This is a genomic window from Bacillus sp. DNRA2 (assembly GCF_012843265.1).
GTDB lineage: Bacteria > Bacillota > Bacilli > Bacillales > Cytobacillaceae > Bacillus_BU.
In genome coordinates this window covers 1-57,671 of sequence record NZ_JABAIT010000005.1, presented here as the reverse complement: position 1 = coordinate 57,671, position 57,671 = coordinate 1, and the positions used below count along the sequence as shown (strand labels likewise).

Sequence of the window (57,671 nt, the reverse complement as noted above, 5' to 3'; positions counted from 1 at the left end):
GATTTAAAGACTATTTCAATGAAATGAATGCAGATATATTCTGCATACAAGAAACAAAATGCCAAGCAGGGCAAATTGACCTAGGATATGAAAGCTATTACGAGTATTGGAATTATGCAGAAAAAAAGGGTTACTCTGGCACAGCGATTTTTTCAAAAAAACAGCCCCTTTCTGTGAAATATGGAATTGGCGTAGCTGAGTATGATTGCGAGGGTAGGGCCATTACGCTTGAATATGAAGATTTTTATCTTGTGAACATCTATACTCCTAACTCGCAGCGGGATTTAGCGAGACTAGATTTTCGATTAACTTGGGAGGACTACCTTCGAGAGTACTTGTTGAAATTGGACTCACATAAACCAGTGGTTGTTTGTGGTGATATGAATGTCGCCCATAATGAAATTGATTTGCGCAATCCGAAATCCAACCAGAAAAATTCAGGATTTACGCCTGAGGAACGAGCAAAGATGACTGAATTATTGAGCGCGGGTTTTATTGATTCATTCCGATTTTTCAATCCTGACTTGCCGGATGTTTACACCTGGTGGAGTTACATGAATAAGGTCCGAGAGCGGAATATTGGCTGGCGGATTGACTATTTCCTCGTTTCGCAAAAGTTAAAGCAGCAAATCATTGATGCCCAGGTCCATTCGCAGATCATGGGGAGTGATCATTGCCCGGTATTATTGGAACTTGATGTATAACAAAATATTACTTGTAAAAAAGGCAATCGAATCTGATTGCCTTTTTTTGTTGAGTAACGAGCATCTGCATGATTTTAGCATATCTGGACAAAATATTATTTTGATAATATTTTTGGAACGGGATGGTCTCATGAACTGTAAAAAAAACGTAGTCGGACTTCTAGTTGTCTTGATTATGATTGGCACAACTACTCCGCACCAATATGCTGCCGGCCGAATTAACCCACAATTGGAGGCGAAAATTCTCCAGGTTCTCAAAGAAGAACCGTCACTCGAGGGAGCTATTGCAGGAATAAGCTTGCGTCAAGCAAGTACTGGAGAGGTCATTTTTCAGCATAATGGTGATATTCGCCTCAAACCTGCCTCAAATCTAAAACTACTAACTGCTGCAGCAGCTTTAGAAGTGCTAGGAGAAAATTATCAATTTACCACCAATTTATATATCGATGGCAAAATCAAAAAGAAAACTCTGTCAGGGAATTTGGTTTTACAAGGTAAAGGTGACCCAACTTTGATGAAAGATGATTTCGATAAATTTGCAACTAAGGTGAAAGAAGCTGGAATCAAGGTCATCAACGGCGATTTGATTGGTGATGATTCATGGTATGATGATGTTCGCTATTCGCTCGATATGCCATGGAGTGATGAAGAAACATATTATGGAGCTCAAATTTCAGCATTAACCGCATCCCCTGATCAAGATTATGATGCGGGCACAGTCATCGTTGATGTAACACCTGGAAATGAAATCGGTTCTACTCCCTCTATTTCGTTAACTCCAAATACTCAATTCATAAAAGTCGTTAATGAAGCCGTTACAATATCTCCAGACGGTAAACAGGAATTAATGTTCAAGCGAGAGCATGGGACGAATATAGTCAAGGTTAGCGGTAGCATTCCCCTAAAATCCAAGCCGACGCGGGAATGGGTCGGTGTATGGGAGCCAACGTTGTATGCGCTTGAGCTATTTAAGCAATCTCTTGAGGAAAAAGGCATCATCTTAAATGGAAAAATAAAAAAAGGAAATGCCTCAAATTCCGCAAAAAATATTGTTACTCGGCGTTCTATTCCATTATCAGAGCTAATCCTTCCGTTTATTAAATTAAGCAATAATGGTCATGCTGAAACGCTCATTAAAGAGATGGGTAGAGTAGAAAAAGGCAAAGGAAGCTGGGAAAAGGGGTTAATAGTGATGAAAGAAGCACTTCATAAACTTGGTCTTAATCCTGATACCTTGGTTATACGAGATGGCTCTGGGATATCCCATGCAGACCTCATACCAGCTCACGAATTAACCAAGCTGCTTTTCCTTGTTCAAAAAGAACGATGGTTTCCAATCCTGCTTAGGTCATTGCCGGTTTCAGGTAATAAAACAAAGGAGATTGGTGGAACGTTAAGACGAAGAATGGCTGACCCTGCTTTGGTAGGTAAAATTAAAGCCAAAACAGGTACAATTTCCACCGTAAGTTCACTCTCGGGTTATGCTGAAACAAAAAATGGCGAAGTGATCATCTTTGCGATCCTGTTAAACAATTTAATCGACGAAGAAAAAGGCAAGGCGATTGAAGACCGACTAGTTTCCATATTGATTGAGTAAGACGTTGCTATTAATTTCCTTGATTACATCTTTATTAGAAAAGTGAAGCTAATAACAATGATGAAATAAGAGGTGGACTTATGGGAAAGAGAACAATGTATTATTCAATCGGTGGAGCAATTGCTGCAATATTATTAGTAGTGGGTCTTGCGGATTGGAATTCTGAACGCAATGAGTATCGTACCCAGCAGATTAAGAATAGTGAGAACAATCGATTTGTATATGACACGACAAAGCTTAAAGCAAACGGAAATTCTGCTCCACATGTCATGAATATAAACAGTATTCAAATGGGTGAAACAATCAAGGGTCACTTACGCCAAGATCCTTCCATCAAACTAATCAAACATACAGAAACGAATGAGAGTCATTATAACAAAAATGAAGTGACTGTTAAATTTAAAAGTAATCCAAATGACACTGAGTTGAATCAAATTTTAAAGGAAATAAACGGAGATGTCCTAAAGCATTTAGATTCGACGGTGGTGTTTCGCTCGCATTCGCTCTCAACCCCTGAGCTTATTACTTATTTTAAAAATAAAACAACGGTAGATTTTGCAGAACCGAATTATCTTTATTTGCAAAATGAAATGGGACCAAATGATTTGTTATATCAGGAGCAATATCAATGGAATCTTCCTGTAATAAGGACAGAAGTGGGTTGGGATGTAACACGAGGGAAGGAAGATATCATTATTGCCGTCGTTGACACGGGTGTCGATCTTGCGCATCCTGATTTGAAAAATCGCTTAACTCAAGGCTATAACGTGATTGAAAATAACAATTTTCCGGATGATGATAACGGTCACGGCACTCACGTTGCAGGGATAATTGCCTCTGAAACCAATAATCAAGAAGGTGTAGCAGGAATGACTTGGTATAACAAAATTATGCCCGTTAAGGCGATGGAATCTGGAGGTTACGGAACCACTTTTGATATTGCAAAAGGGATAACATGGGCAGTTGATCACGGAGCTGATGTGATCAATTTAAGTTTAGGCAATTACCAACCGTCTGAGCTCATGCAACATGCAGTTCAATATGCATACAAAAACAACGTGGTTTTAATTGCAGCTTCAGGAAATGATAATTCGACTCATCCAAGCTATCCAGCCTGCTACCCTGAAGTTTTGGCGGTTTCGGCGATAGATTTTGATGGAAAACGAGCTTCTTTCTCTAATTATGGTGATTATGTTGATGTAGCTGCTCCCGGTGTGCAAATTCCCAGCACCTATTTTAATCAGCAATATGCTGCTCTGTCAGGCACATCGATGGCCTCACCACATGTCGCCGGTCTTGCTGGTTTAATTCGCTCTGCCAATCCAGACCTCTCGAATAAGGAGGTAATCAATATTATTAAAAAAACGGCGTATGACTTGGGTCCCAAAGGTAACGATGCTGAGTTTGGTAGGGGATTAATTGATGTAAGAAGCGCATTGGAGGCTGTTTCAATAAAGTAATAAAACATAAGTTGTTTATTTTGCAATGAAACGAGGTCGAAGTGCCTCGTTTTTTTTGCGTGATAGATAGGCACTCTTACTGATAGGAACGAATAAGATTGCTGTTAAGGAGGATGATTCGTTTGCCTACTTTCGATGTTGTAACAGTAACCGGTGATTTAACCGTTGATGGAAATACACAATTGGGAAATTCCTCATCCGATACCGTAACGATTAGTGGAAATGAATTAATCCAAGGCGATTTAATGGTTAACGGTGATGAGATTGTACAAGGGGATTTTTCGGTAAATGGCAATGAAATTGTGCAAGGCGATTTAGCAATCTCAGGCAATGAAATGATTCAAGGGAATATCACGATTAATGGAAATGAACTTGTCCGTGGCAATAGTACGGTGAGTGGAAATGAAGTTGTTCAAGGTAATCTGTCCGTAAATGGAAATACCATACTTGGAAGCTCACTTTCAAATAATGTAAGAGTGGCTGGGAATCTGGCGGTCAGTGGAAATACGCTGTTAGGTTCCTCAGTGATCGACACTGTGATGATTGCTGGGAATTTAACTGTACAAGGGAATACCCAATTAGGTAGGTCCATTACTGATACCGTCAATATTGCCGGAAATGAAATTGTTAATGGCAATTTAACAGTCAACGGCAATACTCAACTTGGTAATTCATCTTCTGATTCGGTAATGGTTGCTGGGGATGAGTACATTTCTGGGGATTTATTTGTAAATGGCGACACGACTTTGGGCAATTCGTCAGGGGATATGACAGTCATTAACGGAACTTTAACCGTGTATGATAAAACAAAACTCGGCCGCCTTGAGGTTAATGGAGATACACAACTTGGTAATGACTCGACCGATACTGTAACGATAAATGGTCAGGGCTTTATCAAAGGGCACTTGGGAATTGACGGGACATTATTTGTTAATGAGGATGTCCAGCTAGGGAATACCGGGTCAGAAAAAATAAACATTGTGGGTGAGCTCCACAACAGTGTCGACGGTAATATCAAGGTAAAGCCGCACAATAATTTAGTCATTTTAGGCGCTGGAAACGGCATTATTTTAACATCACCTAATAAGTATCAATGGCTCTTAACGATCGATGACGAAGGGAATCTTGTCACCAAGAAAGTTGAAGTCCACAAAGACTAATCGGTACACCGGTTAGTTTTTTATTTGGAAATACAATTTATATGTATGGATCTTTTTTTATAAGAAAATAGTACAGGCTCCTCCTACGCCAAATACTGTGATAGCCACGCATGCTATCCCCACTACCAAAGATTGTACAGAGTAAATGTTAATAAATTCCGAGGAAATTGTTATCGTGATGTTAAAATTTTATAAAGAAAATATCTGTTCAAAAGCTTAGTGTTGATTTTACGCAAGTTGATTGAAGCGAAGTGCCTGCAGCGGAAATCAACATTCTTGTTTAACACAGACAAGAAAATGAAAAAAGTCCCTTCTAAAAGGGACAACAGTTAGCGACGTTTCTTTTTTGATTGATCGACAACAAATTTGCTGGTTTTTTTAACAGCCTCTAATGCAACATAGACATGCAGTTTATTTTCCTCGACTGCGGTGATACTTAATACAGTCGCTTTGCGCCCCTTGATTTTTAGCGATTCACCAACTGCTGGAACATTGTTAAGGAGCTGACTTAATAAATTCGTTTTTCCTTCAAAATAATGCACAGCATACATGTTGGTCCCACCTATATTTTAGAATAAGCTGCATCCTTTTTTTGATGCTGCCTTCATTTAAAAATATAAGTTTTTAGGTGGAATTAGAACTGGATCGAAAGGATTATTTTCGCCCAAAATCTGCCTTGATTTCACCATGTTTATTTGTATCCCATTTGATTACTTTATTAGAGTATTGGTTTTCTCTTAACCATTTTTCAGCACGTTCAAGCATATCCCAAACTTGTTCGGTCTTAGCATTGCGGACAAGACTTGTGTTCGCCTTTTTATTGCGAACCCAAGAAATGGCTGTGACGGAATCTGAATAGATATCTGTATTGAGTCCTTTCTTTTTTAATAAAGATAAGGCGTGAACAATTGCCAAAAATTCGCCAATATTGTTCGTGCCAAGAATGGGACCAAAATGAAAAATTAGCTGCCCTGTTTTTGTTGAAACACCTTGATATTCCATCATTCCTGGATTTCCACTGCAGGCTGCATCAACAGACAAGCTATTTTCGTTGATTTCGACAGTTTCGTTCACGCTGGTAACTGTCTTTTTTGTACGTGAATTAGTGACCGGTGATCGAACGGCTTTCCCGTTTTTAAAAGCTTGTTCTGCTTCTTGTAATGTTGGAAACGATTTGAAGCTAGCCCCCTGGAAGCCTTTCGTTTGCTCCTCGCATTCCGCCCAGCTCGTGAAAATTCCCGTTTTCCGACCTTTCCAAACAACATAGTATTTTTTTGCCGCCATAAATCGCTTTCCTCCACCATTAAATGATCTTCATTAATTATTCATTATAACAAACAGAATATCCTCTCACCAAAATGTCTTTTTTTATTGCTTTGCATTATAATTATTAATATATATACATATGCCGCGTAGTTCATGAGGTGGTTTGGTTGTTTAGAAAAAGAATCCGCCATATGCAAAGATATCGCGAAATTGTTTATGCGTTTATTCGTTATGGCTTTGGTTATATCATTAAAGATTTAGGTCTAATTGAGATTTTATCATTACCCAAAAGATTATTTGTTGAAGTGAAAACAGAATCACATAGTAAATCGATGGGTGAGCGGATCCGGCTTTTTCTTCAGGAATTGGGTCCAACCTTCGTAAAAATAGGACAGGTGGCAAGTACTCGATATGATTTACTGCCAGTGGAAATTATTGAAGAACTTGAGAAATTACAGGATGATGCACCACATTTTGATTATGAAAAAGTTGTAGAAATTATTGAAGAGGAGCTGGGACATCCGCTCGATGATGTGTTTCAAGAGTTTAGTCAAGTCCCACTTGCTGCAGCATCGATTGGCCAGGTTCATTTCGCTGTTTTGAAAACTGGGGAACGAGTTGCTGTGAAAATTCAGCGACCTAATATGCAAAGGTTGATTGAAACAGATTTGGAAATTCTTCATGATATCGCCCTTCTTGCTGAACAACGTTTGGCATGGGCTGCCCATTATCAGATTCGTGATATTGTTGATGAATTTTCGCGCTCATTACTTGAGGAAATTGATTATACGATTGAAGGAAGAAATGCGGAACGGATTGCTAAACAATTCGAAAAGGATTCAAAGGTTCTTATTCCGAAAGTATATTGGGATTTTTCAACGAAAAAAGTGTTAACGATGGAATTCGTTGAAGGGACAAAGGTTAATGAATTAGAAAAGCTTAAGGAAAAAGGTAATAGCCCAACAGCCCTTGCAAAACGAATTGTCGATTCGATTCTTCATCAAATTTTAATTGAGGGGTATTTCCACGGAGATCCACATCCAGGTAATATTCTTGCTTTACCTGATGATTCGATTATTTATTTGGATTTTGGAATGGTTGGAAAGCTCACACCAGATATGAAGTATAATATGGCGTCTTTAGTCATTGCATTGATGCGGCAAAGGACAGACGATGTGATAAAATCAATCACCCATATGGGGATTGTACCAGATGATATCAATCTGCCAGAATTAAGAAGCGATGTAGAAAAGCTTAATGAACAATATTACAATGTTGCGTTAAGTCAAACGAGTCTTGGTCAAGTTGTGAATGATTTGTTTTTAGTCGCTTATCGTCATAGTATTCGTATCCCTTCAGATCTAACCTTGCTCGGCAAAACACTGTTAACAATGGAAGGAATCGTCGTTAAACTCGATCCAGAAATCAGTATTTTGAAGATTGCCGAACCATTTGGTAAGCGATTGTTGATGGAACGGTTCTATCCCAAAAAAGTAGCAGGTGATTTCTGGAACCAACTCGTTAATGCTGGCGAATTGCTAGTGGAACTGCCAAAGGGTTTGAAAGAATTAACGATGCTGTTTCGAAATGGAAAAATGAGACAGGAATTATCAATACCTGAACTCGAGCTCTTGTTAACAAAGCTAAATAATATGTCCAATCGCATCTCATACAGTCTCGGGCTCTTGTCTTTTAGTATTATCATGCTTGGATTAATCCTGGGTGCTTCTATAGCAGGTCAGCATTCCTGGGTGCTAACTAAGCTTCCTATTGTTGACATGGGCCTTGGCGTGGGCGGACTTATGTTTTTATTCTTACTATTTTTAATTTATCGATCACGAAAGTAATTGTAAAAATATTTATCTAAAAATGGGAAACAATAAATCCATGTAAGCAATTTGCTTTGCAAATTGGAAATAAAGCTTAAGGGGAGCTGCACCATGTCGGTTACACCAGAGCAAAGGATTGAATTACATGGGTTTAACAATTTAACTAAAACGTTAAGCTTTAATATGTATGATATTTGCTATACGATGACTAAAGAAGAGCGCGAAGCGTATTTTCATTACATTGATGCGCAATATAATGCAGATCGTTTGACGAGTATTTTATCAAATGTTGCCGATATCATTGGTGCCCATGTATTAAACATTGCAAAGCAGGATTACGTGCCACAAGGAGCGAGTGTGACCTTTTTAGTTTCGGAGGGACCTGTTGTTGAAGTCCCAAAGGGATCATTTTCAGAATCGCCAGGACCATTGCCTGAAGCGGTCACGATGTCTCTCGACAAAAGTCATATTACCGTACATACATATCCAGAATCACATCCTGATGATGGGATTAGCACATTCCGCGCCGATATAGACGTGTCTACTTGTGGCGAGATATCTCCTCTTAAGGCGCTGAATTATCTAATTCATTCTTTTGACACCGATATCATGACCATTGATTACCGTGTTCGGGGCTTCACTCGGGATGTTAGTGGTCATAAGCTGTTTATCGATCATGACATAAGTTCAATTCAGAATTATATTCCAGAAGAAATTAAGGCCTTATATCATATGATTGATGTGAATGTTTATCAGGAAAACATCTTTCATACAAAATGTAAACTGCGCGAATTTGACCTCAATAATTATTTATTTGGGTTTACAAAGGAAAGTCTGTCCTTAGAAGAGACAAAGGAAATCACCGAAAAACTCCATTGGGAAATGGACGAAATTTTCTATGGAAAGAATATCATTTAGTTGGTGATTTAACACGATTATTGGAGCTTAATTGAAATGCAGAAATCCTTTTAGTCATGAAAATGACAAAATTGTACGAACTTGATTATTTCGTCTCATGCTGATATACTTAAATAGAATTATTTTTGTCCTTATTGTAGGGAAGAACACAAGTTTTCGCCTGGAAATCAATAAAGTGCAAGAATAGTAATACAATGTGTGGATTAACACACTAGGAGGCAACATACATGGAAACAGGTAAAGTAAAATGGTTTAACGCAGAAAAAGGATTCGGCTTCATCGAGCGCGAAGGCGGAGACGATGTATTCGTACATTTCTCAGCAATCCAAGGCGATGGCTTCAAAACACTTGAAGAAGGTCAAACAGTTACTTTTGACGTAGAGCAAGGCGCTCGCGGACCTCAAGCAGCTAACGTTCGTAAAAACTAATTAAACCTATAACCCAAAACAGACTCTTACCGGGTCTGTTTTTTTGTTATTGGCTGTGTTAATGTTCATGTTGATCTTTAATAGTTGATTGTAGCGGAAAGCGAAGTGCCTGAAGCGGAAATCAAAATTTATGTTTCACACAGCCGTGTTCTTATATTTCTTAGTTTGTTCAAGTAATTTAGGAATGTTTGAGCAAATTAACAATAGAATATGCTATTATCGAAAAGTATAGCCAACAGTAAAGGAGAATTATTGAATGTTAAAGCGAGTATTCAAATGGATTGCATTGTCAGCTGTGTTATTAGTTGCTTTAAATATTGGTACAGCTCACTTCGCGGCTGATAGTAACAACAATGATGATGAAGTTATTAATGAGAAATATGGATTACCAATTATTGTATATGGAGAGGCGCTAAGCGCTGCCCAAAAGGAAGAAGTTCGCTCATTGCTTGGTGTAAAGGATACAAGCAAGGTAACAGAAATTACAGTTACAGGTGATGATCTAGTAAAATACATAAAAGGTGACCGTCGTTCCAATATGTATTCTTCCGCAAAAATCACACGAAAAGATGCAGGAGAAGGCTTAGTCATAAAGCAGGTTACACCTGAAAACATTACTGAAGTTACTGATGAAATGTACGCCAATGCATTATTAACAGCTGGGATTGAGGATGCTGTTGTTGAAGTTGCTTCACCTGTTAAGGTAACAGGTCATTCTGCGTTAGTGGGTATTTACAAGGCGTACGATGCTGGTGAAGGAGCTGGCCTTGATTTAGAGCGGACTGAAGTGGCAAATCAAGAATTAAACCTAGCAACTGAATTGGCAAAACAAGAAGGCTTGGATCAAGATAAAGTCAGCGAACTATTAGCAGAAATCAAACAAGAAATTGCGAAACAAAATCCAGCTACAAAAGAAGAGGTTGCCCAAATTATCGATGATAAATTAAAACAGTTAGGGATTGAGTTAAGTGCTGAGCATCGGCAGCTGTTGATTGACCTTTTTGAAAAGATGCGCGGTTTAAACATTAACTTTGATAATGTAAAATCACAACTTGAAAGCCTGTCTCAAGATATCCAAAAGCGAATCGAAGAAACAATTGGGGATCCAGGTTTCTTACAAAAAGTAGCAGATTTCTTTAAAGAATTGATTAACAGCATAAAAAATTTATTTTCTTAAAAGTGATAAAAGGTAAGCATGCCAAAAGCGGATGCTTACCTTTTTGTTTTGTTATTTTTCAAAAATGAGACTTATTTGCCAAAATATAAATTTATTTGCCATTTCGTTTCCTAAACCAATCCTCTAATTGAATCTTTAATTTGATATTTTCTAAGTTTGCGATATAGAGTTGAACGGGCGATATTTAATCTTTTTGCAACCGCTGATAAATTCCAGCTCGTTTCCTCTAATAACTTAACCAATACTTTTCGCTCTTCATGATCTAGCATGGATAGTTCGGGGGCATTGCTAGAGATTTTCTGACCTTCTAGCAGGTAACTCGGAAGGTCAGTCATTTCAATTACTCCATTTTCACAAAACAATACTGCATGCTCAAGAACATTTTGCAGCTCACGAATATTTCCTGGCCAGTGGTAGTGTGATAAGAAGTCGACTACCTCTTTATCAAGTTCAGCAATTTCCTTGTTATACCTTACTGAAAAAATCTTCAAAAAGTATTCGGTGACTAATGTTAGGTCATTTTCGCGTTCGCGAAGTGGGGGAATATTGACGCTGACGACATTCAATCGGAATAACAGGTCCTCACGAAACAGACCGTTTTTACTAAGCTCAAATAAATTTTTGTTTGTTGCCGCAACAATTCGAACATTTACTGGAATTCGTTTGGATGAACCAACTCTTGTGATTTCTTTTTCCTGTAAGACGCGTAGTAAATGAACTTGTAAATCAAGTGGCATTTCACCGATTTCATCCAAAAACAAGGTTCCTCCGTTGGCTTCTTCAAATTTCCCCTGTTTGCCCTCCTTTAAGGCACCAGTAAAAGAACCTTTCTCATAGCCAAACAGCTCACTTGCAATCAATTCTTTTTGGATTGCCCCACAATTAATCGCTATAAACGGCTGGTTTGTTCGTTGGCTAGATTGGTGAATACATTGGGCAATTCTCTCCTTACCAGTACCGCTTTCTCCTAATAATAGGATTGGAACGGCTGATACCGCAGCTTTTTGACACTTATGTATGGCTGCTAGGAATAATTTCGATGTTCCAATCACTTCATCCCAAGGACTATTGTCTGGTATCTTGTGTATTTGTTTGATGATGGATTGAGGTTTCTCTTTAAAAACTATTCGATAGCCTGCTAACCTTTCTTGATAATATATCGGTTTTATTTTTATTAATTGAAAATCATCAATAAATACATTTTCTGGCATAATTGGATTTGTATGTTCAATTTTCATCATGTGATGATAAATAGTGTGATAGATGTTCGGTGAGTCCTGTAAATTTGACCCTTGAGGCAGGTTTAATTTTTCTTGTAGTTTCATACTACTTTTAGCGACCATTAATGAATCGTTAATGATAAGAACGTACTCACTTTTCCATTTACTAATTCCATGAAAATAGGATTCTGTTAGTTTCTGATAAATTTTGAAATATTGTTTGGATAGCTGTTGTTCGATTACTTGGGCCAATGAGACGGCTAACCCTAAGGTGTGTGGCTGGGCATTACCCCAAAAACCGGTGAAGTCAATGGCTCCAAGAACTTCGTTAGTAAAAGGATGGATGATGGGCGCCGATGAACAGGTCCATGGGTGGCACCCCTCGCAAAAATGCTCTGCTGACAGTATTTGAATAGGAGATTTTGTAGTAATGCTTGTCCCAATTGCATTCGTGCCAGCACCAGCTTCGCTCCAATCCACACCTTGGGCAAAATTCATTTTTTCAGCCGCACGCATTAGAGAGGTTTCACCTTTAACATAAACAATATGGCCATCATTGTCGGCTAATGTGATTAAATAGCCAGTCCCAGTCATTTTTTTAAAATAATCATCGATAATGGGCTTGGCAATCTGAAAAAGCTCAGCATTTTGCCAAAACTGTTTTAGCTCATCATCTGATAAAGCGGTACTGGCCTGTTGTTGGCGGGGATCGACGCCAATTTCCTGACAGCGCTTCCACGAATCAAATACATTGTTTCTTATTTTTTCAATTTCAAATGTGCTCCACGATTTTGATATAAATTTTTCCCACAATTGAGTTAATTCCTTTGTTTTTTCTGGTAAGTCCCGGGTTGAAAAGATTGAAATATATGGATTGTTCATCATTTTCCCCCTACAAATTGAAAAAATATTGAATTTTAAGAATATTTTATCAGTCAATGTGGTTATTGTGTATCGGACTATCCTCCCATCCAACTGTAGACGCTACAAATGAAGCGCTACAGCTGTTGCGAATCGCTACACTTTTATTCTAAAAGGAGCTTTAAAAACCTTATTAAATCAAACTTAATCAGTTTGGCACACTACTTGCAATATAGTTTAATGGATAAACCAAAATGGTTGCAAAGGTAAGAAAGGGGAGAAAACGATGGAAAACACTTCAACTAGGAAAGCTCAAATTCTAGCAATTGACGCTGGAGGAACGATGACAGATACGTTCATCATCGATGATAATGGGGACTTCGTTGTTGGGAAAGCACAATCTACTCCAGAGGATGAATCTATCGGACTTTTAAACTCTGCACGCGATGCTTTGACCTACTGGGATACTACTGTAGAGGCAGAATTTCCAAAGCTATTGGCAGGGGTATATTCAGGAACAGCCATGTTAAACCGTCTTGTATCCAGAAATGGACGTAGAGTAGGCTTAATCGTAAATAAAGGGATGGAAGATTTTCATCGCATGGGTCGTGCCATTCAAGCTTATCTTGGCTACTCCTACTCTGACCGTCTACATTTGAATACACATCGTTACGATCCACCTTTAGTTCCTCGGGAATTAACCAAAGGAGTGACCGAACGGGTCGACATTTTTGGCAATGTTGTTATCCCGCTTTATGAACATGAAGTTGAAGGAGCAGTACAAGAGTTATTAGATCAGGATGTCGAAGCGATTGTTATTAGCTTACTTCATTCTTATAAATATCCAGCTCATGAGCGAAAAATTAGAGATATTGCTAAAGAAACTTTGAAAAAAGCTGGAAAAGAGGTCCCGATTTTTGCCTCTGTTGATTATTATCCAGTACGTAAAGAGTCACATCGTACGAACACAACCATTATTGAAGCATATGCAGCGGATCCATCTCGTGAAACACTAACTAAAATCAATGATATGCTTCAAGACCACGGTTCAACCTTTGATCTTCGCGTAATGGCGAGTCACGGAGGAACGATTAGTACTCAGGCGAATGAGCTTGCGAGAACACTAGTTTCTGGACCTATTGGCGGAGTTGTCGGAGCGAAATATTTAGGTGAAGCACTTGGAATTCCAAATATTGCCTGCTCTGACATTGGTGGAACAAGTTTTGATATGGCCTTGATTACTCAAGGGGACTTGAGCATTAACTCCAGTCCAGATATGGCTAGATTGGTTTTATCCTTACCGCTGGTTGCAATGGATACTGTTGGAGCAGGGGCGGGAAGTTACGTGCGAATCGACCCTAACTTTAAATCTCTAACACTCGGACCTGATAGTGCTGGTTCACGAGTAGGAGTTTGTTACCCTGAGGGTGGAATCACAACTGTAACTGTATCGGACTGCCACGTTGTTCTCGGGTTAATCAATCCAGATAATTTCCTTGGTGGTGAGGTTAAGCTTGATCCAAAACGCGCATATGAAGCAGTGAAAACACAAATTGCTGAGCCGCTAGGTTTAAGTGTTGAGGATGCTGCGTATGGGGTAATCGATTTACTAGAAGCTCAACTTCGAAATTACCTAGAATCAATGATTTTAGGTAAAGGGTACTCTCCTTCACAATATGTATGCTTCTCTTACGGTGGCGGTGGACCTCTTCATACTGCGGGCTACACTAAAGGATTAGGGTTTGAAGATGTCATGGTCCCAGCGTGGGCAGCAGGCTTCTCAGCATTTGGCTGTGGTGCAGCTGATTTTGAATACCGTTATGATAAAACGCTCGATATTAACGTTGATGATAAAGCAGGAGATGATATCAAGCTAAAGAGCGGTCGTGAGCTTCAAGATGCTTGGGATGAATTAATGGAAAAAGTTGCAGCTGAATTTGAAAAGAATAAATTTGATCGCAAGGATGTTGATTTCCGACTTTATTTCCGGATGCAATACCAGGGTCAGTTAAATGATCTTGAAATTGAAGCGCCGATCAAATCGTTAAAGAGTGTTAGTGATTGGGAAGCTCTTGTCGAAGCATTTGAAGAAACATATACAAGAGTTTACGCTAAAGCGGCAAAATCTCCAGAGCTTGGTTACAGCATTACCGGAGCAATTATCCGTGGCATTGTGGAGGTTGCCAAGCCTCGTATTCCGAAGGAGCCGTTAGTTGGTGAAAAACCTTCTGGTGATGCCTTCCTAGGTCAACGCAAAGTTTATTGGAATGGTGAATATATTAAGGCGAATATTTGGGAGATGGAAAAATTAATGCCAGGCAATAAGATTGGCGCATTCTCTATTTTGGAATCTCCTGCGACAACGTTTGTTATTCCACCAGGCTTTGAAGCATATCTCGATGAGCGCCGCATTTTCCACTTAAAAGAACTGTAAAAGGGAGGTTTTAGAATGAAGACTACTGAAAAAGGATTGCAAAGTCGTAAGAATATTGGCTGGGATGGAAAAACGTTAAGGGAAATGCGCCAGGAAATTGACGATATTAGCCGTGAAACTGGTCATTATGCTGGTTTAAGAACGTTGCCGTTAAAAGAAACAAATCCCATTCGCTATGAAAAGATTTTTTCTAAACTTCGCGGTGGGGTTGTTCATGCAAGGGAAACGGCTAAGAAGGTAGCAGCCTCTCCAATCGTAGAGCAGGAAGGAGAATTATGCTTTACTCTTTATACACCTGAAGCAGATTCTGTCGTTACATCTACCGGTATTATTATTCACGTCGGTACGATGGGCTCAGCGATTAAATATATGATTAAAAATGACTATGAAGATAATCCGGGTATCGAGGATGGCGATATTTTCTGTAATAACGACTGCCAAATTGGAAACGTGCATCCTTGTGATGTTCATACAATCGTGCCAATTTTCCATGAAGGTGAATTGCTTGGTTGGGTTGGTGGCGTTACGCACGTAATTGATGTTGGTGCAACTGCACCAGGAAGTATGACAGTTGGACCGGTCACTCGTTATGACGATGGTTATCAGGTTGCCTGTCGGAAAATTGGTAAGAGAGATGAATTGTTAAAAGACTGGGTTATTGAATCGCAGCGCTCTGTCCGGACAACAAAATATTGGCTTCTTGATGAGCGTACACGGATTGCTGGTTGTCATATGATTCGTGATCTTGTCCTCGATATTATTAAAGAAGAAGGCGTTGACACATATAAACACTTTGTTCGTGAGGTTATTGAAGACGGTCGTCGGGGATTCGTTAATCAGGTGAAAAGTTTACTTATCCCTGGAAAGTATCGCCAAGTATCGTTTGTTGACGTACCATACAAGGATCTTGATGTTCCTCCGTACGCACGCGTGAATACGATTATGCACGCACCAACAGAAATGACCATTCATAAAGATGGGAAATTCCAGATTGATTTTGAAGGAGTTAACCGTTGGGGCTGGCACAGCTATAATGCGACACCGGTTGCCATTACAAGTGGAATTTGGGTGATGATGTCGCAAACTTTAATTCCAAATGACAGGGTTAACGATGGAGCATTATATGCTTCGCAATTTGACTTACCATATGGGTCTTGGTTAAATCCAGATGATATTCGGACCGCCCATAGTTATGCCTGGCATTTCCTTGTTTCAGCATGGAGTCCACTATGGCGTGCGCTTAGTCGGAACTATTTTGCCAGAGGTTATTTGGAAGAGGTTAATGCTGGTAATGCAAATACTTCCAACTGGCTCCAAGGTGGCGGTATGAATCAATTTGACGAAAGTCATGCCGTTAACAGCTTTGAATCAGCCGCTGAAGGGATTGGCGCAAGTGCAGTTCGCGATGGTATTTCCCACGCAGCTGCGATTTGGAATCCTGAAGGCGATATGGGTGATATGGAAATATGGGAACTTGCTGAACCGCTCATTTACCTTGGTCGCAGCATTAAGCCAAATACAGCTGGTTACGGTAAATACCGTGGTGGAAGCGGCTATGAAACCTTGCGAATGGTATACGGTGCAAAAGACTGGACGATGTTCTTTATGGGGAATGGCTACATGTCCAGTGACTGTGGTCTAATGGGTGGCTATCCTGCTGCTTCTGGTTATCGTTTTGAAGCGCATAAAACGAACCTAAAAGAGCGGATCGACAACAAACTTCCATTACCAACCGGTGGTGACATCGATCCAGATAATCCAAACTACGATCAGTTAATTGCTGGTGCGGAAATAATTCGTGATAAACAGGCAATTACAACCGAAACCATCTTTGAAGATTACGATCTGTATTTGAACTACCTTCGTGGAGGCCCAGGCTTTGGCGACCCACTTGAGCGTCGTGCGAAAGCGATTGAGGATGACTTGAACGAAGGGCACATCCTAGTGCGCTATGCTGAGAAAGTATACGGTGCCGTTGTCAATCAGGATGAAAAAGGTAAATATATCGTTGATGAAAAAGCAACGGAAGCTCGTCGTCGAGAAATTCGCAAAGACCGCTTAAAACGTGGTGTTCCTGTATCTGAATGGATTAAATCGGAGCGTTCCGACATCATCAAAAAGGATGCTTCTGTTCAAGTTCGTCACATGTATGCATCAAGCTTTGCTCTAAGTGAAAACTTTGCTAATGAATTCAAGGAATTCTGGAGCCTTCCAGCTGAATGGAAGCTTACCGAAGATGAATTAGGTGTTCCAGTATTCGGTCGAAAAATTGATCGCAATAAATAATTAATCTGGATTGGTGGGGTGAAATCATGACACAATATGATCGCAAAACGATAGAAGAATTAATCGATGGAACAATTGATTTCTATAAGCTCAAAGAAATGCTGTCCAATTTTAAAGATGGTGATCGTTTTGAAAAATATATCAGCATTTTGCAAGAACGTGTAGAGTGGAACGATCCCATTTTACTCCCGGCGGGTCTGCATTTGTATATCGTTCAAAAAGCAGGTGGACAGCGCGTTGTAAAATGTGACTGCGGCCACGAGTTCTGTTCTGCAGATGATAACTGGAAGATGCACGCGCTCATTCATGTCCGTGATACGCAGGATAAATTGAACGAGCTCTATCCTAAAATGCTCGCTCCAGACCCTGAATGGCAAGTCATCCGTGAGTACTACTGCCCAGAGTGTGCAGCCCAACTTGAGGTTGAAGCGGTGACTCCTTGGTATCCCATCTTAAAGGATTTCGAGCCTGACATTGACGCATTTTACAGCGAATGGCTAGGCAAGCCACTTCCAGTGGTAAAATAAAGATTTTGTGGTGAGCGACAGTTGCTTTTGCAGCTGTCGCTTGCTTTTTGTTTTTAGCATGGCAGAATCAATAGTTCAAAATTTAATGAAAGAACCTTTGAAATGATCTTAAGAGGGTTTTATAGGTTCAAAACGAGTGGGAAATTTTCTGAAACTGAACACATGCAAGATTATTGTAGTAACCAAGAACTATATATTTGATATTTATCTTAATGAAACAAGACAAAAACAATGTTTGCTATTTTCCAGAATAACACTCATTATTAGAAGGATGAGTTTTTATTAAGGAAAGTAGGGATAAGAATGCCTGATTTTTTATCAATGGGTATTTCTGCAAACATAGTCAATAAATTAACCGAAAACGGCATTGCCATACCAACACCGATTCAGGAGCAAGCGATTCCATTGGTAATGGATGGGAAAGATGTAATCGCTCAAGCACAAACGGGTACAGGCAAGACATTTGCCTTTATTTTACCAATTCTCGAAAAAATCAACCTAAACGCAACGCAGATTCAAGCATTAATCGTTACCCCGACAAGAGAGTTAGCCTTGCAAATTACCAATGAAGTTGAAAAATTAATTCAAAACAACGATAACATAAATGTGCTCGCTGCTTACGGTGGACAGGATGTTGAAAAACAATTAAACAAACTCAAAAAAAATATCCAAATTGTTGTCGGAACGCCAGGTCGATTACTTGATCATATTCGACGAGAAACCATTGATTTATTGTCACTGTCAACGTTAGTTCTCGATGAAGCGGACCAAATGCTCCATATTGGCTTTCTGGATGAGGTGGAGGAAATCATCAAAGCAACTCCAAAGAGAAGACAAACTTTATTGTTCTCAGCGACGATGCCTCCTGAAATTCGTAACCTAGCCAAAAAGCACATGAGTGATCCGAAGTATATTCAAGTGGAAAAAACTCAAGGACCAGCCCAATCGGTCAAGCAAATGGCGATTCACACCATAGATAGGGCTAAACAAGCAACCTTGATTGAGTTAATCGAAACTCATCGACCATTTTTAGCAGTTGTATTTTGTCGAACAAAACGACGCGTTTCTAAACTTTATGATGCACTCAAAGCTCACGGCTTTCCGTGTGACGAATTGCATGGGGACTTGACGCAGGCAAAACGTGAACAAGTGATGAAGAAATTCCGTGAGGCCGAAATTCAGCTCTTGATTGCTACCGATGTTGCGGCCCGAGGACTTGATGTCGAGGGTGTTACCCATGTATACAATTACGACATCCCTCAGGATGCTGAAAGCTACATTCATCGTATCGGTAGAACAGGACGCGCGGGCATGACCGGTCTTGCTATCACGTTATATTCCTCGAAAGATCGCCCTGCCCTTGATCTGATTGAAAAAGAATTAAATATTACGATTAATAAGCAAAACATTGGTAATATGAAGAAAGCAGAAAATGAAGCAAAAGGTATCGAGGAAAAGGATACATCGAAGACAAAGCGCAAACCAAATAGGAAGCAAAATAACAAGGGTTACAAAACCAAAACGACTGCCAGAAGCAAGAATAATCAACCAGAGACGAAATCAACTCCTAGAAGCAAAAATCAGTCAGAGCCCAAATTAACATCAAGAAGCAAGGATCAGTCAGAGCCGAAGTCAACTCCAAGAAGCAAAAATCAGCCAGACTCAAAATTTACTCCAAGAGGCAAGAACAAGCCAGAACAGAAAGCAGCTCGTGGCACAGTTAAACCTGCTATGAAGAAAAAGGGCGCAAAAACCCTTGCAGGAAAACGAAGAAACTCTAGATAATCCTATTGACGACCAGGGTTTTTATTGTTACCATCATTTTATTAATAAAATATTATGCAAGCAATGAAGGTTATGGATCACACTATAACTGGAGCAGCTTCTGGAGAGACCGCAACGAAAGTGGCGCCGAAGGATTCACAATCTCAGGCAAAAGGACAGAAGAGTAACAAATAAACGCTGATTTTGTTATTCAACTAACCTACCTGAGATTGGAGAAATTCCAATCTTTTTTTATTTTTCGATAATAATAACAAGAGGTGTTAGAGATGAAGCAAAGACGAGCAGTAGTAAGTGTTATTGGGAAAGACCAGGTTGGCATTATTGCAAAAGTAACAAATATATTGGCTGATAACAGCGTCAATATTTTGGATATTAGTCAAACCATTCTCCAGGATTTCTTCACGATGATGATGCTGGTGGATGTAACTGGAAAGGAAAATCTCGATCAGCTCCAACAACAACTTGATGAATTGAGTGAGGAAATGGGGCTAAAAATCAATATTCAGCTTGAGGAAATTTTCCAAGCCATGCATCGGATATAAGGGGGACTTCCATAATGAATATAGCAATTCAAGAAATGATGGAAACCATTAGAATGGTTCAGATGGAAAACCTTGATATTCGCACTGTTACGATGGGGATTAACCTTCATGATTGTGGTGATTCTGATTTTAACAAAATGAATCAAAAGGTTTACGATAAAATTACGACTTACGCAAAGAATTTAAAGGCAGTTGCCGAACAAGTAGAAAAGGAATTTGGGATTCCAATTATTAATAAGCGGATTTCGATTTCGCCCATTGCTGAAATTCTTGGGAATGCAACAAAGGAAGAGGCTATTGAGCTTGCGAAAACTTTGGATAAAGCTGCTAAAGTGTTGGGAATTGACTTTATCGGTGGTTATTCAGCATTAGTACATAAAGGGATTGCTAAAGGAGACATGGTGCTTTTAGATGCACTTCCTGAGGCATTGAGTGTAACAGAGCGAGTATGCTCATCGATTTCTGTCGCAACAACCAGAACTGGAATCAATATGGATGCAGTCAGTAAGCTCGGTCATATTATGAAGGAAGCAGCTGAGCTGACAAAAGATCAAAATGGTTTAGCTTGTGCAAAGTTGGTTGTATTTTGTAACCCAGTTGAAGATAATCCGTTCATGGCTGGAGCATTTCATGGATCAGGTGAAGGCGAAGTAGTCTTAAATGTAGGCGTTAGTGGACCTGGCGTTGTATTAAATGCTTTGAAACGCCATCCAGATGCCGACCTTGGCGAAGTTTCAGAGGTGATTAAGAAAACAGCCTTTAAAATTACCCGTGCTGGTGAGTTAATCGGACGAGTTGTGGCAGAACGTCTTGGTGTTCCGTTTGGAATTATGGATTTATCACTTGCTCCAACCAATGCTATTAACGATAGTGTCGCTGAAATTCTTGAAGAAATTGGTCTTGAACGTGTCGGCACACATGGTACGATTGCTGCGCTTGCGCTAATGAATGATGCTGTGAAAAAAGGTGGAGCGATGGCCAGTTCCTACGTGGGCGGACTAAGTGGAGCGTTTATCCCAGTGAGTGAAGATAATGGAATGATTCGCGGTATAGTTGATGGCGCCTTAACCTTGTCAAAGCTTGAGGCAATGACGTGTGTTTGTTCAGTTGGACTTGATATGATTGCCATCACAGGTGACGTCACTCCAGCAGCTTTGTCAGCGATGATTGCCGACGAAGCGGCGATTGGAATGATTAATAAAAAAACGACAGCCGTTCGCATTATCCCTGTTCCAGGTAAAAAAGAAGGGGAAATGGTGGAATTTGGCGGATTGCTGGGTCGTGCCCCTGTAATGGGTGTCAATGCTTTTAGCCCAGAGAAGTTTATTAGACGAGGCGGAAGAATCCCAGCACCACTACAAAGCTTGATTAATTAATCATTTTTTCTATTGACACACTTGAAGTTTCACCTTATTCTTAAGTTAACAATATACTAAATCCTCTAAAGGGGAGTAGCTTTTACAGCAAAGTCGTCAATTCAGAGTTGATACTCTCGGCTTTGTTGGCAACCTTGACGTTGTTAGCCAGACCTTTACCAAGTTAATTGGTAAGGGTCTTTTTGTTTTAAATGACCGTTACCGAATATAGGTAGCGGTCATTTTTGTTTTTAGTAAAATGAATCTTTAACTGGAGGTATGTTAAATGATGCTAAGAAAATATATGTCATTGATGGGGATTGGTTCTGCTCAGGTGGATTTAATCATAAATAAAAATAAGTATAGACGAGCTGAAATCGTGAAGGGACATATTAATTTAATCGGTGGAACGGTTGAACAAAAGATGAAAAGAATAGAATGTGACTTGATTAAGATGAATCCAATAACGGAAGTTAGCGAGGTTGTTGACTCCATAACAATTCTGGCTGCTCAGCAAATTGAATCGGGAGAGCTTAGTAAAATTGAGTTTCAATTTACTTTGCCTGAAACCATTGAAAAAACGTCATCATCGGTTTCTTATCATTTCAAAACAAAGTTGATTTTCGATGAAGGTGTTAAAAGTTTAGATCACGATCCGATTTTTCTAATGGACTAAGTTGAATGATTAGAGACTCACAAATGAGAGTGTTATAATGAAGGTGACATTACAATAGGGTAATTTTGGAAGTTTCATTAATATTTTTTGATACGTTAACTTTGGAGGCGTCACATGCAAAGCTGGATTACTGACTTTATGGAACAGTTTGGATATTTAGGCATTTTTTTACTCATGTGTATAGAAAATGTGTTCCCGCCTATTCCATCGGAGCTCATTTTGCCGTTTGGGGGCTTCATGACGACTCATTCTGATTTAAATGTACTTGGGGTAATTTTTAGTGCTACAGGTGGTTCTTTATTAGGGGCCATTATTTTATACGGAATTGGTCTCCTTCTTGATGTTGAGCGCTTGCTAAAGTTTGTGGACCGTTGGGGAAAGCTACTTCATGTGAAAAAAGAAGATATTTTAAAGGCAGATGCTTGGTTTGATCATCATGGCTTTTGGACGGTTTTATTTTGCCGGATGATTCCATTTATTAGGAGTATAATTTCCATTCCAGCTGGAATGTCTAATATGAAGTTTGTCCTATTTGTCTTTTTTACAACCGTCGGCACCCTTATTTGGAATTCCATACTTGTCGTAGCAGGGGCATTGCTAGGTCAATCGTGGGAAAAAGTTCTTTATTATATGGGGATATACTCAAATGTTATTTATGTTGTTTTAGGAATCATGATTATCGGTGTATTGATATATTTTATTTTAAAAAATAAACACAAACGAGCATAACAGGCTGACTCAGGAGGTAATAAAAAAACCTAATGAGTCAGCCTGTTTTTAATTTTTCTTAAGATTGACATTATGCTCTTCAGCTAGTTGATCAAGTTTGCTCTGGTAATCGCTTATTTGATTTCGACCTTGTTCAAGGATTGCGTTAGCTTCTTCTATCAAAGCTGGATCCTGATTTTCAAGTGCTTCGATAATCACCTCGAAAGCCTGGAATTGTGTTTCGGCTCCTTTTATATAAATGGCATGGATTTTTTTCAGTTCATCCGTTTCAACCTTTATTGCTTTTAATTCCTTTATAAACTGTTCGTAAGTAGGAATCACTTCATTTTGCAAGGTATCATACAACACCTGGTCGTTTGAAAAATTTGGACCCGTAACACTTTCGTAAGCAGATACAGCTTTCTTTTCAAGATTATAGGCGGTTTTCATATCAGAATTGACATAGTTGAGCAAATCATCCTGAATAGGGTCTTTGAAACAGCCAGAGAGAATGACGAGGGTAAAAAGGACCAGGATAATCAAACTTTTTCGCACAGCATACACCTCCTCGTTCCTATTTTATTAGGGTAAGGAAGTCCGTTATGTTAAAAATAAAAAAGTGTTGACAAGTACAAAAACTAAATGATATTATAAAAAATTGATTATTTTTTATAAATGTGTTATGCTTGAATAGTACAAAATTCGGAGGTGGATGTTCTGTTTAATATTGGCGATAATATTGTATATCCTATGCATGGTGCTGGAGTAATAGAGGCGATTGAGGAAAAGGAAGTTCTTGGTGAAACACGGAAATATTTTGTGATTAAAATGCCAATGAATAACATGAAAGTCATGATTCCTACAGCAAAAATTGAAAGCTCACGCATACGGATGATTGCAGATTTGCCAATGGTAGATGAAGCTTTAGCGATTTTTCATAATGGTGCATCTGACACCACGCTCACCTGGAAAGAAAGGTATAAGAGCAATATGGAAAAGATGAAATCAGGAGAACTTCAAGATGGTGCAGAAGTTGTTCGTGACTTAATGAGAATGAATAAAGCTAAGAGTTTGAACTCAAGTGAGCGACAAATGCTTGATAGTGCTCGGAGAATATTTGTTAGTGAACTCGGGCTTATTAAAGGAATTAACGAAGTAGAAGTTTTAGAAATGTTGAATGAATAATTGTCTTTATATAGAGAAAAAGGAAAAATTAGCTGCGAGGCTTTTTTTTTTTTGCATTTCTGTTCAATAATAGTGTGACACTTCAGATGAATAAATTCACATCTTTAAGGAAAAATAAGTATTGTTAATCGGAAAGAAACGCCGCTCGGCGAAAAAAGGATGTGTTTTTTCTTATGGACAAAAAGTGGGTAAAAACTGTGAATAATATGAGTAAAAATATAAATTGGTTTGGACAAAAAAAGCGTACTAATAAGGGGATTTTTTGGGCATCCTTACTTGGTTTAGGGGCCAGTGCAGCAGCTTACCAAATGGGGAAAAGTCAGAAGCAAAATAAGTCTGATCGTCTACAGAGTTTAATGGATAATTTTCAGAAAACAAGAAATATATCATTACCTAATCTGGCAATGGCCGAATTTGCGAAGGAACTGACACCTGACAAAAAAACTGCAACAAATGTGGATCATACTAAGAATACCGAGAATTTTTCTGAAACAATTCCAGCAGAAGATCCATTAAGCAATAATCAAGAACACTTGAGTTAATATTTTGATGCGAAAAGGGGATAAACAATGACGCAATCACAGCATGAAGCAGAACGTTTGTGGAGAGTAAAAAAGGAAGATCAACATCCTCACGGAAAAGTAAAGTCCTTCGAACAATTAGCCAACGAAGCTGGAAAAAACAAAACTAAATAACCGAGCAAAAAGGGGAACTAGGTTTTATAACCAGTTCCTCTTTTTTAAAAGAATATGTTGTTTAACCTATGTTTGTTTATGTTGTAATGACTTTACTCGAGATTATTCATCCTCATCATCTTCAAAAATTTCATCGAAGGCAAGGGATACCTTTTCGAATTCTTCATCTGTTTCAATTGCTGCTAACTCACCGTCTTCGTCAACCTTTAAAAAGAAAATATCGATGTCTTCCTCGGCATCCTCGTTTTGAATATCTTCTACAAAACCTACTGCAACGTATTCAGTTCCCTCCAATTGAATTGTGCCTAGAACCTCAACATCTTGCTCATTACCTTCATGATCTTCAATACTAAATACTTCGCCAACTTCTATTTTTTCCATGTTTTTGCTCCTTTCAGGAAATATTATGAATTACGTTTACCTATACACTATCTTCCCATATCATGTCGATTTCATACAGCAGAATAATTTCAACAAAATCATGGCAGATTAGTTCTTGTGTTGCTTATTGGTAGGATATTTTAGGAAAATCATTTAAAATAGGGTTTGCCAATCGAATAACTTGATATTTATCGACTGAGTATTTCTCATGATTTTCATGAAAAGAATTGGGAGGGAAGAAGATGATCACTAGTTTACAGGATACAACCATCTTACATAATGGTGTAAAAATGCCTTGGTTTGGTCTTGGGGTATTTAAAGTCCAAGAAGGAAGCGAGGTCATCGAATCAGTCAAAGCAGCAATCAATCATGGTTACATTAGTATTGATACAGCTGCCATTTACCAAAATGAAGAAGGCGTTGGAACTGGCATTCGTGAATCTGGTATTCCGCGCGAGAAGTTATTTGTAACATCTAAAGTTTGGAATACAGACCAAGGTTATGATACAACATTAAAAGCATTTGATTTAAGTCTTCAGAAACTGGGGCTGGATTATCTAGATTTATATCTAATTCATTGGCCTGGGAAGGATAAGTATAAACAAACTTGGAAAGCGCTAGAAAAGCTATACAAAGATGGTCGTGTCAGGGCAATTGGCGTTAGTAACTTCCTTATACACCATTTGCAGGATTTAATTAGTGAAGCAGAAATCATACCGATGGTAAATCAAGTTGAGTATCATCCCCACTTGACGCAAAAAGAGCTACATGCTTTTTGTAAACAGCATCAAATTCAGCTTGAGGCATGGTCACCGCTTAAGCGAGGCGCACTTCTTAACGAACCATTATTAACAGAAGTTGCTGCAAAGTATGGTAAGAGTGTTGCGCAACTTATTTTACGTTGGGATCTACAAAACCAGGTCATTACCATTCCAAAATCAATCAAACCAGAACGCATTATTGAAAATGCTGATATTTTTGATTTTGAAATATCTGCAGATGATATGAAGAAGATTGATGGATTAAATATAGATGATCGCAGTGGCTCTCACCCTGATCAGATGGAAGTTGGGTTCACTAGTTAATTTAAAATTGATTGAAGATGCTCTCATTTTGGGGGCATTTTTTTATTTTGGGAAAATTCGACTATTCCCAACAAATTTCACGTATGCTAAACTGAAAGTTGTGCTAAACCAGCAGATTTATGACTAATTAACCGTTAAAATGAAACGAATATTGGTTTACTTTCGTCAATTTGTCGAATGGGATTTATTAATGTATTTTAATTTGTAGCTAATCATCATATCAAATTTAGTAAAAGGAAGTTATAGAGATGAATAAAAAACTCACGATTGGCCTTTGTGGATTATTCCTAGCTTCGATGCTGTCAGGCTGTAGCGCTATTAATATGGGGGAACTTGCTGGAAAAGGTGAAAAAACAGCTAGTGCAAAAACTCCAAAAGAGATTAAACAGCAGTTTGATGCAGCAAAGGAACAGCTTGTGCAGGAACAAACACAAAATAGTCAGCAGCAACCAAGTGAGAACAAGACGGCTACACCACCACAATCACAACAACAGACTGATGTAAAACAAGCAGGCACACCTTCGCAAAATGGTGAGGCAATTACTGTTGTAGCGCAGCCGGAAGCTATTTCCGTGCTGGTAAATAAATATTTTAAGCTACCTGATAACTATAATCCACATGACTTAGTGACGACTAATATTCCGTTTTTAACATCTGCATCAGCTGAAAAACGTCAATTAAGAAGTGAGGCTGCTCAAGCAATTGCTGAGTTGTTTGCCGGTGCGAAAGCTCAAGGGATTAATTTGTTGGGTGTTTCAGGCTATCGCTCTCATGCGACCCAAGTTTCCTTATTTAATCATTATGTTCAGCAGGATGGATATGAAAAAGCGCGGACATATAGCGCACTGCCAGGTACAAGCGAACACGAAACGGGTCTTTCGATTGATGTGACTGGTGGTGATGGACGCTGTCCGGCAGAGGATTGTTTCGGAGGAACAGCCGAAGCAGCGTGGCTTCAAGATCATGTAGCGGACTATGGTTTTATTATCCGTTACCCAAATGGGAAGGATGCAATCACTGGTTATAAATATGAACCATGGCATATACGCTATGTCGGTAAAGCAATCGCAAGCGAAATAATGAAACACGGCAGTACACTAGAAGAATACTTCAACGCAGTACCAGTAAACAAATAATACATTAACGCATTAAAGGAGTGGGGGACTGTCCCCCACTCCTTTAATGCGTTAAATGGTGGATTTATCTAAAACTGCTGGAAGTTTCACTTTATAAATATTCAGTTTTGTGATTAAATATTAATATAAGATTAACGAGAATGTTTCGAAAATTTATGACGAACAAAAGGTGAGAATAATGGTTAAGATTAGAAAAGCAAAGATTTCAGATATAGAAACAATATATCAATTGATAATGGGATATGCAGAGGAAAAGGTGTTACTTCCACGCACGAAAGAATCATTGTTCCAAAATATCCAAGCCATGTTCGTGGCTGAAATCGACGGGCAGATTGTCGGTTGTGCGAGCTTAACCATATTTGATCAGCAGCTTGCTGAAATCCGTTCTTTAGTGGTGGACCCAAACATGGGTAAGCGTGGAATCGGAAAACTATTAGTGGATAAAATTGTTGAAGAAGCAAAACGAATAGAAATAGAAAGGCTTATTTCATTAACGTATCAAGTTGAATTTTTCCAAAAATGCGGTTTTGAAGTGACGGTTAAAGATAATATGCCGCAAAAGGTCTGGAGTGATTGTATCAATTGCCCTAAAATGCCTAGCTGTGATGAAATTGCCATGATTTACTATATTCATAATCCAGTTAAATAATAGAATGATATAAGGAAAGGCTGATCCATTTGGGTCAGCCTTTTTATTGTGTTTAGATTTTTTCGCAAAATTTCATAATAACGTAAAAATTGTAATATAACGTAATATTTTGATAAAAAATGTCAAAAACCATTATACTCTACCAAAATTGTAAATTAAACCCTTTTTTTAAGAAATTATAAATTTTATAATGAAATAGAATTAACTAAAATTTTCCAACGAATAGGAGGCGAAAACATGGAATTAGAGCGCAAACGAAATCCCAAAAAACTGTGGATTATCATGGGAGTGGTTGTATCTATATTGCTCCTGGTCGGAATTAATATAGTAGTTGCTCAAAATAAGAGCAAGGAAAATACCACAGAACTGTCATACGCAAAGGTTAAAGAACGGGAATTGAGTAGCACAAAACTAGTATCGGGTAGAGTTGTACCTGGAAGTGAAGAAACATTTTATCAGGATCCTTCAAAAGGGAAGATTAATGAAATTTTTGTCCAAGAAGGGCAGCAGATAGAACCTGGCCAAAAATTATTTTCCTATGATAATCCAGAGCTTTCAATACAATTAAAGCAATTTGAGATTGATAAAAAAATGGCGAATCTTCGTTATGGACAGGAAAAAGATCAAATAGCGAAATTAAAGCAAGAAAAACAAACAAATAAAGACAATGGTGCAGAACAAGCAATACTTACTCAATTAGACCAACAGCTTGCTGAAGCAGAATTCCAACTAAAAACTACCGAATTGGAACTCGAGAAAAATAAACTTCAGGAACAAGACCTACAGCTTAAGCAGAGTGACTTAATCGTGACAAGTAGTATCAAGGGAATTGTCAAATCTGTAAAGAAAGACATTTCACAAAACAGTACAGATCTCACCGGTGGACAAGGGAATCCAATCATTCAAATTGCATCACAGGATCCATATCAGGTTCAAGGTGTCTTAACAGAATTACAGATGGCTCAGATACATCCGGAACAGCCAATTAAGATTACCTCAAAAGCAATTCAAAATCGTTCTTGGTCTGGTAAAATAGCGAGCATTAGCCAATATCCAAACGGTGACGGAGCAGGACAACTGGCAACAGATATGTCCGGACAATCGTCACAAAACATTTCATACTATAACTTTAAGGCCTCACTAGATTCTCAGGATGGGCTTGCACCAGGCTATCATGTGACAATCGAAGTGCAATTGGACACGAAGAAAATCCTTGCAGTTCCACGCAGTAGTATTGTAGAGAAGAAAGATTCTGCATATATTTTCGTTGCAGATCGGAAAAAACTGCGCAAAATGCCAGTCACAACTGGAATGAGCGACGGTGAATGGATTGAGGTTCTTGAAGGAGTAAAGGCTGGCGACAAGGTTGTGAAAAATCCTTCCGATAAGCTTAAAGACGGGATGGAAGTGAAGGGTAAATGATCAGTCTAAAGCATATACAAAAGACCTATAAGCAGGGAGCGCTTGAAGTTCCCGTACTGCACGATATTAACACTGAAATTGCTTCAGGTGAGTTTGTCTCGATAATGGGACCTTCTGGTTCTGGTAAATCGACGTTAATGAACATAATCGGTTGTTTGGATCGACCTACAAGTGGAGAATACATACTTAATGATGTAAATGTATTAGAAGCAGATGAGGCCAATTTGGCCCTCATTCGTAACAAGTATATCGGCTTTGTTTTTCAACATTTTCATCTGTTGCCAAGATTGACTGCTGTTGAAAATGTTGAACTGCCACTCGTCTATGGCGGTATGAAGAAGAGTGAGCGACGGGAGCGTGCATTGGAGGCTTTGGCAAAGGTGGGATTGGCAGACCGTGTCAGCCACTTGCCAAACCAGCTCTCCGGAGGGCAAAAACAGCGGGTTGCCATTGCTAGGTCTATTGCCAATCAACCTACATTTATTTTAGCTGATGAACCTACAGGTGCACTTGATACTAAGTCCGGTGAACAGGTCATGGAGATTTTTACCCAATTAAATAAAGAGGGTACGACGATTGTTATGGTTACCCATGAGGAAGAGGTTGCTGAATATTCCAATCGTCGAATTGTTTTGAGGGATGGAATAATCATTCAAGATAGAAAGGGTGCTTTTACATGAGTATGTTAGATAGTATAAAAATTGCCCTTTCGTCGATTCTTGCCCACAAGCTCCGTTCAGTACTCACTATGCTAGGGATTATTATCGGTGTCGGTTCGATTATTACTGTTGTAGCAATAGGTCAGGGCGGAGAAGCTGCGTTAAAATCTCAATTTGCCGGAGAGGGGAACAATACGATTGAAATTGTTTTTACTCCCGATACTGAGGACCCATACGCGGCCATGTATTATGAAGGTCCAACTTTTTCACAGGAAAATCTCCTCCAGTTAAAAAGCATTCCGGAAATTTCGCATGTCATTTCGAAAAATAATTCGTTTGAACAGCTCCCTATTGACGAAAGGCTAACGGAAGCTCAGGTCAATGGAATAACAAATGATTATTTTGCGGTAAATTCATTAAAAGTCACAGCTGGTAGAAAGTTAGGAGAGCTTGATTTTTCTCAATCCAATAATGTCATGATGATAAACCAAAAGGCAGCCGAGGAATTTTTTGAGGACAAAAAGGCCGTTGGACAAATTCTCGATTTGAAAGGACAACCTTTTGAAGTTGTTGGAGTTTATAAAACTGCTGATAGTTTTTTAGATTTTGGCATGGCGGAAATCCTGTTACCACTCTCACTTTGGCCAGTGATGTATGGAACGGATGAAATTCAATCTGTAACATTACAAGCGAAGGATGCTAATTCATTGGAAACTGGCGGACAAAAGGCGGTTAATCTTCTTAATGATTCAAAATCCGCAGATTTAAAGGGTAAATATGAGGTTTTTAACTTAGAAGAAATTCAAAAAAGTATATCCAAAGTAACAAATATTATGACAATGATTATTAGTGGAATTGCTGGAATATCATTATTGGTTGGTGGAATTGGGGTCATGAATATTATGCTTGTATCCGTCACAGAAAGAACTCGTGAAATCGGGATTCGTAAAGCATTAGGAGCGACAAGAGGGAAAATCTTGCTCCAATTCCTAATCGAAGCGATGATGCTAACCCTTTTAGGTGGGCTGTTCGGAATAGGTCTTGGTGTTGGTGGAGCCTATATCGTTTCAAGCTACGCAAAATGGCCACCACTCGTTTCACCTACTGTGGTGTTTGGCGGCGTATTATTTTCCATGGCACTCGGAATCATTTTCGGATTAATACCTGCAAATAAAGCAGCGAAGCTCGATCCAATTGAGGCTTTACGATACGAATAACCAAGAAGGAGTGTTAATGATGCAAGTAGATGTAAATTATGAAGAGGTAGAAGTCAGAAAAAAACCAAGTGTGTTTGGTATGTTGTTCGCACCTTCTGCTCAGTTTGATAGAATGAAAGGGAAGTTTCCGATTGCACTGCCGCTAGTTATGATTTTGATCATTTCAGCAATTACCTCTGCCATTATTGCTTATGTCGGTCTATCAAATCCCATTTTTGAGGACTCAGAAATTGCGGATCTTGGAATAGATATTCCTATCGGAGTTACGCTTGGAACGGGAGCAGCAACTGGTGTAATCGGCGTACTTATTGGATATTTATTGGTTGCGTTGTTCTACAAGGTTGCGATGATGTTTATAGGTAAAGATACAACCTATAAAACTTTATTTGGTCTTACTGTATACGTTAGCATTATTTCTGCAGTTGGCATGCTTCTAAATGGGGGCATCGCACTTCTTGTAGGTGGTTTTGAACCCTATTATACAAGCCTTGCGCCATTGTTTGCTGATAATAAACTATTACATTCGATTGGTGCAAACTTTGATATATTCCATATTTGGTACTATGTCGTTTTTGCTTTAGGGTTACAGGCGGTAGCAGGATTGAGCAAAAAGCAGGCTATTACTCTTGTCATCATTGAATTTTCACTTGGAGTTGCAATTAGTTCGATTGGCGGAATATTTTCAATCTAATTCAATCATTATTAATAAAACACTTGCTTCTTAACGCGAACGCGATGAAGTAAGTGTTTTTTTTGTAGGAATATAGATCAGTAACGGACAGGTTGATATTTTCTTAAACCTACGAATATATTTACAATACGATTGGAAATTTTGGGAAGGCCAAACGCTTAAAAAGGGGTATCTATGTATAGAAATAGGTTAATTTTTTATCATAATCTCAACCGGTCATGTCGCGGTCAAGTTTTGTTGAATGGTTTGGGAATACTTTTCGGTTCTATTCTGGTAGCTATTGCACTGCAATGTTTCTTAATAAAAAATCAAATAATTGATGGTGGAATTGTTGGAATTGCCATGTTAATTTCAACGTTCTATCCAGTTCACTTGGGATTGCTTTTACTCCTTTTGAATACACCATTTTTATTGATTGGTTATTATTATATTGGGACAAGATTTCTCGTGATGAGCCTTTATGCAAATTTCAGTCTAGCATTAGGGACATATATCCTTGAACCTTTTCCACCAGTAACCTTTAATCCCTTCGTTGTCATTTTAGTCGGTGGTTTTTTGCTAGGTCTTGGGGTTGGATTCATTATTCGGTTTGGGGGTTCCTTAGATGGAACGGAAATTGTTGCAATATTACTAAGCAAACGGTTTCCGTTTTCAATTGGCCAAATCGTGATGGTTATCAATTTTTTTATTTTTTCCAGTTCAGCAATCGTTTTCGGGTTTAAAGACGCGATATTTTCATTGGCCACTTTTTTTGTTGTATACCAAACGATTGATTTTTCAATAAAAAAAATAATATAAATAGGCAATGCTCTTATACATGGGCACCTATCAAGACATAACATACAAAGTATAAATGACTGAGGAGGAAGTGGAGGATATGCAAAAAAAGAATGTGTTATCATATTTAGAAAACATGGTTGGTAAGGTGTTAAAAATTTACAAGGATGGTCCAGAGTCTAGGACAGGTAAATTAATCAGTGTTAATAAGGACCTATTAGAAATAAAAACCGAGGATAAACAAACGGTATATTACCAACTTAAGCATATAAAAAGCATAATTGAAAATGCAAAGTTTGGAAGTAAAATGTTAGAGGAACTGGATGATAATGAAGATAATAAAATGAAACCTGCCAATTTTAATCAACTCTTAAAACAACTGCTTCATCAAAAAATTCAAATTAATGGTGGTGGCCCTTCACATCGTGTAGGTAAAGTGATCGATGTTAAACCAGACTTTTTAGTATTGCAAACGGAAGAAAACGATATTTTCTATTATCAGCTTGAGCACATTAAAAGCATTAATGCTGTACAAAAAAATCAACAGTATCAACAAGAATCCTCCGATGAGTCCTCTTTTGAATCAAGTGAATCCTCCGATGTTGAAAGTTACGAAACAAATGAATTAGATGTCAAACCAGAATTTATCTCAGCAGCTGATTTCGAAAATTTATTGAAGAAAATGAAGCATAACTGGGTAGTCATAAACGGAAAGGGACCGGAGAATATTCAGGGCATATTAGTTGATTTTACAAATGATCATATTATTCTTGTTCACCACGATGAAGTATTTAGAATTTATACGTATCATATAAAAAATATTAGTATTGGATTTAAGGATCCGAAGCACAAAAAAGATGAAGGAGGTAAGAATGAAAATAAACAGGAGAATAAAGAGAAGGAAAGCGAAAATGTAAAAGAAAGTGAACCAGAAAAGGAGCGCGTTCAGGTAGTAAATGAAAGAAATAATCAAAAAAACAGTAACACAGGAAAAACACAACAGCAGGGAAATACAAAAAAATCTATGCAAAACATAAGCCGAAATCAAATGGGACAAAAAAAGCGGAAATGACAATTTCAAACATAAGAGGGGATGGCCATGTGTTATCAGGCATCCCCTTTACATATCAATTGCTATTATTCATCTTTAGGAGAGTCTTGTAAATCAATTCTAATCGAATCTTCTCGATTTAAAACGGTACGTAATAATAAGAACAATGTTCCTCCAGCTAATCCCAAACAGATTACAAATCCAATTGTCATAATCCATAAATTCGCCATGAGAAATCCCTCCCTTTGTTAGATTTATATGCCAGCTTTATGCGAAAATTTCCATATTTACAAACAAGCATTCATCGTATGGTTGATATGGGATTGTGGTTTGTTTCCGCTACTTACAACAAGGTAAGTGGCGTTTTTTATATTTACAAGAAGGTTGTAAAATGTAACTGCGTTTCCTTGTATTTTCCTTTATTTGTTTCATTTTCAAAAAAACGATTAACTAGACATTTTTTGAAGAAAATAAATTATAAATGCGTATGTTGAAATATAAAGGGATATTTTCTTTTTTATTGCTTTTATTATACTTGTAGTATAATATTTAATCTTGTGTGAACTGACAGTATAAAGAAAACACATATATATTAGGAGGGGTACAATGGTTGATAAGATGAAAAAAACGGATCGTCCACCTTACGGTTTGATTGCAATCTTAATGATAGGTGCTTTTATTGCATTTTTAAATAATACATTATTAAATATCGCGCTGCCTTCGATTATGGCAGATTTAAAAATTGAGGCTTCAACTGTCCAATGGCTTACGACAGGCTTTATGCTAGTTAATGGAGTGTTAATTCCAACCACTGCATTTTTAATACAAAAATATTCAGTTCGTCACCTATTTTTAGCGGCGATGGGATTATTTACAATCGGGACCTTGGTCGCTGGGATAGCTCATGTATTCCCAGTCCTACTGGGTGGAAGGATGCTACAAGCGTCTGGCTCAGCGATTATGATGCCGTTGTTAATGAATGTAATGCTCGTTAGCTTTCCGATTGAAAAAAGAGGAACTGCGATGGGTGTTTTCGGGTTGATTTTAATGGCTGCACCTGCAATTGGTCCAACTTTGTCAGGTTGGATCATTGAGCATTATGATTGGAGAATGCTGTTTCATTTTGTGACTCCAATTGCAATCGTTGTTGTTTTAATGGGTATTTTCCTATTAAAAGATAAAAAGGAAAAAGTGAATATTAAGCTTGATTTGTTTTCATTAGTTTTATCTAGTTTGGGATTTGGAGGAATTCTTTACGGTTTTAGTTCTGCAGCCACTAAGGGGTGGGATAGTCCTATTGTGTACGGAGCCATTATCGTCGGAGTTTTTGCCTTAGTAACATTTATTCTTCGCCAGATAAAGCAGGATAATCCTATGCTCAATTTCTCAGTATTTAAGTATCCTATGTTCGCATTATCATCTGCCATTTCCATGGTATTAAACATGTCGATGTTTTCTGGGATGCTACTTATTCCAATCTATGTTCAAACGATTCGTGGAATTTCACCGATGGATGCAGGATTAATGATGCTACCAGGGGCAATATTAATGGCTTTGATGTCGCCGCTAACAGGGAAATTATTTGATAAAATTGGCGGACGTATCTTAGCCGTTATTGGATTGTCTATTACTGTCATTACTACTTATTACTTTAGTAAATTAGCTCTTGACACCACCTATACTTATTTAATGGTTCTAAATGCAGTTCGGATGCTCGGAATGTCAATGGTTATGATGCCAGTGTCGACGAATGGTTTAAATCAATTGCCAAAACAATTCTATCCGCATGGTACTGCCATGAATAATACATTAAATCAGGTTGCAGGCGCGATTGGTACGGCTCTGTTAGTTACAATTATGACAAATCGTACAGAAACCCACGCCAAAGAACTCGCACAAGAAATGATGAGAAATGCACCACAAGGCGCCGGAGCGGCCCAAATGGCACCTGAGGTATTGGCGAAAATTAAGGAACAAATTGCCATGAAAGCGATGCTTGAGGGGATCAATGATTCTTTCTTAGTAGCAACCTTCATTGCACTTCTTGCACTATTGCTTGCCTTCTTTATCAAACGTGCTAAACAAACAGAAGAAGACAGCGAAAGTGGTAAAGTACTTCAACGCGCAAAAGTCGCCGAAGAAAACTAAGTGCCAGGCACCACCCGAATTTTGTCGAATGAAGAGAGTGGACATTTCTTGGATGTTCAGCTCTCTTTTTTGACGTTTATGCAAATGATAAGAAGAAATGATGTTTTTCTAGTCATAATCGACTATAATTATCCCTGCGATAATGATCTATTAACAGGAGGTCTCGTATGTACCAGACCTATTCTTTACGAGAGAAACTAAGGCAATTGTCATATTTACTCATACCAATTTTAATCACACAGCTTGGGATGTATGCGATGGTGTTTTTTAATATCATTATGACCGGACAATATGATTCTGCTGAGTTAGCTGGTGTTGCGATTGGTTCCTCTATTTGGAATCCAATTTTTACTGGGCTTGGCGGGATTCTATTTGCCGTTTCACCAATTGCAGCAAAACGGTTTGGCGAAAACAAACAACAAGGTGTTGCGTCCGTAACAGTACATGGAATTTATGTTTCGTTCATGATCGGTTTCTTCATTTTGGTGCTTGGTTTTCTGTACTTAGATTCGGTTCTAGCAATGATGGACACGAAAGGCACCGTAAAGGAAACGGCCAAGGAATTTTTAATTGGTTTAAGCTATGGAATCATCCCGCTATTTATGTTTAATGTTTTAAGATCGTTTATATATGCATTAGGGAAAACGAGAGTGGTTATGGTGATTTTATTAATCTCGTTACCACTGAATTTTTTATTAAACTATCTTCTTATTTTTGGTAATTGGGGATTCCCCGAACTAGGCGGTGCTGGAGCGGGCTATGCCACATCGATTACGTATTGGTATTTAACCGGAATCATGATATTGGTGATAATCAAACAAAAGCCATTTAAACAATATAACTAATTTGCAAGCGTAAAAAATTTTGATGGATCTGAAGTAATTGAAATCTTGAAAATGGGTGTGCCGATGGGATTGGCATTATTTTTTGAGTCAGCCATCTTTGCAGTAGTAACAGTGTTAATCAGTAAATTTGATACGAGTACTGTTGCTGCCTACCAAGCTGCCATTAATGTCATGGTATTCGTTTATATGATTCCACTTAGTATTTCAATGGCGCTAACTGTATTAATTGGATTTGAGCTCGGAGCAGGGCGGTTGAAGGATGCAAAAATCTACGCATGGCTTGGAATTTATTTATCCCTTATCATTGCCTTTGTCGCTGGAGTATTTGTCATTTTGTTTCGCAATGATATTGCGGGACTGTACTCCCCGGACGAAGCGGTTATTAAGATTATTGTTCAATTCTTAAGTTTGGCATTATTTTTCATGGTTGCTGATGCGCTTCAAGCTGCAGCATTAGGCGCTTTAAGAGGATATCAAGATGTAATCATTTCGTTTTTAATGACATTGGTTTCATACTGGTTGATTTGTTTGCCAAGTGGATATTATTTGGCGACCACAATGAAGCTTGGCGCTGTTGGATATTGGTTAGGATTAACAATCGGTCTGTTTGCCGTCGGAGTTGTATTAAGCATTCGGTTAATCGTGTTGCAAAGAAAAAATGCTAGCTTTGATAAACAAAAGCGCTTAGCATGAATATGTGGAATTTTGTCGAAATATGAAAGTTTAATATGGTAGAATAAGATAATAGGAGTATCCTAGACTAAACATAGCTCCCATTTGTTATAGAGGGAAGTGATAGTATGGCAAAAAATGATGATGATGTCAGATTCCAGATTGCTAGCATCATGAAAGAGTTAAATGAGGGTGTAAATGAAAGTGCGGCATCTGCACTTTTAAGACAACATCGTAACGCACCAAGTGTTTCCCCATCATTATTTAAGCTTATTTTTAAACTATGGGGCAAAAAGATTATATTTTTTATCCTTGTTGTAATGATTGCGGTAGCTGCTTCCGCTTATTATTTATCTGGAAGTACTAAAACAACAGACACAACTACTTTTGTTGAACAAGTTCATGATTTGGCCACGCTTGCAACTGCAGAGGCTCATATAAAGGTCGTCATTGAGGAAAGAGATAATAAAATCTTTGGGAAAGAGATTTCAATGGATCTTCCCGGAACAAAACGCGAATTATTACTGGTTGTCCCGGCTACAGTTGTTGCGGGAGTTGATTTAAAGGGCATCGATGCGAATCAAATTCATATTAATGAAAAGGAAAAAGTACTTGAAATCTCCTTGCCACATGCAACATTTTTGCAAGAGCCAGCAATTGAAATGGACAAGGTAACTATGTTTTCTGATGAAGGTTTATTTCGAAGTGAAGTTGACTGGTCAGAGGGCTTTGACCTCGCTAGCGCCGCCCAAAAAAAGATCAAAGCGGAAGCAATGGACATTGGATTGTTGCAGAGTGCTGAACAAAGTGCTGATAAAGTTCTTACCGAGTTTTTTGGCAACTTAGGCTATACTGTGAAGCTAACTTTCCATTAAGGAAAAATCCAGTTCCTGTTTAGGGACTGGATTTTTTGTTTTAGCCATTGATTAAATTATAAGTTGAGTTGTTTGTATCCCATTTAAAAATGCCTTCTTTAAGACGTATAATTGAATCAAAAGGACAGGTAATGCTCTCCTCGCATGAAGCTCCATTCTGATTTTGTGCTAGAAGCAGTTGGTTTCTTAACTGCAATAGTTCATGTTTTGAAGCGACATGAACGACCATTTCCATCGAGATTTGGCTTTCCTTTACTCCCTTACTCTGACATAAGCTTTCTTGAAAGCTTCGATTGTATTTAATCATCATAGGTAAATCCTTTAAGCAGGCAACACCAAAAACATCTTTGATTATATCGTCATATCTCAACTGATAACCTGTTGCAAATTTAATAATTTTTCTCTCGGGATTTTCCAAATAATAGATCGTTTCGATTTCACTCGCCAATTCGTTCCACCTACTTCCTCAATCACGAGCAATTGTCTAAGTAATTCTATTATGACATATTTTTTCATTTTACGGTTAATAGTTGCTTAATAATTTGTTGGAAAAAAGAGGATTTTGTCAAAAAAGCCGATAAGTGATAACGGGGAGCACATTGTGAGGATGATATATTGGGGTGATCTGGGGAGAACTCCCAGATCCAATCATCTTGTATATCGATTTGCATAGCTCGAGGCAACAAAAGCATCAGGTTTAATTTTTGGTTCCACACCCATCGATTCCATTCTCGCAACCATTTCCTTAACAAACTCACTTGTCTTATTACGATTACCTGCGCCGATGTCAATATGCCCTTCCATTGTAAAAGTAGCGCCTTGATATACGTAGGGGAGGACTAAATTAATCAGTTGGTCCTTTTTCTCCTTTGTAAATAATGAAACCACTTCCTCGGTTAATGATAACTCAAGCGAAATACGCTCATGTAAATGGGTCATTTTTCTCGGGACTGTCACCTTGTTGATACATGCCCACACGCCTTTTCCTTCATTTTGGATGACAACCCCTGTAATAAACACTGTCTTCATTTTATGCACCTGAGAATCAGTTCCAACCATTAATCGGTAAATTCCACAAGGAGAAAAACTCATAAACTTCAAGATTCTTTGAAACACTTGGTCAAAAGTCATCTTTATTTCTTGGAGATTTTGAAAGGAATGTTCAGCTATATAGCCATTATTCATAAGCTCACACCACATCTTCCTTTTCCCGCTGGAGAGTTTTATTATCTTATTCATATTTTATGGGATAAGTTTTCATGTGTGCTGGACAAACCTTTATAAATAAACTTTGAAAAAAACATGAATTTTTTACAATTAAATATGGAATTTACCCATATTTTAAAATAAGTTGTAGCCTTGGACATCCCCTTACGTCTAAGTGTATAGGAGGGGTTCAGATGAAGATGTTGTGGGGTGCAATGGTCATAATTGTGGGGTTATTGGCTGCTTTCATTTTATATTTCAATACCCAACCAGAAATTGAACCTGATCGAAATGAGCTTGTGGATGGTAGTCTGCCAGTCATCGGTTCAAAGAAGAATTTAAACAATTATTTTAACAAAATCATCAAGGAACAGAAAAACACAAGAACGATGTTTGGGATTCAAGAAAATGCGATTGAATCAAAGGCAAGTGACACAACAAGTGCTGATAGTAGTGGACAACAGGCGGCTTCCGAAACTAATATTCAAGTTGCAGGCGTCGATGAAGGGGATCTTGTTAAGACTGATGGGGAGCACATTTTTCAAGTGAGTCAAAATAAGGTGAATATCATCAAAGCGTTTCCAGCCGGAGAAATGAAGTTACTAGCTACTATTAGCTATGATCCGTCATTTTCACCAACAGAACTATTTCTGTTTCAAAACCAACTTGTTGTAATTGGGAATAGCACTGATTATGGAACAGGTTCAAGTCAACCAAAGCGATCTGCGGATGATATCATGATTGCTCCTGCATCACAAGCAACTAAAGCAATCGTTTATAATGTGGAAAATCTAGAAAACCCAGAACAAATCCGAGAGATAAAGTTGGATGGTGCTTATGTGTCAGCGCGGAGAATTGACGGGTATGTGTATCTTGTTACCAATCAATTCCCACAATATTGGATTCTTGAGGACAATAAAGCTGTAGATTTACGTCCGTCTGTTTATGATTCTGCGGTGAGTACATCATATAAACCAATTGATTATGATAAAATTCAGTATTTCCCTAATTCTAAAGCAGCGAATTATACAATCATTGCTGCTTTTAACCTGACTGAACCGAAACAAGAGGCTAATATTACAACTTACCTTGGTAGCGGTAGTCAGCTTTATATGTCAAAAGACAATCTTTATTTAGCTGTACCACGTTATGATGAAAAAGAAGTGAATCAGGCAAATTCAGCTGTCACACCTGATACTTCCATATATAAGTTTTCAGTTAAGGATATTGACGTAAAATTTCATAGTACTGCTGATATTCCTGGAACATTGTTAAATCAGTTTTCTATGGATGAGCACAATGGCTATTTTCGGCTTGTTACAACTAAGGGTTATGCATGGGATGAACGTCAGCCATCTACCAATCAATTATTGATTTTAGATGAGAGCTTGAAACAAGTTGGAGTGGTAAACGAGCTTGCACGTGGTGAACGTATCTATTCGGCACGATTTATGGGAGATAAAATCTATATGGTAACTTTTAAGGAAACCGATCCATTGTTTGTCATCGATGCTAGTGAACCAAACCAGCCTAAAGTACTCGGTGAATTGAAAATCCCAGGTTTTAGCAATTACCTACATCCTTATGATGAAAATTCTCTTATCGGTTTTGGACAGGAAACGAAGCTAGTTGAGGACAAGGGGACGAACGGTCCACCTCGAGTGATAACTGATGGTGTGAAAATCTCCTTGTTCGACGTTAGTGATATGAGTAATCCAAAGGAAAAGTTCACAGAAATTATTGGTGGTCGGGGTACATATTCACCATTAAATTACGATCACAAAGCTCTTTTATTTAATAAAAATAAAAACTTGTTTGGTTTCCCTATATCTGTTTATCAAAACAGCACGAAAAATGAATATGAACAAATCTATGAATTTCAGGGTGCATTCCTTTATCAAGTTAACCCAGAAACAGGCTTTACCCTTCTATTAAAACTAAGTCATGAGATCGGAAAAAGTCAATATGAAAACGGGAATAATGCAATCCAAAGGCTCGTAACAATTGACAATACCCTCTATGCCTTGTCACCCGAAAAAATCAGTGCCCATGACCTATCTTCCCATGCAGAAGTAGGAACACTTTCCTTAAAATAAGGCTTTAATCAACAAAGTTTTTGAAATAAAAGGAAACTTTAGATATACCGCTTGACATAAAGTCAAAAAATATGATAATAAAAAAGTATGGATTAGCACTCGATTGGCTTGAGTGCTAATTTGTTTGTCAACCTGGTTTTTTGACCATCCTATATATGCTAAAACACAACAAGGATCAAGAATACATAAATTGAAAGGGGAATAAGCATGGAAAAAATGCAATTTAAAGCAGAGTCAAAACGCCTTTTAGAAATGATGATTAACTCCATCTACACACATAAGGAAGTCTTTTTAAGAGAGTTAATTTCAAATGCCAGTGATGCCATTGATAAAATTTATTACAAAGCCTTAACGGACGAGAATTTAAGCTTTGATAAAGATAACTATTTTATCAAAGTGGAACAAAATAAAGATGACCGCACCCTTAAAATTATTGATACAGGCATTGGAATGACGAAGGAAGAGTTGGAAACAAACCTTGGTACGATTGCAAAAAGTGGCTCTTTAGCATTCAAAAAAGATACAGAGCTTAAGGATGGGTTTGATATTATCGGCCAATTTGGTGTTGGTTTCTATGCTGCATTCATGGTTGCTGATGTCGTAACGGTTGAAAGTAAAGCGCTCGGCAGCGATGTGGCCTATAGATGGGAATCAACCGGTGCAGATGGTTACACAATCGAGCAGGTCGAAAAAGCAGAAGTTGGAACAGAAATTTACTTAAAAATTAAAGAAAATACCGAAGATGAAAATTATGATGATTATCTAGATGAATATCGCTTAAAATCGATTATCAAAAAATATTCTGATTTTATACGGTATCCAATTAAAATGGATGTGACCAATAGTAAGTTAAAAGAGGGTAGCGAAAACGAATATGAGCAATATACCGAAGAACAAATCGTTAACAGTATGGTACCCATTTGGCGGAAGAACAAATCGGAGTTGACTGACGAGGATTATCAAAATTTCTATGCAGAGAAGCGTTATGGTTATGATAAACCGTTAAAATCAATCCATATTACGGTAGATGGCACCATCCGTTATAATGCCATTCTTTACATTCCGGAAAACATTCCATTTGATTACTATTCGAGAGAATTTGAAAAAGGCTTGGAGCTTTATTCAAACGGTGTGTTAATTATGGATAAATGTGCTGATCTCTTGCCTGACCACTTTAGTTTCGTAAAGGGGATGGTCGATTCAGAGGATTTATCATTGAACATCTCCCGTGAAATGTTGCAGCATGATCGTCAATTAAAACTGATAGCGAAAAACATTAGTAAAAAAATTAAAAGTGAGCTACAAAACTTACTAAAAAATGATCGCGATCAATACGAGAAATTCTATCAGTCATTCGGTCGTCAGCTAAAATATGGTGTATATAGCGATTTTGGAGCCAATAAAGAAGCACTTCAGGACTTAATCATGTTCTATTCGTCCAAAGAGAAGAAGTTCGTTACTTTAGATGAATATGTTTCTAGAATGCCTGAAGATCAAAAATACATCTATTATGCTGCTGGAGAATCAGTAGAAAGAATTGAAAAGCTGCCACAAACTGAGTTTGTTACTGAGAAGGGCTTTGAAGTATTGTTCTTTACTGAGGATATTGATGAATTTGCGATCAAAATGCTCATGAACTACAAAGAGAAAGAATTTAAGTCAATTTCTAGTGAAAACCTTGGAATTAATGGTGAGGAAAATAAGGCTGAATCAGAAGGGGAAGAAAAGGACAATAAAGAGCTATTTGATTATATGAAATCAGTCCTAGTTGATATGATAAAAGACGTTCGTGCATCTAAACGACTTAAATCCCACCCTGTTTGCTTGGCCACAGAAGGCGATATTTCGATAGAAATGGAAAAAATCCTTGCGGCGATGCCGGATAGCAATCAGCATGTGAAAGCTGATAAAATCCTTGAAATCAACAAAAATCATGAAGTATTTACGGCACTAAAGGATGCCTTCAAAAACGATAAGCAAAAATTAGATCTTTATACGAAGCTTCTTTACAACCAGGCATTATTAATTGAAGGTCTGCCAATTGCCGACCCAGTTGAATTTACTAATGATATGTGTAAGGTTATGCTATAAGTTGAAATAACTGGTTTTTCTGATTGGATATGTAGCTGATTAGCGTCCTCATTAATATGAGGACGTTTTTGTTTTGCATTTGTTCAAGATCTATTTTATTCAATTTAGTTAATAGAAAAGAGTTGGTAAGATGCTATTTTGGGTATTTTTCTGGAACTTGTTACATAAATTCTAAATCGAGAGTAACAAGTTTAGAAATGTATATAAGGGGCTGGTAGAATGTTTATCCTCGGAAAAGGAATCACTCGAAAGGATGCCCTTGAAAAAGTTACCGGCCATGCAAAATACACGGCGGATTTCGAAACAAATGGTATGCTCTATGCCCAATTGGTAACAAGTCCATATGCCCATGCCCTCATTAAGAATTTAGATATATCTGCAGCTGCAAAAATTCCAGGAGTAAAAAAAATATTAGATGGAAAAGACCTCCCATTAACAGGGGAGGAGTTACAAGACCGGCCACCTATCGCTTTTGACCGTGTCCTTTATCATGGTGAAGTTATTGCAATGGTTGTTGCGGATACACCATATAATGCAGAAAAGGGAGCAGAAGCGATCAAAATCCAATTTGAGCCACTCCCAGTAATCAATTCCCCTTCAGATGCTTTAAGGAAAGGCGCCCCAATCCTCCATCCAAATTTAGGTGAGTATAAGAAAATCCGAGGTGTCTACCCTATGCCGGGTACTAATGTTGCATCATTGACAAAAATAAGAAAGGGGAGTCGTAAAAAAGGCTGGGATGAAAGTGACATAATCGTAGAAGAAAAGTTTGCGTTCAGACCTTCTGACCATGTAGCAATGGAAACAAGGTGTTCGTATGCACAAATTCACCCGGATGGAACAATCGAAATAACTTCATCTTCACAAGCTCCATTTCTGATTAAGAGATTAATAGGTGAGTATTTTAATATTCCTCCGGGTCAAATAATCGTGAATACCCCGCTCGTTGGTGGGGCATTTGGGGGAAAGGCAGCCATCCAACTTGAGATATTAGCATACATCGCTACAAGAGCTGTAAATGGAAGGCCAGTAAAGATCACCAATACGCGCGAACATGATATCCTCACTTCACCTGGACATATTGGATTTGAAGCACAGGTAAAGCTAGGGAGTACGAAAGATGGTTTGTTAAAGGTTGCGGAGCTTTTATATCTATGGGATGGTGGTGCCTATTCGGACAAAGCCATAGATTTAAGTCGGGCCGGTGCTGTTGACTGTACTGGACCATATCATATCGAAAATATTTGGTGTAATTCATATTGTATGTATACAAATCATCCTTATCCTGCGCCGTTTCGGGGATTTAGTCATTCGGAAGTTCATTTTGCATTTGAAAGAACAATGGACGTCTTAGCCAATAAGCTCGACACCGACCCATTGGAATTACGCTCTAAAAATGCCATTTTACCAGGTCATACAACCCCCACACAGGTGCTTCTCAATTCAAGTAAAATTGGTAATGTCCCTAAATGTATTGAAAAGTTAAAGACAATGTTTGATTGGGAGAAAGGGCAAGTTATTGACATAGGTCATCATAAAGTAAGAGCAAAAGGAATTAGCTGTGTTTGGAAAAACTCAACGATAGATCCGAATGCAAGTTCAGGCGTTGTGTTATCCTACAATACTGATGGAAGTATCAATCTCGTATCAGGTGTAATTGAGATTGGGACTGCAACCAAAACAGTTCTAGCCCAAATCCTAGCGGAAAGATTAAAAATGGATATTTCTGATATTCATGTAAGAATGAATGTTGACACGCAAACGACGCCAGAACATTGGAAAACAGTGGCTAGCAGAGGAACTTTTTTAGCAGGGAGAGCGGTATTAAGCGCAGCAGAAGATTTAATAGCGCAATTAAAAACAATGGCCTCTTTTGTTTTACGTGCCAATGCAGAAGATCTCGAGGTAGGATTTGGAAAGGTATATCTCATTAACGACCCAAAAATATGTATACAAATTAAGGATATTGCATACGGGTACACATTTCCGAGCGGAGAATCAATAGGTGGTCAGATAATCGGAAGAGGGCATTACATGTTTAACGGAATTACTTATATGGATAAAGAAACGGGAGCAGGTAACCCAGGTCCTGAATGGGCGGTAGGCGCACAAGGCGTTGAAGTTGAACTAAATACTAGAGATTTTTCGTTTAAAATCATTAGGGCCATCTCTGTTATAGATATTGGCAAGGTATTAAATGAACAAACTGCTCTAGGCCAGGTAATGGGAGCGATGAGCATGGGGCTATCTTTTGCCGGAAGAGAAACTTTTTATTTTAACGAGAATGGTATTGTATTGAATCCTCAGCTAAGAACCTACCGACCCATCCGGTTTGGAGAGCATCCCAAATATGAAGTAGAATTTCTTGAAACACCCGCAATTGATGCTCCATATGGGGCAAGGGGATTAGGCGAGCAAGGGTTATTAGGAATGCCTGCCGCTCTAGGGAATAGCCTTTCTGCTGCATTGTCAGTAAAAGTGAATAGCTTGCCGATTATTCCTGAACTTTTGTGGAAATTAAAAAAAGGTTGGCATTAGCATGTTATCAGGAAATATCGAGTACTTTAAACCGACTACTGTTATGGAAGCTGTAAATCAATATCAAAAATTATCTAAAGAGAAGAAACACCCGATTTATTATGGTGGTGGGACTGAAATATTAACACTAGGAAGAATCATGCCGCTAAATAGTCATGCGGTCATTGATATAAAAGGGATAAATGAAACACTTATGTGTACGATGAAACAGGAACAATTAATTATCGGAGCAGGATTGTCTTTAACAGAAATAGAAGAAAAGAATGTGTTTCCTTTATTAACTGAAACCTCGAAAGAAATCGCAGATCATACCGCCAGGAACAAAATTACTATTGGTGGAAATATTTGTGGTCAAATATTTTATCGGGAAGCTGTATTGCCTTTTTTACTATGTGATAGCGAAGTAGTTATTGCCGGATTAAATGGAATCAAAACTATCGGAATTAATCAGCTATTTAAGAAAACACTTCGTCTCGAAGATGGTCAGTTTCTACTGCAAATTCTAACTGACACAGAATACTTAAGTCTGCCTTATGTCAGTATAAAAAAGCGTCAGCAATGGTATACGGGGTATCCATTATTAACAATCGCGGCAATTAAAAGCCGACGAGAGCTTCGATTTGCTTTCAGTGGACTATGTAACTTTCCATTTCGTTCAAAACAAATGGAAAAGGTTCTAAATAACTCGAGTTTAACTGTAAATGAGAGAATTGCTCAATCGTTATTGTTTTTACCAAAACAGATATTAAATGATTTAGAGGGTTCAAAAGAATTTCGACTTTTTGTGCTTTCCAATACCTTAAAAGAAATCATGATGGAATTGGAGGAAAAATAGTTGAAAGCTCCACAAAAAAAAATGATGGTTACACTGGATATAAACGGCGAAACACGAAAGGTTGAAGTGCGACCAATTGATACTCTTCTATACGTTCTTCGTAAACAGCTTTCATTAACTGGTGCCAAACCAGGTTGTCTGAATGGTGATTGTGGCGCTTGCTCTGTAAATATAAACAATAAGGTTTATAAATCCTGTATTTTCCTTGTTGTTGAAGCAATAGGGAAAAAAATTACGACGATTGAGGGGCTAAAAAGTACTCCGATACAGGAAGCGTTCGTCAAGTATAATGCATTCCAATGCGGTTATTGTACACCTGGTTTTATTATTAATTGTCATACATTACTTCAAAACAATCCCAATCCCTCTTTTGAAGTGATTAAAGAATGGCTTTCATCAAACATTTGTAGATGTACTAGCTATCAAGAAATTGAAGAAGCAGTAATGTATGTTATTAATTCAAGAAGTTAGTTTGCTTTTTCTTAAGGTGATATTTGTTTTACGTCGCTTTCTTTACTTTCTGTAAAAAAGAAAATGAAAATGATAATAGCAAGTGCCATTAAAAAAATTTGATTTTCGGACGGATTAAATGTGGGTAAATCAGTTAAGAACATTGTTGATACTCCTTTCCATGTTTTTGAACAATCTTGGATCAATATCAAACTGCTCCGAAACGATTTTTTTGAAAAATTGATGTTGTTCTTTTAATAATGGTAATGTGGGTTGATAAAGAGATGCACCAAAAATGGGTCCACTTACATCAATCGAAAATCGACCTGGCCCAACAACAGCACTTACGACTCTAATGGCATCCGTGATTAATAAGACTGCAATCACAATATCGAGTGTATCAACTAGTGCAGTTAGTTGATGATCACCAAATTTTCCTTGAAGTCGTGATCTTCCAAATAAGGGGCCACTTAGAGAAAGACTAAATTCACCAGGTGTCATAAACACACCAATAATCGTAATTTGCCCAGATAATAACAAAAATGCGGTTGCAATGTTCAGATCTCTTTGAAGTGCTGCAATAACATCAAGCTTTTCCTTTGTATCAGAGTTAAAATGCATGATATCACACCCGCCCTCATGCCCATCTTATTCATTTTAGGTTTGAACGTGCCAGGATTTTAAAAAAACCATTTCCATATTAACCCAAAAAAGTAATGCTTTTGTATGATATTTGCCCATTACATTTACCCCTTCTCGAATATACTGTTGGGGAAAATATGAGGAGGGATATAAACATGACAGAAATACATGCTTTACCACATTCTGTTGAACAAGTTGATTTATTAGGAATTGATCCAAATGAAACTAGAATTAGACCTTTTGGGGGTTTTGGCCACTTTGGAGGTTTTGGACACTTTGGTCGACCATTTGGCAGACCGTTTGGATTCGGTAGACCATTTGGTTTTGGAAGACCATTTGGCTTTGGTCGCCCGTTCTTCGGAGGACCTTTTGCTGGTGGAGTATTAGGTGGATTACTGGGAAGTGCTTTAATTGGTCCTTGGGGCTATGGTTATGGCTATGGATACCCATATTATGGTTATCCGTATTATGGCTATCCATATTTTTATTAAAGAGTGATTTTTTCAGTTGTTTCGTAGATAATGTAAGTAACAACTTTAAATCATGAAATCGAATAGAGACACCATGAGAGGATTATTCTTTGGTGTCTCTTTATTTATGAGTATTATGTAGGTTAATTTCACTACCATTTTAAAAACAATGTTGGAATTTGCAGAAAGCATAGGGCTATTTAGCTAAATTAATAGAAAAATTGTAAAGAATCAGTAAAGTACATAGATTATGGATGTACAATAATTTAAAATAATTGATAAACCTTGCTGGTGTAAAGAAAATTTCACTGTAAAGGATATGATGGTGAATTGTACGATGAATATGGAATCATTGATATCGGCTCTAATACAATGCGACTTGTGATATATAAACGTGATGCAACTGGTCGATTAATGGAAATAGAAAATGTAAAAATTGTTGCTCGCCTTCGTGAGTATTTAAACAGTGACGGAAACATTACAGAAAAAGGGATCAAATATTTAATCCATACTTTACTTAGTTTTCAGGAGGTCACGAGGTATCATCGCATAAAAGAAGTAAAATGTGTGGCTACTGCTTCAATCCGACAGGCGAAAAATCAACGGCAAATCCAGAAGGAAGTGGCAAAATGGACTGATTTTACAATCCGAATTCTTTCTGAATACGAAGAAGCATTTTATGGTTTTTACGCTGTAATGAATTCGTTTCAAATTGACGAAGCCATAACGATTGATATTGGCGGTGGGAGTACTGAAATCACTTATTTTAAAAATCGAGATTTAAAACATTACCATAGCTTTCCATTTGGAGCATTATCACTAAAAAAACAGTTTGTTCGGGGAGATGTGCCAACTCCAGAAGAAATTCTTGAAATAGGGATGTTTATTGAAAATAATCTTCAAACCCTCAAATGGTTAGCAAACAAATCTGTACCAGTAATTGCGATTGGTGGAAGTGCCCGGAACATGGCGCAAATTCATCAATCTTTATGTAAATACCCATTAAATGATATTCATCAATATGAAATGGATTTAATTGATATTAGGACTGTCAAGGAGATGATTGGGCAGTTGACCTATCAACAATTATTAAAAGTTGAGGGTTTATCGAGTGACCGGGCTGATATCATTATTCCAGCTGTGGAAGTATTCGAGAAACTAGTCGAAGTGACTAGCTCACCTCGTTTTATCTTGAGCAGGAAAGGACTTCGAGATGGCATTTTCTACAAGGAATTAGCAATGCCCAATGGCTCAAAGAACTTTAAGGATGTAATTGATCAAAGTTTATATCACATTGCTAAGGATTATCAAATAAATCAAAAACAAGCAGATCAATTAACAAAAATTGCTACCTCCATATTTAAGCAATTAAAAGAATCACAACAAGTAGAGTTTACAGAAAAGGATTTTAATTTTTTAAAAAAGGCTGCGTCCATATTTAATTTTGGCGAATATGTATCACATGAAGCTAGCAGTGAGCATACTTTTTACCTATTGTCTAACCGAATGATTGATGGAATGAATCATCGGGACAGGATAACACTCGCTTTAATCGCCTCATATAAAAAAAAGGACTCGTTTCTTCAATTTGCAAAACCTTACCAAGCTTGGTTTAGTAAAGCTGAGTTTAAAAAAATGCGGATGCTTGGAGCAATATTAAAATTTTCTTATAGTTTAAATAGCACAAAACGAAATATTGTCGAAAGTGTAAAGCTTCGAAAAGAGGCAGATACACTTTTAATAAAGGTAAAATGTAAGAAGGATAGTAAACCGGAAGAGTATCAAGCAAATAAGCAGAAGAAACATTTGGAAAAAGTATTAAAGCAAAATATCCAAATCATTTTTTCCTAAGAATGAAGTGGTTATAATGATTACCACGTTTTTACAAAAATTTAACAATTTTTTTACACGATATTCATTTACTCAAATATTATTATGATAACATTATCATGAATGATTATTTTAAATAGTGTAAATTTTCATAGTAATAAGGAAGTGTATTCTGGTGATTGCAACGGAAACAAAACTAAAGCCTCAATTAGATTGTCCATTATATTACAATAATCGAGAATTAAGCTGGCTGGCTTTTAATGAAAGAGTATTGGAAGAAGCAATGGATACGGAAAATCCATTGTTGGAACAAATCAAATTTTTGGCTATTTTTAGCTCGAATTTGGATGAGTTTTTCATGGTACGTGTAGCTGGATTAAAAGACCAAGTAAAGGCTGGCTTTAATAAACCAGAAAATAAAGCGGGATTAACCCCGAAAGAACAGCTTTGTGCTATTTCTAAGAAGAATCATCAATTAGTTCAATTGCAGTATGAGACCTTTAGCGGAATTCTTCCAGAGTTAGCAAACGAGCAAATTGAATTCGTTCAAGAGATTGACCAACTGCCCGAACAGGTCAGGATAGAAATAGAGAATTATTTCGATATCCATATTTTTCCTGTGTTAACCCCCATGGCAATCGATGCCTACCGACCATTTCCCGTACTCTTAAATAAGAGTCTCAATTTGGCCATACTGTTGGAGGATCAAGCGGCAATTGATGGCGAAGGTACAAAGTTAGCAATCGTTCAAGTTCCTGCCGTATTGCCTCGATTTATTCGCATGAGCTCTGATAAGAATATCAACAGAATTGTCATGCTTGAGGATATCATTAGCTACCATATTGGCAAATTATTTAAAGGCTATAATATCATTGCCGTTACCCAATTTCGAATCACTCGCAATGCTGATATGACGATTGATGAAGAAGGTGCCCGAGACCTTTTAAAGGAAATTGAAGAGGAGTTAAAGAAACGAAAGTGGGGAGCTGCCGTAAGGTTAGAGATAAAGGAAAGTACGTGCAATAGTGAGATTTTAAAGTATCTCTTAGAGCAATTGGAAGTTCATGAAAAAGATACATATATGATTAAGGGTTTACTTGATTTAACCTTCTTATTTGAATTTTATAAAGCATTTTCAAATGATAAAGATCATTTAGTATATGACGCAATGATTCCGAAACTGACACAGGACATTAATCCAAGGCAAAATATTTTTGATGCAGTGACGAAACGAGACATTCTTCTCCATCATCCGTATGAATCATTCGAAACAGTGATTGATTTTGTGTCTCAAGCAGCGGTTGATCCCGATGTATTAGCAATCAAACAAACGCTTTATCGAGTTAGTGGCGAATCTCCAATTATCAAAGCGCTCGAAAAGGCTGCTGAAAATGGCAAACAGGTAACTGTATTAGTTGAATTGAAAGCGCGTTTTGATGAAGAAAATAATGTTCAGTGGGCTAAGGAATTGGAAAAAGCAGGCTGCCATGTCATTTATGGTATATCATCATTAAAAACTCATAGTAAAATAACGCTTGTTGTAAGACGGAAACATCATAATATTCAACGCTTTGTTCATTTGGGGACGGGCAATTATAATGATGCAACTGCTAAAGTTTATACAGATATCGGGTTAATTACCTCGAAACGAAAATTTGGAACCGATGCGACGAATTTCTTTAACTATCTAAGCGGGTACACCGAGAAACCGAAATTCCATCACCTTTCCGTTGCTCCTTTTGATATTCGCAAAGATTTTATTCAGTTAATCGACACGGAGATTGAGTATCATAAACGATTTAATAACGGACGGATTATCGCCAAAATGAATTCGTTAACAGATAAGCAAATTATCATGAAGTTTTATGAAGCATCAAACGCTGGAGTAAAAATCGATCTCATTGTCAGAGGTACCTGTTGCCTTCGTCCTGGAATAGAGGGCGTCAGTGAAAATATTAGCGTCCGCAGTATTGTTGGTCGGTTTTTAGAGCACAGTCGCATATATTATTTCCATCAAAATCGCGAAGAGAAAATATTTTTATCTTCTGCGGACTTGATGACGAGGAATATGGAAAAGCGAGTAGAAATTTTGTTTCCTATTTTTGAAGGACGCTTAAAGAAAAGAATTAAAGAAATGTTAGCCTTAATGCTAACCGACAATGTTAAATCAAGAATCCAAAGTAATTTGGGCACATATCATTATCGTTATCAAAGAGCAAATGAGCCGCAAATTAATAGTCAGCAGCTTTTATATGATATGGTAAATCATGTCACCGAAGATGAAGAATAAAAGAGACCAAAAAAGGTCTCTTTTTTTTGGCGTTGCCATAAACCTTTGTTGTCAGGGGTTTCCGGAAAATCACTAGAAAAAGCCCTCTTGAAAAAAATTTTTTTATGGTTAATAATAGTAGAGTTTTAAATTATGAAATTCGGAGGTTTTAAAGGGTTACCATGAATACAAGGGAAGCCTATTATGACAATGCCAAGTCAATTCTAGTTTTTTTAATGGTTTTTGGACATTTAATTCAATCGTACATCCAGGATAACAAGATTATTTTCACTGTATATACGACGATTTATTCGTTCCATATGCCGGCGTTTATACTAATCTCCGGATATTTTGCTAAAGGCTATAGGAAGCAAGGTTATTTGTTGAAAATAGCTAAAAAATTAATTATTCCATATGTTATTTTTCAAGGAATTTATTCATTATATTATTTCTATTTGCAAAATAAAAAAGTGTTCGAGTTCGACCCGCTCATTCCCGAATGGTCATTGTGGTTTTTAATTAGCTTATTTTGTTGGAATGTCCTGTTATTTCTATTTACAAAATGGAAGCCGTCAATTGCACTCACCATTGCTGTAATTATCGGTATTATTGTCGGCTATGTAAGTGGAATCGATGATTTCCTAAGCATGTCTAGGACATTTGTGTTTTTTCCATTATTCTTATTAGGTTTTTATTTTAAAAAGGGACATTTTGAAAAATTACTAACAAGGAAGATGAAATATAGTTCAGTTGTAGTGTTCTTATCGATTATTGTTGTGTATTATTTCATGCCGGATTTTAACCATAAATGGTTATTCGGATCTAAGCCCTATGAAGATTTCCATGTTAATGAGGCTTACGGTGGACTTGTCCGTTTAGGAGTATATATTTTTACATTATTGAGCACACTTAGCTTCTTTGCGTTTGTACCAAAGCAACATTACTTTTTTACGAAATGGGGCACACGTTCTCTTTATGTGTACCTTTTACACGGCTTTTTTATTAAATACTTTCGAAATAGTCAATTAGATGCAATGCTACCAGAGTCATGGCAGGTTATTACGATGATGTTAATCGCCTTTTTGATTATTGTGGTATTGTCGAGCAATCTGATTAATGCGATTGCACAACCGTTAATCGAACTAAAAATTTCAACCTTAAAAAATTATTGGCTTCAATTCTACTTGAAAATGAAAACGCAGAAATTTCTCCCGCAACAAGTAGAAGATCATGGAACGTTTGAATGATTTTGACTTTAATAAAAAAGATGAAACCCGGGGTTTGTGAATGAAAAAGTTTTTTATTATCATATACTTGATTTTCGCGTTATTTGCGTTAATTTTATACAGCTCATCAGCATACCATCATCAAATTCATCTTGTTGCTCTAGGTGATTCTATCACTCATGGAACGGGAGATCCTATGAAAATAGGTTACCTCGGGCGTTTCAAACAGAAATATGATGATGAACATACTTCAGTGATTCGAATCACGAACTTCGGTATACCCAAATATACAACAGACGACACGTTAAGGCAGCTCCACGATAAAAAAATTAGGTCGGCTCTCCGCTCGGCAGACTATGTGATTGTTTTTATTGGAACAAATGATTTTCGAAAAAGTGCTAATTTTAAATTTGATCAGCTTTCTGTGAGCAGAATGAACATAGGTAAACGACATTTTGTTAATAATTTCAAGCGCATTCTGACTGAAGTAAGGAAAGAAAATGAACAAGCCACACTAATTATTTTCGGGCTTTATCATCCTTATACCCAATATAAAAATAGTGATCAGATTCAGGCATTGATAACAGATTGGAATGAAGAAATTAGCCAGGTGGCACAAACTTACCAACCATACAAGTTCATACCTACGATGGATTTATTTTTATACAAACCAAAATCTAGGAACTATAGCGATTCAATTCATTTAAATTCAATTGGCTATGAATTAATCGCAGACCGTTTATATAAAAATATGGAAGTGCTCAAGAAAACTAAATAACAATTTTTGAAAATCCCTGACCTGACTGGCAGGGGTTTTTTAGTCCATCCTTTCATTTGCTTTTTTGACCTGATTATAATCGGTTTGTCTAGGAAAGGCTAAGTTAGTATTGAAGGGAGTGATTACGATGGAAAAGAACCAACAATTTGTCGCAGCTGACCTGTCGCCTAATTTGGTTAGTGAAATCAAATCAATTGAAGAAAAGTTAAGCAGGCAATCCGACAAAGAAGTAGTAGTTATTGCTTATGAAAGAGGAAGGTAGCAAAGAGGTAAAAGGTGCGATTCTTGAAATCGCACCTTTTATATTTCCTACAAAGATATGGTTGCAGATCGTTGAAATGTTAAACGGACAATTTAATGACGTTTTTTTTGTTTTATTACTTGATCATATTTCTTTCGACAGCAAATGATTCAATCGGAATCATTTTTGCAAGGCGTTGTCATTTCCTGCGCTTACCCAGGAAATGATAAGTATTCCCCACTTTTTATCTCAAGTTGTCTTTAGATAATGGAATTTAGAATAAAAACGGATACATTAATGATACTAAAGATGTAAATTTGCGATTGGAGTGGTGATAAACATGGATGATTTCATCCCGCATAATGAAACCGAAGCAGCTCTTCATGAATATAAGCATGGCTTAGGTGTATTCACGCAAAAAATGCCACAATTGGCAGAAAGCTACAATGCCTTTACTGAAGCATGTTTTAAAGAGGGGAGGCTGACGCAAAAGGTAAAACAACTGATTGCCTTAGGAATTAGTATTTTCTCTCAGGACGAGTATTGCATTATCTATCATACAAAGGGGTGTTTAGATCAGGGAGCAAGTGAAGATGAGATTTTGGAGGTAGTCGGTGTCTCAGCTGCGTTTGGTGGTGGTGCTAGTATGAGTCAAGCTGTCACGCTAGTCCAAGATTGCATCACAGATTTAAAAGACATTAAACATTAAGAACTGACGAATAAACATTACGTATCAACGATCGGGTCATACAATATTTCACTGAATTTATGCTTCACAATTTTTTGATGATTATGTTAATATAATAAAATGTGTAACGCGGTTCAATTATTTGAACCGTGTTATTAAATGTGATATAGAACGTTTTATATTATTTTTCAAGTGTTTTGCTTGCTTATTTTACTTTTTGTCTTTTTAAAATAGTCAAAAAAATCTTTAAAAAGAGGGTTGCCATTCGTTCATAACCATAGTAATATTATCGTAATATATCAAATCTTGTCGAAAAACATTTTTGGACATCGTGAAGGAGATTACATCTATGGATAATAGATTACCATTTTCAAAGTATTTTGTTGTTGGCGTTATGTTATTTGCTTTATTCTTTGGTGCAGGAAACTTAATATTTCCTGCTTCACTCGGCCAGAATGCTGGATCGAATGTCTGGATGGCAGTGTTAGGATTCTTAATTACCGGAATTGGCTTACCATTCTTAGGCATTCTTGCAATGGGAGTATCAGGAAGTAAAAATCTGCAAGAGCTTGCAAGTCGTGTTCATCCAATTTATGGTATTGGCTTTACAGCATTGCTATATTTAACGATTGGACCATTCTTCGCAGCACCTAGAACAGGGGCGGTTGCTTATGATATTGGGATTGCACCATTTGTTGGAGATGGCTCTGGACAGATAGGTTTAATTGTTTTTACGGTTCTATTTTTCGGTGTTACACTTTGGTTCTCATTAAATCCAGCAAAAATTGTTGATAATGTTGGAAAAATCCTTTCACCAGGTATTTTAATTCTTCTTGCTGTTTTATTGGTTATGGTTGTTGTAAAACCAATGGGTTCTATCGAAGCACCTCAGGAAACGTATACAAGCGGTGCATTTGTTAAGGGCTTCATGGAAGGCTACAATACAATGGACGCACTAGCATCATTAGTTTTTGGAATTATCGTAATTAACGCAATCCGTGGTATGGGTGTGTCATCAACACGTGGAGTATTAATGGCGTCTGCGAAATCCGGAATTGTGGCAACTGGTTTCCTTGGCTTAATTTATGTAGGAGTCGCTTATTTAGGAGCAACTAGTACCGAAACGTTTGGGATTTTGGAAACTGGAGGTCAGGTATTAGGAGAAACAGCGTCTTATTACTTTGGAACTGCTGGTACATTAATGTTGTCGATCATCATTATCCTTGCTTGTTTAACAACTAGTATTGGATTAATCACGGCATGTGGTGAATACTTTAACACTTTGTTCCCGAAAGTTAGCTATAAAACTTGGGTATATTTCTTCTCGACTCTATCATTCATCATTGCCAATTTTGGATTAGCGAATATCATTAATTATTCAATCCCTGTTTTAATGTTCTTATATCCATTAGCAGTTGCACTTATGTTATTAACCTTTGTATCTAAGTTTTTTAATCATTCACAAGTTGTTTATGTGGCAGCAATTGGTGTAACCTTCTTAATCAGTATTATCGATGGCTTTAAAACGTTTTGTGCTTTATTCGGAATGGACTATTTCGGTTGGATGGTTCCTGTTGTGTCATTCTATGAAAAGGCATTGCCGTTCTACAGTCAAGGTTTGGGCTGGCTAATTCCGGCGATTGTCGCAATTGTTGTTTCAGGTGTAATTGTACGCATAGTAAATGCATCATCCCTTGGTGTTAAAAATAAGTCACAAAATGTAGCCTAAACTAAATGATACTCATAGGCTTCTCCAAATAAAAAGGGTGCAAATCGTTATCGATTTGCACCTTTGTGCGCTTGGCAGCGTATCGGACTAACGGGTGAAAGTCCCGAACACACCGTTTGTGGCGGAAGTGTATAGCTGACAGGTAGTGCGTGTCCGTGAGG

General features: G+C 37.7%; 54 protein-coding genes and 1 riboswitch (1 of these 55 running past the window's edge). Of the genes, 45 read left to right on the top strand and 9 right to left on the bottom strand.

Annotated features, from left to right (window positions below; genetic code table 11):
• From HHO41_RS06200 to HHO41_RS06185, 4 genes are all read left to right on the top strand, one after another.
• Positions 1-704: the 3' portion of an exodeoxyribonuclease III gene (locus tag HHO41_RS06200; RefSeq protein WP_169096832.1), read on the top strand. It extends 52 nt beyond the left edge of the window; only the last 704 of its 756 coding nucleotides appear in the window; its start codon lies beyond the left edge, outside the window; it ends in the stop codon at positions 702-704.
• A gap of 130 nt (positions 705-834) precedes the next feature.
• On the top strand, positions 835-2,301 hold the full coding sequence (dacB, locus tag HHO41_RS06195; RefSeq protein ID WP_169096569.1) for a D-alanyl-D-alanine carboxypeptidase/D-alanyl-D-alanine endopeptidase: 1,467 nt from the start codon (positions 835-837) through the stop codon (positions 2,299-2,301).
• A gap of 80 nt (positions 2,302-2,381) precedes the next feature.
• Entirely contained in the window at positions 2,382-3,761 is a 1,380-nt protein-coding gene (locus HHO41_RS06190) for a S8 family peptidase (RefSeq protein WP_169096567.1), read from the top strand.
• Between the two features lie 122 nt (positions 3,762-3,883).
• The gene (locus tag HHO41_RS06185; protein ID WP_169096565.1) at positions 3,884-4,921 is read left to right on the top strand and encodes a hypothetical protein; all 1,038 of its coding nucleotides are present in this window, start codon (positions 3,884-3,886) and stop codon (positions 4,919-4,921) included.
• 329 nt (positions 4,922-5,250) lie between these two features.
• Here HHO41_RS06185 and HHO41_RS06180 read toward each other — a convergent pair whose 3' ends face one another.
• Positions 5,251-5,472 carry a hypothetical protein gene (locus HHO41_RS06180; protein WP_169096563.1) on the bottom strand — a complete coding sequence of 74 codons (222 nt, stop codon included), beginning with the start codon at positions 5,470-5,472 and terminating at the stop codon, positions 5,251-5,253.
• Positions 5,473-5,575: 103 nt separating this feature from the next.
• Positions 5,576-6,205 (bottom strand): ribonuclease H1 domain-containing protein, encoded by a 630-nt coding sequence (locus tag HHO41_RS06175; RefSeq protein ID WP_169096561.1) that lies wholly within the window; start codon positions 6,203-6,205, stop codon positions 5,576-5,578.
• A gap of 149 nt (positions 6,206-6,354) precedes the next feature.
• Here HHO41_RS06175 and HHO41_RS06170 point away from each other — a divergent pair, with 149 nt between their 5' ends.
• From HHO41_RS06170 to HHO41_RS06155, 4 genes are all read left to right on the top strand, one after another.
• On the top strand, positions 6,355-8,034 hold the full coding sequence (locus tag HHO41_RS06170) for an ABC1 kinase family protein (protein ID WP_169096559.1): 1,680 nt from the start codon (positions 6,355-6,357) through the stop codon (positions 8,032-8,034).
• A gap of 93 nt (positions 8,035-8,127) precedes the next feature.
• Positions 8,128-8,934 (top strand): adenosylmethionine decarboxylase, encoded by an 807-nt coding sequence (gene speD, locus HHO41_RS06165; RefSeq protein ID WP_169096557.1) that lies wholly within the window; start codon positions 8,128-8,130, stop codon positions 8,932-8,934.
• A gap of 227 nt (positions 8,935-9,161) precedes the next feature.
• Entirely contained in the window at positions 9,162-9,362 is a 201-nt protein-coding gene (locus tag HHO41_RS06160; RefSeq protein ID WP_169096555.1) for a cold-shock protein, read from the top strand.
• Positions 9,363-9,618: 256 nt separating this feature from the next.
• Positions 9,619-10,539, top strand: coding sequence for a DUF1002 domain-containing protein (locus HHO41_RS06155; protein WP_169096553.1), 921 nt, complete (start codon positions 9,619-9,621; stop codon positions 10,537-10,539).
• A gap of 110 nt (positions 10,540-10,649) precedes the next feature.
• Here HHO41_RS06155 and HHO41_RS06150 read toward each other — a convergent pair whose 3' ends face one another.
• The gene (locus tag HHO41_RS06150) at positions 10,650-12,641 is read right to left on the bottom strand and encodes a sigma-54-dependent Fis family transcriptional regulator (RefSeq protein WP_169096551.1); all 1,992 of its coding nucleotides are present in this window, start codon (positions 12,639-12,641) and stop codon (positions 10,650-10,652) included.
• Between the two features lie 265 nt (positions 12,642-12,906).
• Here HHO41_RS06150 and HHO41_RS06145 point away from each other — a divergent pair, with 265 nt between their 5' ends.
• The 8 genes from HHO41_RS06145 (at position 12,907) to HHO41_RS06110 (ending at position 22,954) form a co-directional block, all read left to right on the top strand.
• Positions 12,907-15,054: a hydantoinase/oxoprolinase family protein gene (locus HHO41_RS06145; RefSeq protein WP_169096549.1), complete on the top strand. Its 2,148-nt coding sequence runs from the start codon at positions 12,907-12,909 to the stop codon at positions 15,052-15,054.
• A 15-nt stretch (positions 15,055-15,069) separates the two neighbouring features.
• On the top strand, positions 15,070-17,340 hold the full coding sequence (locus HHO41_RS06140; protein WP_169096547.1) for a hydantoinase B/oxoprolinase family protein: 2,271 nt from the start codon (positions 15,070-15,072) through the stop codon (positions 17,338-17,340).
• Positions 17,341-17,366: 26 nt separating this feature from the next.
• Positions 17,367-17,867: an acetone carboxylase subunit gamma gene (locus tag HHO41_RS06135; protein ID WP_169096545.1), complete on the top strand. Its 501-nt coding sequence runs from the start codon at positions 17,367-17,369 to the stop codon at positions 17,865-17,867.
• Between the two features lie 303 nt (positions 17,868-18,170).
• Positions 18,171-19,652 (top strand): DEAD/DEAH box helicase, encoded by a 1,482-nt coding sequence (locus HHO41_RS06130; protein WP_169096543.1) that lies wholly within the window; start codon positions 18,171-18,173, stop codon positions 19,650-19,652.
• Positions 19,653-19,742: 90 nt separating this feature from the next.
• A riboswitch (glycine riboswitch) is annotated at positions 19,743-19,821 on the top strand.
• 97 nt (positions 19,822-19,918) lie between these two features.
• A complete protein-coding gene (locus HHO41_RS06125) occupies positions 19,919-20,194 on the top strand; it encodes an ACT domain-containing protein (protein WP_169096541.1) in 276 nt (91 codons plus the stop codon).
• A 14-nt stretch (positions 20,195-20,208) separates the two neighbouring features.
• Complete coding sequence (locus HHO41_RS06120; protein ID WP_169096539.1) at positions 20,209-21,570, top strand: PFL family protein; 1,362 nt, start codon at positions 20,209-20,211, stop codon at positions 21,568-21,570.
• A 265-nt stretch (positions 21,571-21,835) separates the two neighbouring features.
• Positions 21,836-22,225: a sporulation protein gene (locus tag HHO41_RS06115; RefSeq protein WP_169096537.1), complete on the top strand. Its 390-nt coding sequence runs from the start codon at positions 21,836-21,838 to the stop codon at positions 22,223-22,225.
• A gap of 114 nt (positions 22,226-22,339) precedes the next feature.
• Entirely contained in the window at positions 22,340-22,954 is a 615-nt protein-coding gene (locus tag HHO41_RS06110) for a DedA family protein (protein ID WP_169096535.1), read from the top strand.
• 48 nt (positions 22,955-23,002) lie between these two features.
• Here the strand turns inward: HHO41_RS06110 and HHO41_RS06105 are convergent, their stop codons facing one another.
• Positions 23,003-23,488: a hypothetical protein gene (locus tag HHO41_RS06105; RefSeq protein WP_169096533.1), complete on the bottom strand. Its 486-nt coding sequence runs from the start codon at positions 23,486-23,488 to the stop codon at positions 23,003-23,005.
• Between the two features lie 162 nt (positions 23,489-23,650).
• On the opposite strand from HHO41_RS06105, the gene HHO41_RS06100 reads away from it, so the two are divergent.
• The 3 genes from HHO41_RS06100 to HHO41_RS22325 all read left to right on the top strand — a co-directional run bounded on the left by HHO41_RS06100 (position 23,651) and on the right by HHO41_RS22325 (position 24,813).
• On the top strand, positions 23,651-24,118 hold the full coding sequence (locus HHO41_RS06100) for a CarD family transcriptional regulator (RefSeq protein WP_169096830.1): 468 nt from the start codon (positions 23,651-23,653) through the stop codon (positions 24,116-24,118).
• 173 nt (positions 24,119-24,291) lie between these two features.
• The gene (locus HHO41_RS06095) at positions 24,292-24,660 is read left to right on the top strand and encodes a hypothetical protein (RefSeq protein ID WP_169096531.1); all 369 of its coding nucleotides are present in this window, start codon (positions 24,292-24,294) and stop codon (positions 24,658-24,660) included.
• Positions 24,661-24,687: 27 nt separating this feature from the next.
• Positions 24,688-24,813: a DUF6254 family protein gene (locus tag HHO41_RS22325; protein ID WP_248278382.1), complete on the top strand. Its 126-nt coding sequence runs from the start codon at positions 24,688-24,690 to the stop codon at positions 24,811-24,813.
• Between the two features lie 102 nt (positions 24,814-24,915).
• Here the strand turns inward: HHO41_RS22325 and HHO41_RS06090 are convergent, their stop codons facing one another.
• Entirely contained in the window at positions 24,916-25,194 is a 279-nt protein-coding gene (locus HHO41_RS06090) for a DUF1292 domain-containing protein (protein ID WP_169096529.1), read from the bottom strand.
• Positions 25,195-25,436: 242 nt separating this feature from the next.
• On the opposite strand from HHO41_RS06090, the gene HHO41_RS06085 reads away from it, so the two are divergent.
• The 9 genes from HHO41_RS06085 to HHO41_RS06045 all read left to right on the top strand — a co-directional run bounded on the left by HHO41_RS06085 (position 25,437) and on the right by HHO41_RS06045 (position 33,902).
• Entirely contained in the window at positions 25,437-26,279 is an 843-nt protein-coding gene (locus tag HHO41_RS06085; protein WP_169096527.1) for an aldo/keto reductase, read from the top strand.
• A 248-nt stretch (positions 26,280-26,527) separates the two neighbouring features.
• Positions 26,528-27,415, top strand: a complete 888-nt coding sequence (locus HHO41_RS06080; RefSeq protein WP_169096526.1) for a M15 family metallopeptidase — start codon at positions 26,528-26,530, stop codon at positions 27,413-27,415.
• A 178-nt stretch (positions 27,416-27,593) separates the two neighbouring features.
• On the top strand, positions 27,594-28,064 hold the full coding sequence (locus tag HHO41_RS06075) for an N-acetyltransferase (RefSeq protein ID WP_169096523.1): 471 nt from the start codon (positions 27,594-27,596) through the stop codon (positions 28,062-28,064).
• A 237-nt stretch (positions 28,065-28,301) separates the two neighbouring features.
• Positions 28,302-29,486, top strand: a complete 1,185-nt coding sequence (locus HHO41_RS06070; RefSeq protein WP_169096521.1) for an efflux RND transporter periplasmic adaptor subunit — start codon at positions 28,302-28,304, stop codon at positions 29,484-29,486.
• Entirely contained in the window at positions 29,483-30,166 is a 684-nt protein-coding gene (locus HHO41_RS06065) for an ABC transporter ATP-binding protein (RefSeq protein ID WP_169096519.1), read from the top strand. Before HHO41_RS06070 ends, HHO41_RS06065 begins: the two co-directional genes overlap by 4 nt.
• A complete protein-coding gene (locus HHO41_RS06060; RefSeq protein WP_169096517.1) occupies positions 30,163-31,362 on the top strand; it encodes an ABC transporter permease in 1,200 nt (399 codons plus the stop codon). The genes HHO41_RS06065 and HHO41_RS06060 overlap by 4 nt, the downstream gene beginning before the upstream one ends.
• 16 nt (positions 31,363-31,378) lie before the next feature.
• Entirely contained in the window at positions 31,379-32,053 is a 675-nt protein-coding gene (gene yknW, locus HHO41_RS06055; protein WP_169096515.1) for a YknW family membrane protein, read from the top strand.
• Positions 32,054-32,227: 174 nt separating this feature from the next.
• A complete protein-coding gene (locus tag HHO41_RS06050) occupies positions 32,228-32,851 on the top strand; it encodes a YitT family protein (RefSeq protein ID WP_169096513.1) in 624 nt (207 codons plus the stop codon).
• A 127-nt stretch (positions 32,852-32,978) separates the two neighbouring features.
• Positions 32,979-33,902, top strand: a complete 924-nt coding sequence (locus tag HHO41_RS06045; protein ID WP_169096512.1) for a DUF2642 domain-containing protein — start codon at positions 32,979-32,981, stop codon at positions 33,900-33,902.
• A 65-nt stretch (positions 33,903-33,967) separates the two neighbouring features.
• On the opposite strand, the gene HHO41_RS06040 is transcribed toward HHO41_RS06045, so the two are convergent.
• Positions 33,968-34,111: a hypothetical protein gene (locus tag HHO41_RS06040; RefSeq protein ID WP_169096510.1), complete on the bottom strand. Its 144-nt coding sequence runs from the start codon at positions 34,109-34,111 to the stop codon at positions 33,968-33,970.
• Positions 34,112-34,487: 376 nt separating this feature from the next.
• On the opposite strand from HHO41_RS06040, the gene HHO41_RS06035 reads away from it, so the two are divergent.
• The 4 genes from HHO41_RS06035 to HHO41_RS06025 all read left to right on the top strand — a co-directional run bounded on the left by HHO41_RS06035 (position 34,488) and on the right by HHO41_RS06025 (position 38,421).
• Positions 34,488-36,029, top strand: a complete 1,542-nt coding sequence (locus HHO41_RS06035; protein WP_169096508.1) for a DHA2 family efflux MFS transporter permease subunit — start codon at positions 34,488-34,490, stop codon at positions 36,027-36,029.
• Positions 36,030-36,196: 167 nt separating this feature from the next.
• The gene (locus HHO41_RS22710; RefSeq protein WP_348981224.1) at positions 36,197-36,874 is read left to right on the top strand and encodes an MATE family efflux transporter; all 678 of its coding nucleotides are present in this window, start codon (positions 36,197-36,199) and stop codon (positions 36,872-36,874) included.
• A gap of 63 nt (positions 36,875-36,937) precedes the next feature.
• Positions 36,938-37,567, top strand: a complete 630-nt coding sequence (locus HHO41_RS22705; RefSeq protein ID WP_348981223.1) for an MATE family efflux transporter — start codon at positions 36,938-36,940, stop codon at positions 37,565-37,567.
• 107 nt (positions 37,568-37,674) lie between these two features.
• The gene (locus HHO41_RS06025; RefSeq protein WP_169096506.1) at positions 37,675-38,421 is read left to right on the top strand and encodes a DUF4230 domain-containing protein; all 747 of its coding nucleotides are present in this window, start codon (positions 37,675-37,677) and stop codon (positions 38,419-38,421) included.
• Positions 38,422-38,461: 40 nt separating this feature from the next.
• On the opposite strand, the gene HHO41_RS06020 is transcribed toward HHO41_RS06025, so the two are convergent.
• The gene (locus tag HHO41_RS06020; RefSeq protein ID WP_169096504.1) at positions 38,462-38,869 is read right to left on the bottom strand and encodes a hypothetical protein; all 408 of its coding nucleotides are present in this window, start codon (positions 38,867-38,869) and stop codon (positions 38,462-38,464) included.
• A 200-nt stretch (positions 38,870-39,069) separates the two neighbouring features.
• Entirely contained in the window at positions 39,070-39,606 is a 537-nt protein-coding gene (locus HHO41_RS06015) for a ribonuclease H-like YkuK family protein (protein ID WP_169096502.1), read from the bottom strand.
• 215 nt (positions 39,607-39,821) lie between these two features.
• Between HHO41_RS06015 and HHO41_RS06010 the strand changes: the two genes are divergently transcribed.
• The 5 genes from HHO41_RS06010 to HHO41_RS05990 all read left to right on the top strand — a co-directional run bounded on the left by HHO41_RS06010 (position 39,822) and on the right by HHO41_RS05990 (position 47,658).
• The gene (locus HHO41_RS06010) at positions 39,822-41,723 is read left to right on the top strand and encodes a beta-propeller domain-containing protein (protein WP_169096500.1); all 1,902 of its coding nucleotides are present in this window, start codon (positions 39,822-39,824) and stop codon (positions 41,721-41,723) included.
• A gap of 207 nt (positions 41,724-41,930) precedes the next feature.
• Complete coding sequence (htpG, locus tag HHO41_RS06005) at positions 41,931-43,814, top strand: molecular chaperone HtpG (protein WP_169096498.1); 1,884 nt, start codon at positions 41,931-41,933, stop codon at positions 43,812-43,814.
• Between the two features lie 219 nt (positions 43,815-44,033).
• Positions 44,034-46,352: a xanthine dehydrogenase family protein molybdopterin-binding subunit gene (locus HHO41_RS06000; protein ID WP_169096496.1), complete on the top strand. Its 2,319-nt coding sequence runs from the start codon at positions 44,034-44,036 to the stop codon at positions 46,350-46,352.
• Position 46,353: 1 nt separating this feature from the next.
• Positions 46,354-47,187 carry an FAD binding domain-containing protein gene (locus HHO41_RS05995; RefSeq protein ID WP_169096494.1) on the top strand — a complete coding sequence of 278 codons (834 nt, stop codon included), beginning with the start codon at positions 46,354-46,356 and terminating at the stop codon, positions 47,185-47,187.
• A 21-nt stretch (positions 47,188-47,208) separates the two neighbouring features.
• Positions 47,209-47,658 (top strand): (2Fe-2S)-binding protein, encoded by a 450-nt coding sequence (locus HHO41_RS05990; RefSeq protein ID WP_169096828.1) that lies wholly within the window; start codon positions 47,209-47,211, stop codon positions 47,656-47,658.
• A gap of 129 nt (positions 47,659-47,787) precedes the next feature.
• Here HHO41_RS05990 and HHO41_RS05985 read toward each other — a convergent pair whose 3' ends face one another.
• Positions 47,788-48,258, bottom strand: a complete 471-nt coding sequence (locus HHO41_RS05985; RefSeq protein ID WP_169096492.1) for a hypothetical protein — start codon at positions 48,256-48,258, stop codon at positions 47,788-47,790.
• A gap of 251 nt (positions 48,259-48,509) precedes the next feature.
• Between HHO41_RS05985 and HHO41_RS05980 the strand changes: the two genes are divergently transcribed.
• The 8 genes from HHO41_RS05980 to brnQ all read left to right on the top strand — a co-directional run bounded on the left by HHO41_RS05980 (position 48,510) and on the right by brnQ (position 57,510).
• A complete protein-coding gene (locus tag HHO41_RS05980; protein ID WP_169096827.1) occupies positions 48,510-48,770 on the top strand; it encodes a hypothetical protein in 261 nt (86 codons plus the stop codon).
• Between the two features lie 351 nt (positions 48,771-49,121).
• Positions 49,122-50,600 (top strand): Ppx/GppA family phosphatase, encoded by a 1,479-nt coding sequence (locus tag HHO41_RS05975; RefSeq protein WP_169096825.1) that lies wholly within the window; start codon positions 49,122-49,124, stop codon positions 50,598-50,600.
• Positions 50,601-50,757: 157 nt separating this feature from the next.
• The gene (locus HHO41_RS05970; protein WP_169096823.1) at positions 50,758-52,869 is read left to right on the top strand and encodes an RNA degradosome polyphosphate kinase; all 2,112 of its coding nucleotides are present in this window, start codon (positions 50,758-50,760) and stop codon (positions 52,867-52,869) included.
• A gap of 161 nt (positions 52,870-53,030) precedes the next feature.
• Positions 53,031-54,095 carry an acyltransferase family protein gene (locus HHO41_RS05965; RefSeq protein ID WP_169096490.1) on the top strand — a complete coding sequence of 355 codons (1,065 nt, stop codon included), beginning with the start codon at positions 53,031-53,033 and terminating at the stop codon, positions 54,093-54,095.
• Positions 54,096-54,135: 40 nt separating this feature from the next.
• The gene (locus tag HHO41_RS05960) at positions 54,136-54,852 is read left to right on the top strand and encodes a GDSL-type esterase/lipase family protein (protein ID WP_169096488.1); all 717 of its coding nucleotides are present in this window, start codon (positions 54,136-54,138) and stop codon (positions 54,850-54,852) included.
• A 127-nt stretch (positions 54,853-54,979) separates the two neighbouring features.
• Positions 54,980-55,114: a hypothetical protein gene (locus HHO41_RS22575; RefSeq protein WP_282434267.1), complete on the top strand. Its 135-nt coding sequence runs from the start codon at positions 54,980-54,982 to the stop codon at positions 55,112-55,114.
• Between the two features lie 319 nt (positions 55,115-55,433).
• Positions 55,434-55,802 (top strand): carboxymuconolactone decarboxylase family protein, encoded by a 369-nt coding sequence (locus HHO41_RS05955; protein ID WP_169096486.1) that lies wholly within the window; start codon positions 55,434-55,436, stop codon positions 55,800-55,802.
• A gap of 328 nt (positions 55,803-56,130) precedes the next feature.
• Positions 56,131-57,510: a branched-chain amino acid transport system II carrier protein gene (brnQ, locus tag HHO41_RS05950; protein ID WP_169096484.1), complete on the top strand. Its 1,380-nt coding sequence runs from the start codon at positions 56,131-56,133 to the stop codon at positions 57,508-57,510.
• Positions 57,511-57,671 lie beyond the last annotated feature (161 nt).

Excerpts from the sequence above, each read along its gene's own strand:
- HHO41_RS06095 (WP_169096531.1), top strand. The coding sequence starts at position 24,292 with ATGGACAAAAAGTGGGTAAAAACTGTGAATAATATGAGTAAAAATATA.
- HHO41_RS06065 (WP_169096519.1), top strand. The coding sequence starts at position 29,483 with ATGATCAGTCTAAAGCATATACAAAAGACCTATAAGCAGGGAGCGCTT.
- HHO41_RS22575 (WP_282434267.1), top strand. The coding sequence starts at position 54,980 with ATGGAAAAGAACCAACAATTTGTCGCAGCTGACCTGTCGCCTAATTTG.
- HHO41_RS05955 (WP_169096486.1), top strand. The coding sequence starts at position 55,434 with ATGGATGATTTCATCCCGCATAATGAAACCGAAGCAGCTCTTCATGAA.
- HHO41_RS06060 (WP_169096517.1), top strand. The coding sequence starts at position 30,163 with ATGAGTATGTTAGATAGTATAAAAATTGCCCTTTCGTCGATTCTTGCC.
- HHO41_RS06070 (WP_169096521.1), top strand. The coding sequence starts at position 28,302 with ATGGAATTAGAGCGCAAACGAAATCCCAAAAAACTGTGGATTATCATG.
- HHO41_RS05965 (WP_169096490.1), top strand. The coding sequence starts at position 53,031 with ATGAATACAAGGGAAGCCTATTATGACAATGCCAAGTCAATTCTAGTT.
- HHO41_RS06150 (WP_169096551.1), bottom strand. The coding sequence starts at position 12,641 with ATGAACAATCCATATATTTCAATCTTTTCAACCCGGGACTTACCAGAA.
- HHO41_RS06175 (WP_169096561.1), bottom strand. The coding sequence starts at position 6,205 with ATGGCGGCAAAAAAATACTATGTTGTTTGGAAAGGTCGGAAAACGGGA.
- HHO41_RS05975 (WP_169096825.1), top strand. The coding sequence starts at position 49,122 with ATGCGACTTGTGATATATAAACGTGATGCAACTGGTCGATTAATGGAA.
- HHO41_RS06155 (WP_169096553.1), top strand. The coding sequence starts at position 9,619 with ATGTTAAAGCGAGTATTCAAATGGATTGCATTGTCAGCTGTGTTATTA.
- HHO41_RS06135 (WP_169096545.1), top strand. The coding sequence starts at position 17,367 with ATGACACAATATGATCGCAAAACGATAGAAGAATTAATCGATGGAACA.
- HHO41_RS06025 (WP_169096506.1), top strand. The coding sequence starts at position 37,675 with ATGGCAAAAAATGATGATGATGTCAGATTCCAGATTGCTAGCATCATG.
- HHO41_RS06090 (WP_169096529.1), bottom strand. The coding sequence starts at position 25,194 with ATGGAAAAAATAGAAGTTGGCGAAGTATTTAGTATTGAAGATCATGAA.
- HHO41_RS05995 (WP_169096494.1), top strand. The coding sequence starts at position 46,354 with ATGTTATCAGGAAATATCGAGTACTTTAAACCGACTACTGTTATGGAA.
- HHO41_RS06000 (WP_169096496.1), top strand. The coding sequence starts at position 44,034 with ATGTTTATCCTCGGAAAAGGAATCACTCGAAAGGATGCCCTTGAAAAA.
- dacB (WP_169096569.1), top strand. The coding sequence starts at position 835 with ATGAACTGTAAAAAAAACGTAGTCGGACTTCTAGTTGTCTTGATTATG.
- HHO41_RS06035 (WP_169096508.1), top strand. The coding sequence starts at position 34,488 with ATGGTTGATAAGATGAAAAAAACGGATCGTCCACCTTACGGTTTGATT.
- HHO41_RS06190 (WP_169096567.1), top strand. The coding sequence starts at position 2,382 with ATGGGAAAGAGAACAATGTATTATTCAATCGGTGGAGCAATTGCTGCA.
- HHO41_RS06160 (WP_169096555.1), top strand. The coding sequence starts at position 9,162 with ATGGAAACAGGTAAAGTAAAATGGTTTAACGCAGAAAAAGGATTCGGC.
- HHO41_RS22710 (WP_348981224.1), top strand. The coding sequence starts at position 36,197 with ATGTACCAGACCTATTCTTTACGAGAGAAACTAAGGCAATTGTCATAT.
- HHO41_RS05990 (WP_169096828.1), top strand. The coding sequence starts at position 47,209 with ATGATGGTTACACTGGATATAAACGGCGAAACACGAAAGGTTGAAGTG.
- HHO41_RS06110 (WP_169096535.1), top strand. The coding sequence starts at position 22,340 with ATGCAAAGCTGGATTACTGACTTTATGGAACAGTTTGGATATTTAGGC.
- HHO41_RS05960 (WP_169096488.1), top strand. The coding sequence starts at position 54,136 with ATGAAAAAGTTTTTTATTATCATATACTTGATTTTCGCGTTATTTGCG.
- speD (WP_169096557.1), top strand. The coding sequence starts at position 8,128 with ATGTCGGTTACACCAGAGCAAAGGATTGAATTACATGGGTTTAACAAT.
- HHO41_RS06080 (WP_169096526.1), top strand. The coding sequence starts at position 26,528 with ATGAATAAAAAACTCACGATTGGCCTTTGTGGATTATTCCTAGCTTCG.
- HHO41_RS06050 (WP_169096513.1), top strand. The coding sequence starts at position 32,228 with ATGTATAGAAATAGGTTAATTTTTTATCATAATCTCAACCGGTCATGT.
- HHO41_RS06120 (WP_169096539.1), top strand. The coding sequence starts at position 20,209 with ATGAATATAGCAATTCAAGAAATGATGGAAACCATTAGAATGGTTCAG.
- HHO41_RS06125 (WP_169096541.1), top strand. The coding sequence starts at position 19,919 with ATGAAGCAAAGACGAGCAGTAGTAAGTGTTATTGGGAAAGACCAGGTT.
- HHO41_RS06015 (WP_169096502.1), bottom strand. The coding sequence starts at position 39,606 with ATGAATAATGGCTATATAGCTGAACATTCCTTTCAAAATCTCCAAGAA.
- HHO41_RS22325 (WP_248278382.1), top strand. The coding sequence starts at position 24,688 with ATGACGCAATCACAGCATGAAGCAGAACGTTTGTGGAGAGTAAAAAAG.
- HHO41_RS06145 (WP_169096549.1), top strand. The coding sequence starts at position 12,907 with ATGGAAAACACTTCAACTAGGAAAGCTCAAATTCTAGCAATTGACGCT.
- HHO41_RS06130 (WP_169096543.1), top strand. The coding sequence starts at position 18,171 with ATGCCTGATTTTTTATCAATGGGTATTTCTGCAAACATAGTCAATAAA.
- yknW (WP_169096515.1), top strand. The coding sequence starts at position 31,379 with ATGATGCAAGTAGATGTAAATTATGAAGAGGTAGAAGTCAGAAAAAAA.
- brnQ (WP_169096484.1), top strand. The coding sequence starts at position 56,131 with ATGGATAATAGATTACCATTTTCAAAGTATTTTGTTGTTGGCGTTATG.
- HHO41_RS22705 (WP_348981223.1), top strand. The coding sequence starts at position 36,938 with ATGGGATTGGCATTATTTTTTGAGTCAGCCATCTTTGCAGTAGTAACA.
- HHO41_RS06180 (WP_169096563.1), bottom strand. The coding sequence starts at position 5,472 with ATGTATGCTGTGCATTATTTTGAAGGAAAAACGAATTTATTAAGTCAG.
- HHO41_RS06115 (WP_169096537.1), top strand. The coding sequence starts at position 21,836 with ATGATGCTAAGAAAATATATGTCATTGATGGGGATTGGTTCTGCTCAG.
- HHO41_RS05985 (WP_169096492.1), bottom strand. The coding sequence starts at position 48,258 with ATGCATTTTAACTCTGATACAAAGGAAAAGCTTGATGTTATTGCAGCA.
- HHO41_RS06085 (WP_169096527.1), top strand. The coding sequence starts at position 25,437 with ATGATCACTAGTTTACAGGATACAACCATCTTACATAATGGTGTAAAA.
- HHO41_RS06040 (WP_169096510.1), bottom strand. The coding sequence starts at position 34,111 with ATGGCGAATTTATGGATTATGACAATTGGATTTGTAATCTGTTTGGGA.
- htpG (WP_169096498.1), top strand. The coding sequence starts at position 41,931 with ATGGAAAAAATGCAATTTAAAGCAGAGTCAAAACGCCTTTTAGAAATG.
- HHO41_RS06075 (WP_169096523.1), top strand. The coding sequence starts at position 27,594 with ATGGTTAAGATTAGAAAAGCAAAGATTTCAGATATAGAAACAATATAT.
- HHO41_RS06010 (WP_169096500.1), top strand. The coding sequence starts at position 39,822 with ATGAAGATGTTGTGGGGTGCAATGGTCATAATTGTGGGGTTATTGGCT.
- HHO41_RS06140 (WP_169096547.1), top strand. The coding sequence starts at position 15,070 with ATGAAGACTACTGAAAAAGGATTGCAAAGTCGTAAGAATATTGGCTGG.